Source organism: Oscillospiraceae bacterium, from assembly GCA_015065085.1.
Lineage (GTDB): Bacteria > Bacillota > Clostridia > Oscillospirales > SIG627 > SIG627.
Window position 1 is genome coordinate 1 of the sequence record SVQW01000005.1, and the last position, 57,671, is coordinate 57,671.

Sequence of the window (57,671 nt, forward strand, 5' to 3'; positions counted from 1 at the left end):
TTGTCTCTTTCGTTGTTCAATTTTCAAGGTCCGAATTCGTCTCCGCTTTCTTGCGGCGACTTGATTATTATATCACACTTTTTTTCGTTTGTCAATACTTTTTTGAAAAATTTTCAAAAAAATTTTTTGACTTTCCTTTAAGCGCAATATCTTTTTTTACCCTCTTCCGAGGGGCTCTCTCTCGAGTGCTTGATTATTATAGCACAAAAAAAGCCTTTTGTCAAGGGGTTTTTGACATTTTTTTAAAAAATTTTCTGATTTTTCCGTCATTATCAACATATACTGTTGTTTCCGTTTGGTGAACACAACATATTGGAAATTTGAACGGGTTTATTGCAAAAAATCTTGGCGATAGTATTGTCTTTTTCAATTAAATAGTGTATAATATAAAAAGAAAAGTATGCTTTTTGGAGGTGGCGGTTTGGATTTTGGCAGTATTGCTTGCGACGGATTTTCCGTCATTTCAAAAAACGAAATCCCTCTTATAACCGATGACCGATTTACAAAAGCGGGAATAGAGCACGGCTTCACCACCCGTCACGGCGGGGTGAGCGAAGGTAATTTTTCCTCTCTCAACCTGGCTTACTCGGACGAGCGGAGCGACAGTCTGCAAAATGTAGAAAAAAACCACTCGATGTTACTGGAAGCCTTTGACGTTTTACCGCAAAACGCCGTTCAAACCAGACAGCTTCATACCGACAATGTAGTCGCATGCGACAATCTGGGAGGAACGGGCTACTGCATGCCCGAATTTTCCTGTGGGGTGGACGGTGTGGTAACGTGCACACGCGGGCAGCTTTTGCTGGCGCGCATGGCAGATTGTCTTCCCATTCTGATGTACGACAGCGGTACCGGAGCGGTGGCGGCGATACACTCCGGCTGGAAAGGAACCATACAGTCCATAGGCGCAAAATCCGCAGATATGCTGTGCCATATACACAATGGAAGAAAATCCGACATTCTTGTTTCGTTCGGCCCCTCAATAGGTCAGTGCTGTTATGAAGTGGGAGAAGAATTTCGCCGGAACTTCATAAATGCCTTCGGTAATGAGGTTTCTCATGCCTTCAGTCTGTGCGGTAAAAGCCTTTATGCCGACATGCGTGAAATCAACCGCATAATCCTTATCCGATGCGGAATACCCGACAAAAACATTTCCGTATATACCCCCTGCACCTGCTGTAACGAAAATCACTTTTTCTCCTACCGTCGCCAGAAGAGCCAGCGCGGAACACTGGCGGCAGTGATAAAATGCAAATAAATGATTGCGGAGCTTGAAAATGATAAAAATTCTCCATTTTTCCGACACACACTTTGACCGTCCCTTTGAGCTTGTGACACCTGAAGCTTTTTCGTCGCGCTACGCCGAGCTGAAAAACTCTTTTTCGTCGGTAATGAAATACATAAATGCCAACGAAATTGACATATGCCTCATTCCGGGCGATCTTTTTGACGCGGAAACGCTTTCCAGCGACACGCTTGCTTTCATCAAGCGCGAGTTTGAAAGCTGTCCGAAATGCAAATTCTTTATAACGCCGGGTGATGCAGATGCGTACACTCCCTCATCGCCTTACAACGGCAACTGGCCTGCCAACGTACATATATTTACGGAAGAAAAGCTGTGCCGTGTGCATCTGGACGAGCTGAACTGCGATATTTACGGTGCGGCGGTGACCAAAAACACAACCGCCGCCAATCCCATGGAGTCGGTGGAGCCTTTCACGGTAAACCGCACAAATCTTCTGGTTATCCACGGTGAAACAGACACCACCCGTGACGGAGTGTACAATCTGCCCGCACAGCTGTTGAGAGAAAGCGGATTTGATTATATCGCCCTGGGACATCATCACGACGCCACCAATCCCGCATATGTTGCCAACTATGCTTACAGCGGTACGCTGATGGGTCATGGCTTCCACGAGTGCGGAAACAAGGGCGCGCTTCTGGTTACAGCCGAGGGCACGGGTATTACCGTGAAGGACGTGAAATTTTCTTCTCATTCTTATATAAAACTGGCAGTGGACATCAGCAGTGTGGAGCATTACGGCAACACCAACGAAGCCATTGCCCGTATAATAGACGCAAAAATTGCCGAGGTTCTGGGGCATCGTACCCGCATTGAAAGCATTTCGGTTATGGTAACACTGACAGGTCACACAGACGAGCACCTGCAGTTTTCGCTTAATTCCATACGAAAGCTGGTAGAAAACGCCACAGACCCCGTTATCAGAGATGAAACGGTAATTCTGCCCCGCTCTCCGCTTTTGGGCGGTGTAAAGGCGGGCATTGAGGAAGAAGCCCGTCAGCGCATGTGCCCGGAGCTGTCGGAGCGTGCGCTCAAGCTGGTAACAGGCTGCATGAAGTCACGCGAAAGGAAGTGAAAGAGTGGAAAAAAACCTGACTGTGCTTAAAATACATATCATCCGCTTTGGCGGAATAACCGAACAGGTATACAGCTTCGAGGATGGCGTGAACATAATTTACGGTGAAAACCGAAGCGGAAAAACCACTCTGTGCGAATTCATCCGCTTCATGTATTATGCCTTTGAAAACCGCGATCCTGAGGATTACTATCCTTACGGCACCGACAATCACTCGGTGTGCGGAAGCATGACCGTAAAATACGGTACAAAAATACTGGAAATATTCCGCGAAAAGAACGAGCACGGTGAAACATTGGCAATCACCGATGTGGAAAAGAATCTCCCCGTCACCTTAGAAAGCTCACCCGGAGAGTATTTTCTGGGTATTTCGAGTGCGTTGTACGATAAGTCGCTGTACTGTCCCCAGGATATGGCGGGGCTTACCTCGTCGGGAGAGCTTGCCAATTACGAAAATGAGCTTATAAAAGCATATTCGGGTCAGGAGGATTTTTCGGGCATTGTGCAAAATCTTCAGGACGCGAAAAAAAGTCTTGAAAACCCCGAAAAGTCAGGCAAGGCGGACATACTGCGTGCCGAGCGCGCCGCGCTGGAGGGCGACCTGGTGTCAGCCATAATGAAACAAAACGACATAATGAATGTGGGCGCAGTCATTGCGGAAACGGAAAACAAGCTTCTTGAGGTAGAAAAAAAGCGTGTGCTTGCAAAAGCCGAGCTGGAGGAGCTTCACGGCGAGGCGCTCGAAGCGGAAACCCGCCGTATCACCGCCGCACAGCAGGAGACCGAGCGTTGCCGAAAAACCTGGGAACGTCTGAGTGCCCTCGCCAAAACAGATGAGGAAATGGCTGTTCTGGAAAGAGAATACGAGGCTCTCTGCGCCATGGGTGACAATCTCACACAGCTGGAAGAGCGGCTTGCAAACACAAAATCCAACCTGGATATGCACACCGTCATGGTCACCACCGAGCAGCACGACCGCGAAACGCTGGAAGATGTATCCGAAAAAGTGCAGAATCGCACAAAGCTTGCCCATCGTCTTTTCATAGCTTCGCTTCCGCTGTTTGTATTGGCGGCACTGACCTTTGTGGTGCTGTTTCTTGCGGTAAAGACTCTGACGCTAAATCAGGTGGTATGGATAAGCGCAGGTGTTGCGGTGCTGTCCCTGGGTTCACTTACGGCGGCAGTAATCGTACTTTTGTCGCGCAATCTTTTATACAACAAGCTGGGAATGTCGGGAGCGGAGGAATTTGAGGACGCATATGAGCTTATGCTGTCGCTGTGCAAAACCACCGATTTGTACCGTGACACCTACCGCGACGAAGCCCGTGCATACAAGGAAAAGGCTGAGGAATATTCGCGTTGTTTATCCGCGTTGGCAGTAAAGCTGAATCTGAGCCCGGACACCGCATCTGCCGAGGATGCGGAGGAACGTCTGGAGGAGCTTCGCATTGCCTGCCGAAAGGCGGCAACGGCGCTGGAGGAATATCAGGCAGTGCTGGAGGAGCATCGCCGTTACACCTCGGAGGAGGTCAAAAAAGCGGTGGAAGCGAAAACCCTGCGCCGCCAACAGCTTGAAAAGGAATTGGCGGAGTACAATGAAGAAAGCACCGCGCTTTTCGAGCACAAGCGGTCTTTCGAGGAGGTTTTCTCCACAGCGGTTATACACACCGAACGTCCCGTTTATATCAAAACACGGCTTAATGAGATACAAAAACAGCTTGAGGAGTACGAAAAGGACCTGGAGGCACTTGATATCGCCCGCGAGGTGCTGGAGGACGCCTTCGGCGTTATGAAATTCCGCATTAAAAGCCATCTCGCCGATGGGGTAAACAGTGCGCTGAAATTTACACTGAGCGAAAGCGAAAGCTTTCTGGTGGACGACAGCTATTCCCTCCAATACAAAAACGGCACACGCCTTATGCCGGTGTTCACCGACACTCTCGCACGCATCTCACGTGCCGGAAAGGGTATAAGCCGAAGCCTTTGCGAAATGTCGGCACTGGCGATGAGAATTTCGCTCATCAAGATGCTGGAGGCGGACATCACCGCCGCCGTACTGGACGAGCCGTTCGCTTTCATCGACACCTTCGGTGAGGATAAAATGCTGAAAAAGCTCAGCAATTCGGGCTTTTGCCAAGTACTTCTTTTCACCTCGCACTCCATCGAGGGCGCACAGGAAAAATACAACTGCATAAATCTTTAACGGTAAAAAAATGAACACAATAACTGCATCCTCTCCCATCCGGTATATTAAGGGCATAGGTGAGAAGCGGGCACAGCTTTTGAAGCGCATGGGCGTGGAAACTGCCGGTCAGCTTGTCACCCTTTATCCGCGCGCCTACGAAGACCGCGGAGTGATTACCCCAGTAGACAAAATGAACCAGGCGGGTGCGGTGTACAATTTATTATTAACAGTAGGCGAAATTCCGCGGGGAGCCCGCATAAGCGGAGGACGTCAGATGGTATCCTTCCGCGCATACGATGAAACGGGTGTCGTGAAAATAGTGTTCTTCAATCAGCTCCACTTAAAGGATGCCTTTGAGGTGGGCGACACCTACCGATTCCGCGGAAAGGTAAGCGTTTCGGGCAACACGTTTACCATGACCTCGCCCTCCTTTGAAAAGGCAGACGACCCCTCGTCACTGCCCGATATAGTACCCGTATATCCCCTGACCGCAGGCCTTAACGGCAAGGCGCTTGCGGGCGCCATACAAAATGCGCTTAAAAGCCTTACCTTCAAGGAATTTCTTCCACCGTCGGTAATTCGGGAAAACTCGCTTTGTTCTCTCGATTTTGCCATGCGAAACATACATCAGCCTCAAAACGCTCAGGCGCTTAAGCAGGCACAAAAACGGCTGAGCTTTGATGAATTCTTTCTGTTCAGCCTGTCGCTCATAAACATGAGGCGCAAAAACCGCGTAATGAACGCGCGGAAAATGCCCGACGTGAGCCTTTCCTCTCTGCTTTCAAGGCTTCCTTATGAGCTTACCGATGCGCAGAAAGAAGCTGTTAATGACATAAAAAGCGACCTTGTGGGTGCAAAATATCCCGATTGCGACACCATTCCGTACATGCGCCGTCTTTTGCAGGGCGATGTGGGAAGCGGTAAGACGATAGTTGCCGCCTGTGCCGTATTTATGGCGGTACGCAGCGGAAAGCGCGCCGCCATGATGGTGCCCACCGAAATTCTTGCCCATCAGCATTTTAACGACATGCAACCCCTTTTTGAGTCGCTCGGAATACCTGTGGCTTTGCTTACGGGTTCAACCACCCCCGCACAGCGAAAAAAGCTGACGGCACTTCTGAAGGAAGACTCCAAGGACAGCCCCAGGTTTATCATCGGCACACACGCACTGCTGGAGAATTATGTTCAGATACCCGATTTAGGGCTTATCATAACCGACGAACAGCACCGATTCGGTGTAAATCAGCGCGAAAAGCTTGCGGACAAAAACAGCGACGGCGTGCACACTCTCATCATGTCCGCCACACCCATACCCCGCACTCTTGCAATATTTCTGTTCGGAGACCTGGATATTTCGGTTATAAATCAGCTTCCCCCGAACCGTCAGAAGGTCGACACCTTTCTTGTGGACGAAAGCTATCGCACACGCATAAACGCCTTTATCAGAAAGCAGGTGGACAGCGGACATCAGGTATACATCATCTGCCCGCTGATTGAGGACGAAAACGGCGAAAGCGAGCTGAAAAGCGCCGCAGACTATCACAAAAACCTCAGCCAAAGGATTTTCCCCGACCTGAAGGTCGCTCTTCTTCACGGCAAAATGAAGCCCGCCCAAAAGGACGAGGTCATGAGCGCCTTTGCAAAGGGTGAATACCACATTCTGGTTTCAACCACCGTTATCGAGGTAGGTGTCAACGTGCCCAACGCCACACTTATGATAGTGGAAAACGCCGAGCGCTTCGGGCTCAGCCAGCTTCACCAGCTTCGCGGACGTGTGGGACGCGGAAGCCACAAGTCCTACTGTGTGCTTTTCTCGCAAAGCGGAGCAGAACGGCTTAAATTCATGACCAAAACCAACGACGGCTTTGAAATAGCCCGTTTTGATTTGGAAAACCGCGGACCGGGTGACTTTTTCGGTCAGCGCCAGAGCGGAGAATTGCATTTCAGATTTGCCGACGGCTCGGATATCGACATGCTAACGGGCATAAAAAACCAGGCCGACCGCCTTTTATCCGCCGATCCCGATCTTTCGGACCCCGAAAATACAGCCTTGAGGTTAAAGCTTATGAGTACACATTCCTCAGCCGAACGGGTGTCCACCTGAACATTTATTATTACGTCACAAAATCCTAACAAATATATATTATAATCATACTATGAACATTATAAAAAGCTTTAAAACACCGCCTCTTATTCTTGCTCCCATGGCGGGCGTGGCGGACAATGCCTTTCGCATACTGTGCAAAAAGCACGGTGCAGACATGGTTTTCAGCGAAATGGTTTCCGCCAAGGCGGTATACTACGGGGATAAAAAAACTTACGCTCTGGCTTCCTTCCGTGAAACCGAGCGACCCTATATTCTGCAGATTTTCGGCAGTGAGCCTCACATACTGGCGCATGCCGCAAGGGTGCTGTATGATTTTTGCCGTCCCGACGGCATTGATATCAATATGGGCTGTCCCGTGCACAAAATCTTTGCCAACAATGAGGGCAGTGCACTTATGAAAAGCCCCGAAGCAGTTTATGAAATTGTTTCACGTGTAAAGGATGCCGTGCCTGTGCCGGTCAGCGTAAAAATCCGAAGCGGTATTGATAAAGAACACATAAACGCCCTTGAAGTCGCTCTTTCGGCGCAGAAGGGCGGTGCGGATTTTGTATCCATCCACGCACGTACCCGTGCCCAGATGTATGCCGGCAAGGCGGATTACAAGCTCATAAAGGAGCTCAATTCTGCTCTCGACATCCCGCTTATAGGCAACGGCGATGTTACCGACACCCAAAGCCTTGACGCCATGCTGGAAACAGGTGTCAGCGGAGTTATGATAGGACGGGGAGCACTGGGCAATCCCTTTATCTTCGCCCGTCTCAAAAGTCACATGCTGGGCGAAGCTTACACCGAGCCCGACAGAGAAACCATTAAAAACACACTTTTTGAGCACCTGAATTTAAGTCTTGAATTCAAGCCCGAAAAGATAGCTGTACGCGAAGCCAGAAAGCATATAGCTTACTATCTCAAAGGTTTTCCCGGAAGCGCCGCACTGCGTGATGCGGTCAACCGTGCCGACACGGTGCAGCAGCTATTCTCATTGCTCAACTCATAGCCGGACCAATTCCGACGAGGAAAGCTTCAAGAGACATTTTTTGTTTCTTTCAAGGCATTTTTTGCAGTCATAGTACATATTACAATAAAAATTAACGCCGAAAGGGGCGAAAATCGTCCTTTAAGCCGACATAGTTCGGCTCTTTTCGGCTATATAAAGAAAGGAGGGCAACCGTGAACACCGCTCTCACAGACGAAAAACAGCTTATTAAAGACGCCATGAACGGCGACGGCGATGCTTTCGGTCAGCTGGTGACCAAGTACGAAAAGAAAATATATTCCTTTGCGCTGGGTATGCTCTCCAATCCCGATGACGCTTTTGACGTATCCCAGGAAACCTTTCTCAAGGCGTACCGCTCGCTGAAATTCTTCAAGGGCGAAAGCAGTTTTTATACCTGGCTGTACACCATCTGCCGTAACTGTTGCTACGATTTTATCAAACAGCAAAGCCGTCAGCGGAAAAAGAATGTTTCCCTTTATGAATACGAAAGCGACCCCGACGGCACGGTCATCGAGATACCCGACAATGCAAACGACCCCGAAAAGCTTTTTGAGCAAAAACAGGTTCGCACAATTATTTACGATGCAATTATGTCACTGCCCGACAACCACCGTGAAATAATTCTTTTACGCGACATCCAGGGACTTTCTTACGAAGAAATCGCTGTGGCAATGTACATAAACGAGGGCACCGTAAAGAGCCGTCTCAGCCGTGCGCGCTCCAAATTACAGCTTATACTCAAAGAAAAGCTCTGAAAAAAGGAACTTTTTTCAGCATTTACCGTCCAATAGATGCAAAATGATTATTACGAAAGGAAAGAGCCATGCAAAACTGCCGCAAAATACGAAAAAATCTGCATGAATTTGCGCTGGGTCAGCTCGAGGGCGACATTGTCCGCCAAATCGAACAGCACCTTGATGAGTGTGAAGAGTGCCGCCGCATTTTTGATGCGGAAAAGCTTTACTGCGAAAATATCGGCGCGGTAGCAGCTGCATTGAGCACACTGCCTGAAAATAAAAACCTTTCCAGGGCCGTAACCGATGTTATAGAACAGGAAAAGGATAATCCGCCCGTTTACATTTCCCGTCGGCGTTTCCCGACAGCCACCGCCGCCGCCCTTGTTTTGGTAATGCTTATCGCTGTATTTGCAGGACGCATGGGGCTTATGGAGGATAATAACTTCACCGCCGACACTGCCGGCAGCATAGCATCTGCCGACACGGCTAATGATGAGCCGACTGATTCAGCAAGACTTTATGCCGCCGTTACCGATGATTCCGTTCCCGAAACGGTAAACGCTCCTGCGGAGCTTTATGATGAAATCATCCCCGAGGACAATGCCGTTGCCGTTGAATCGGACAACAGCACCAAAGAAATGGAAAACGACAGACCCATTATGATGATGGCTGCCCCTCCCTCCTCCGTATCGTCTGTCAAGGCAAGCGATGAGACTGAAACCGACGGGCAGATATACGAAGAATTTGCAACCGACACCGCAACATCCGAGCCTCAGCCCGACGACCCTGCCCTCGCGGTACACAAAAAAGTAGCGGAATATAACGATTTCATTAATTCCCAGGCGCTTATTCTGCTGTATCCTCAGGTCATAATGCACGGGGATGAGGGCGAATTCTACTACGACAATTTTGTACGCAACAACTGCGGCGGACCGCTTATCGAGAACACAAATTTCTACTGTCTGCATCTTTCCTTTGACAGTCTGAAAAATGCGCTTGATTTATGCGGAATCACCGACTACACCGTAATTCAACCCGACGACCCCACAAGAACGGATATGGTGTATATATATTACAAATAAAAAGGGAGGATATAATGCTCGGTGGTCGTAAAACAGTAATATGCGGATTTTTTGGAACAGGCATGATTTCGGTCATGCCTGTTCCGCTTTTATCAGTTCATCCACGGGAATGTAGCCAACGAGGTCATATTCGATATGTACCTTCTGTTTGCGCTTACCGCTGGACTTGTCGGGTGCCTCCACATAAACCGCCTTTACAAGCTCTCTGAGGGCGTATGGCGTGAGTTCTGTGAGTGTGGTATATCTGCGTACCCGCTGAATAAACTGTTCAAGGTTTTCTATCTGTCGTTCCTGTACTTCGACTTCCTTTTGCAGATTTACGATTTCAACTTTAAGCTGTGCCTGCTCGTCCTCGTAGGTCTTGCTCATCATGGCAAAGCGTTCGTCGCTCAAATTGCCCTTGGCGTTGTCCTCGTAGATTTTGATAAACAGGCGGTCAAGCTCCCCTATACGCTTTTCTGCCTGTGTTAGACGCTTCTTATATACCTTTATGGTTTCCTCGCTTTGCAAACGGAGCTTTTGCTCCATTTCCACCCTAAAATGCGCTTCGTATTGGCTCACGAAAGAGATAACTTCTTTCATGTGTTTCCAGACCACATCCTCCAAGACGACGGCACGAATATAGTGTCCGCTGCACTTGTCCTTGTTGGTTCGGTGCGTGGAGCAGATGAAAAAGTCCTGCCGCTTTTCAAAGTAATTGGTGGTGGAGTAGTAGAGCTTCTGTCTGCAATCGGCGCAGAACACCAAACCCGAAAACGGACTACTTTTGCCCGTTGCCGTTCTTCTGTGCCGCTGCTGTCTGATTTCCTGCACCTTGTCAAAGACTTCCTGCTTGATAATTGCAGGATGGGTGTTGTAGAAAATCTTTTGATTTTCTTCGGGATTCTCCCTCTGCTTCTTATCCCAAATGGAGTTAGTGTAGGTTTTGAAGTTGACAGTAGCGCCGATGTACTCTTTGCGTTCAAGAATATTTACGATGGTGCTTTCATGCCAGCGATAAGGATTCTCCGGCTCGGTATGCGGTGTCTTTACTCCTTGCTTGGTTTTGTATGCAGTGGGTGTAAGTATCTTTTCACGTTCAAGCTGTTCTGCAATTTGGCTCGGTCCACGTCCGTTCATACAGAGCGTGAAAATCTTTTTGACTACCTGTGCCGCTTCTTCGTCGATAATCCATTTTGTTTTGTCCTCTGGATCTTTGCGATAACCATACGGCACGTGAACGGTCAACCTCTCGCCACGCTCGCCCTTTGCTTTTTGCACAGCACGAATTTTTCGGCTCGTGTCCTTTGCAAAAAACTCGTTAAACCAGTTCTTTATGCCGGCAATGTCGCTGTCAGTACTGTTGGGATTGATGCTGTCAAAGTGGTCATTGATGGCAATGTACCGAACATCATTCTGTGGGAACGTGTAGTTGATGTACAAGCCTGTCAGCGAGGAATTACGTCCAAGTCTGGAAAGGTCTTTCGTGATAACTGTGCCAACATTTCCTGCTTCAATCTCCGCAAGCATTTTCTGAAAGCCCGGGCGGTTAGCAAAGTCAACACCACTGTAACCGTCGTCGATGAAAAACGTCGGGTGGGGGAAGCGGTGGTCTCGTGCATATTGAAGCAAAATGGCTTTTTGATTCTGGATAGAATTTGACAAATCCTCTTTGCCGTTCTTCTTATCCTCTTTGGTGTCCTCGACGGACAATCTGCAATAAAGTGCTGTGATTCTATCTGTTGCCCTTAACATTTTGTTATCCTCCTTCGGTTGGGCAACTGTCTGTACAGGATTGGATTCTTGGATTATATCAAAAGAGGGGTCGTTGTTCATTCGTCATCCTCCGTGATACCTAATTCATCATCGGCAGCGTTCTGCTCCATAATACGGTGAAGCTTCTTATCGAGAGTTTCCGTGCCCTCGTAGCTACCTGTAACTGTGTATTCTGTGCCGCCTTGCTCGTCCACAATTTTTACATCGGGCAACCAAAAGGCAGACAGATTCTTGACAACGATGTTGCCCTTTTCATCGAAAGTAAACTCACGCTTGGGGGCATCATCGGGACGAGGTTCGACCTTGGCATACGGGTCGGGATTGGAGAAATAGTATTCGGGAACTTCCTCGTCATACTCTCCGCTTGCAAGCTGTTCCTCAAACACAAGCTCGTCAATTTCATCGGCGGTGAGTTCGAGGACTTCTTCCTCTTTGCGCTTTTCATCCATTGTGTCGAACCTCCTTTTCTTTCATTCGCTTCGATTCGTTTCTTTCAAAATATCGTAGAGATAGCAAAACAGACGAACGCTGTCAACGGTCAAGATGAACGGCTACGCCGCCATTGACAGCGTCCGTCCGTTTCGCTTTTGGGCAGACAAGGCGGCGGTTGCCGCCGATTTCCATTTAAGGAAATGGCACTTGCCATTATGGAGAAACGTAGAATAGCAAGCACAGCAGGTGTATGTACACTCTGCGATTTTTTGCAAAAATCAGTTTTGCTTGCTAAGATGCAATCATCTGTAGCAAGCAGGGCACGGCGGTACCCACTTTGCATTTTTGCCGGTAGGTTGAAACATACCTGGCAAGCAATGCACGTGTGGACACACATCGTGCTTCTTGCAAATTTCAGCGTTGCTGCCTTTTGCAAAAACTTGTTGGGAACATCCCAAACCCTTCAACGATTTTTTCAAAATCGGCTACGCTCCTGCGGAGCTGAACATCACTCTATCTTGGAAAGTGAGGCAAGGATTTTTCGGATTCCCTCATAAATTTCTTCTTGGTTCTTTTTAATTTCTTCAATATCTGCTTCGTAGATATTGCCGGTGGAATTGACACGCTTGGCAATTTGGTTTTCGCTGTTGGAGATGCTTTTCATTCTGAGGGTCAGCTCACGGAGTTCTGGCATATCCAATTTCACAACATATCCGTCGATTACCATTTTGCGGATATAGGCACTCATATTCTCAATGCCAGCCTGCTCCATTTTCTTTTTTATCAGAGCTTGCTCTTTTTCATTTACGAAGAACTTTACCTGTATCGGTCTCTTTCGATTTCTGTTATCTGGCATGAAATGACTCCTCTTTACTTTTGCAGATGGCTTTCAATCCATTTCAACAAATATGGTCTATCATTATTCGCCGGAACTTCAAACCATTGCGAACACATTCTGTAACTTTTACCTCGAATGAAAATCGGTTTGGTGTAATATCTGACGTGTTCAAACTCTGAGTTTTCCTCTGCCAAAAGGGGATACTGCAAATCAAAATTCTGTTTACTATATTCCGGTGTTTGCATCGCAGCGATTTCTTCATCTGTTGCATAACCATCACTTAACATACGACCTAAAACTTTTTGAGCAAGCTGTCCGATTTTCAATTCTTTGTATACATCTGCTTCGGTGTAGTCCACTCCGTCAACAGGTGCTTTAGAGGTAGTCGCTCTTGCTCTTGGTGTTCTGCTGCTTGTTTCGCCGGAGAACATTTTGTACATTTGATAACTGCGCAAAAACAGTTCAGAAGTATCTGCAACTCCATCACTTGCCAACAAGATAGGTTTCAATACCAAATCATTGTATTCTTCGTTTGCAATAATGCGGAAATTATAGTCATACCCATTTTCGCCGAACATAGTGTTCATTTCTTCGATACATGGTTCGAGGTCAGAAAGAACTGCTGGGTTAATCTTTGGTGATGCAAAAATAATCTCCGCTTCATTAGTTGCCATATATCCATGAAGGCAAAATGCTGTCCTTGCGCATTTTTCAAGAACTTTCATTACCGTTGTATCACGGCTGCCATAATTCAATCCCGCTTCGTGAAAAGCCACATCAACGGCATAATATGTAGTTTCTTCGGGTTGAATAGACACGCCCAAAACATCGCACTCGCCCTGTTGTAGCAGTTGGGATAACGATGAATTTTTCTTGAAGATGGCATAACCATATTTCTGCGTGTAATGGTTATCAACTATCTTCATGATTCGCTCTAATTCATCGGCATCCGATAACGACCATTGCGATGATACTTTCCAGTTTGTTTGCACTATTTGACACTCTTTCACATGACGGAGCCATGAATAAAAGAGCGATTCTCCCATTTCAATTTTCATATTCAACCTCCGAATATCGCTTGCTTACTGTATTACCAATTCCACCATCTGCGTCCGGCACACCTATCCTCATATCTCGACCAAATGAACGAGATGAAAATTGCAAGTAGTCCGAGAACCGCAAAGGTTTGCTCCCAGAGATCGGGGAAGAAAATCCGTGTTATCAAGAAGAACAACGCATATCCCGTATTCAAAATCGAAAATGCCCATTGACCAATCGAAATCTTGGCTTTGCTCTTTATCTGCTTGATATGTACAACAACACTAAAGATGGCAACCAACAAATAGAGCCACGCAAGTATCAACGGGAATGTGTGAAATAAAAACGTAAAGAGCTTAAACATAATCAACCAACCTTACCCTAAAATGATTTCATGGCAAAAATCGTTTTTGCCCCACTTCTGCACCATAGAGCAGCAAACTCGCTCAAATGTGGCTTTGTCGCTCTCGTGCAAAAACATAAAATAGAAACGATTTGTGTACTTAGGAAACTCTAACAGCTTCACGTAATCTGCAAACAAGTAATTCTTTTGAAAGATCATAACGCTTTCAATGCACTTTTCCTTTGTGGTCATCTGAGGACGATGTTGATATAGGATTACATTTTGTCCCCTTGTGTAGTAGTCTTTCAGCTCCGTCCATTTAACGTGTTTCTCCGTAGCGCCGCCTGTTTGATACATCTTGGCTGTTTCCAATCCGTTGTCGGGATCGAGGAAAACCACTTTTGCATTTTGGGTTTGCTTCAGAGCTTGATTGTGCCATGCCTTTCTGTCTGCCCCTAACGGCTCGGAAAAGTAAATCGCAGGAAATAAGTTCTCTTGTTCGACACGCTCAATGCGCCGATCCTGTTCCTGTATCACAATCTTGTGTAAAGCATCGAACATGACAGGGTCATATTCTCTATAAATCTGGGGCATAGACAGATAGCTTATGTATTTGCCATCATCTTGCTTTCCGACTTTCGTGGGAACTACTTTGTACCAGTTTACAGACAAGGACATAGCCGCCGCACAGACTTCTCGCAGCAATCCATATTTGCCGTAATCACCAATATCTCCGATATAGTTGTCTTGCATAGCGACACCTCCTTGTTTGTGTGTACACACATTATTATACATGATTTTGGTCGTTTTTTCAATATGATGCAGAAAATTTATCACGTTAAAGTGTAACTTTTTTGAAAACACGCCCCAAGATGACCTTGGGGCGTGAGAAAATTAATCAAGTGGTTTGTATTCTGTTACTGCCTTTAGGTAGGCTTCGGGATTGCCGTTGAGTATCAGATCGGCGTATGCAATCGGGTCATTGTAGATAAGATAATCAAGCTCTGACCGCTGATACATATTGTCTGCCACCTCATTTTCAACCGCAATGGTATCAATGGCAATCATAGTGCCGTCTGAGAACTTCAGCTCTACACAGACCGTATCAAAGTTAAACTCGCATGATAATAGGCGTTTCATGGTAAAACCTCCGTACTTTCAATGATTTTGAGATAGAAAAAGAACGATGTTAAGTCTTTCGACTCGACATCGTTCTTTTCGTAGTTGTTTTCCAACCCTGTCAGACAGATGCCGTAAAATAGTAATTTTTTAGAATTACTGTCTTACGAGCACCCGCCTAATCCTCCCTTTTTATTTGTAATAATTTGCAATGTGCAATTGCGCATCGAGCGAAGCGTAAACGCTTCGCATCATTCCCCTGTTTGCTTGGAAAGCATAACCTTGTCGTTTGCAAATTCGCTTCCGCTTGCTTTCTCAAACAATTCAAGGAGCTGAGGAATGGTAAGCTTTTTCTTTTCTTCTCCCTTTACATCAACGATTACTTTTCCGTCGTGCATCATAATAAGGCGGTTGCCGTATTCGATTGCATCGTGCATATTATGAGTAATCATAATGGTTGTAAGGTTATCCTTTGAAACAATTTCCCGTGTGATTTCCAGAACCTTTTTTGCAGTTTTGGGGTCAAGTGCGGCGGTATGCTCGTCAAGAAGCAAAAGCTTTGGCTTCTTCAGTGTTGCCATAAGCAAGGTCAAAGCCTGTCTCTGACCGCCCGAAAGAAGTCCGACCTTAGCAGTAAGTCTTTCCTCAAGACCCAAATCAAGAATTTTGAGAAGCTCTTTATATTCTGCTCTTTCTTTAGCTGTGATACCGACTCTGAGAGTTCTTCTTTTTCCGCGTCTTGCCGCGAGAGCAAGGTTTTCTTCAATCTGCATATCGGCGGCAGTTCCCGTCATGGGGTCCTGAAAAACTCTGCCCAGATACTTTGCTCTTTTATATTCGGGTAAATCTGTAATATCTGTACCGCCAATTACAATACTACCGCAATCCACAGGGTAAACACCTGCAATCATATTAAGCATTGTGGATTTTCCCGCACCGTTGCCTCCGATAACTGTTACAAAATCACCCTCGGCAAGATGGAGATTGATGCCCTTCAATGCCTTTTTTTCATTTATAGTGCCGGGGTTAAAGGTCTTTTCGACATCGGATATTTTAAGCATTTACTTTACCCCCTTGTGCTTTCTCATATGTTTTTCGGTATATTGTCTTTTCCAATAGGGAATGGCAAGGAACACAGCAACTATCGCCGCCGAGAGAAGCTTCAGGAGATTTGCATCCATTCCCAGAGTAATAACCGTCTGGATAACAATATAATAAATAATCGAGCCGAAGGAAACCGACAAAAGTCTTAACGCAAAATTCTTGAAAATCTTTCCGAACAACGCCTCGCCGATAATAACTGCGGCAAGACCGATAACGATAGCGCCCTGTCCCATTTTTATATCGGCAAAGCCCTGATACTGTGCAAGGAAAGCACCCGAAAACGCAACAAGTCCGTTGGAAAGCATAATACCCAGCACCTTATTGAAGCTTGTGTTAATTCCCTGTGCGCGACTCATATTGAGATTTATTCCCGTGGCTCTTATGCCGCATCCCATTTCAGTTCCGAAAAACCAGTACAAAACCGCAATCAGAATAACCGAAACAATTCCCACTGTTATAAGCGGGTTGTGAAAAGCAAATTCCTTAACCCAGCGAAGCGAAACAAGAAGGTCTGTCCGGTTTACATTTACAGATTGATTGGCTTTTCCCATAATCTTGAGGTTTATGGAATACAGCGCAAGCTGGGTAAGTATTCCCGCCAGAATTGCCGGAATACCCATGCAGGTATGCAAAAGTCCCGTAATTGCACCGGCCAAAAGACCTGCGATAAACGCAATAAGCATCGCAAGCCACAAATTACAGCCGTTCAATATGAGAACAACCGCAACCGCACCGCCGGTTGCAAAGGAACCGTCAACCGTCAGATCGGCAACGTCTAAAATTCGGTATGTGATGTAAACTCCAATTGCCATAATGCCCCATATAAGTCCCTGCGAAAAGGAGCCGGGCAATGCGTTTAAAAGCTGTCCTAAAATTTCCATTTCATTCACCTTTAAATAAAGCTTTATTAGCCGGAGGAAAATTACTTCCTCCGGCTAAAGATTTCAATGATTAATTTTCTCCGATAGCTGCATATCCTTCAAGAGGAGTAATACCTAAAGCCTCGCAGTTCTGTTTATTGTATTTGGGTGTTTGATTTTCTGCATATTCAATAGGCATTGCAGAGATATCGGCACCGTCTCTCAAAATCTTCACTGCCATCTTACCGGTTGTGTAGCCGAGGTCATAGTAGCTGATGGAAAGTGTCGCAATACCGCATCCCGAGCAAATACCCTCTTCGCCGGCGATTACGGGGATTTTCTTGGGCTCGCAGATATTGTCGATAATACCTGTGTTTTCCGCAACGGTGTTATCGGTAGGAACATAGATTACATCGTTATTATCAGCGGCTGTTGTGCAAATCTGAGCCAGGTCGTTGGAGTCGGTAAACGGATACAATGTAACAGTAAGGCCCTTGTTTTCAAGCTCGGCTTTAATAACATCTACCTGATACTGGCTGTTTGCTTCCTTTGAGCAGTAAAGAAGACCGACATTTTTTGCATCGGGACACCATTCTGTAATCATCTCGGCCTGCTTGTCAAGGGGAGCAAGGTCGGAGGTACCGGAAATATTTCCGCCGACAGTGCCGTTGAAATCCTTGATTTCAAGTGCTACACCGTATTCGGTAACCGATGTACCGAGAATCGGGATATCACCTGTCGCCGCCGATGCCGCCTGGAGAGCAGGTGTAGCGTTTGCCATAATCAAATCAACATTATTTGAAACAAACTGGTTTGCAATGGTTGAACAGGTATTGGGGTCGTTCTGACCGTTCTGAACATCAAAATCAACCGCATCTTCGCCAAGCTCATCAATGATTGCCTGTCTGAAGCCGTCAGTTGCGGCATCAAGCGCCACATGTTCTACAAGCTGAATAATACCGATTTTGTATTTTGCCGTGCCCGCATCATTGCCTGAACAACCGGCAAGGGATAAGCATCCCACACAAAGAACAAGTACCAAAATTAAAGATAACACCTTTTTCATAACAAAAACTCCTTAAGTAAATTCAGTTTTGAAAATAATAAGCTTTTTCAAGCACTTGATTTTTTCTGTAATATAGTATATAATACTTTTCAGGATTAGTCAAACAAATAGTTTTGATGTTTGCCATCGATATTTTCGATGCACAGGGGGATATAATGGAATTACGCAATATGATTACTTTTATTCACGTAGCAGAGCTTGGCAGCTTCACAAAAGCCGCAGAGCAGCTTGGTTACTCTCAATCGACAATTTCATTTCAGATAAAACAGCTTGAGGACGAGCTTGGCTGTCTTTTATTTGAAAGAATAAATCATACCATAACCCTCACCGAAAGAGGCCGCGAGCTTGTTTCGTATGCTCATCAGATACGTGCATTAACCGATGAATTCAGGGAAAATCTCGAAGAGGAGGAATGTAAGGGTCATATTCATATTGTAACACCCGATTCTGTCTGCGACGGTATGATTAACCGGAACTATATGGATTTCCACCAAAAATATCCTTATATTTCTGTCCGTTTCTCAACAGGCGACTCGGGGGTCATGCTCAACATGCTGGACCACAACGAAGCGGATGTTATTATAACACTTGACGCTCATATATACAATAAGGATTACATTATAGCAAAAGAAGAACAGATTTCCATGCACTTTGTGGCGAATTCCGGCTCTCGGTTTGCAAAGGTGAAAAACCTGTCAATCAAGGAAATCATAAATGAGCCTTTTGTATTGACCGAACGCGGTCAGGGTTACAGAAGAGTTTTTGACAAGGAGCTTGCCAAAAAGTCACTGGAAATAACCCCTGTCCTTGAAATAGGAAGAACCGATATGATAACTTCTCTTATTGCTCAGAGTGATATGACTTCGTATCTGCCCGATTTTGTCACGGAAGAAATGGTTAAATCAGGTAAACTTTGTTATCTGGATGTGTGCGATGTGCATACAGAGATTTGGAAACAGCTTATATATCATAAAAACAAATGGATGTCAAAAAGCCTCAAGACCTTCATCAACTATATAGCGGAAAACGAGTTTACGCAGAATTACAAATAATCCGAAATTCGCAATTATGGCAGAAAACTCATCATCTTATAATAAGAAAAAACTGCGGACAATGTCCGCAGTTTTTTACCTTAATTGTTAATTGCGAATTGCGAATTTGAAATTGCAATTCATCAAAGGTGAATTGCCTTAGCTGCAAGATATGCGGTGCTGAAGGCTATCTGAAGATTAAAGCCTCCGGTGTAAGCATCGGTATCTATTACCTCACCCGCAAAATACAGCCCCTCTACCAGCTTGGACTGCATTGTGCCGGGGTCAATTTCTGAGGTTTTTACTCCCCCCGAGGTAATAATTGCCTCGTCAATGGGGCGGAAACCGCACACCGTCAGTTCAAAGCTCTTAAGCACCTCAATCAGCCTCATGCGCTCGGCACGGGTGATTTCGTTGACCTTTTTCACAGGCGGGATACCCGTCTGCTCGATTACAGGGCTCACCATGCCCGACGGCAACAGGTCACCCAGCGAATTTACAAAATTCTTATTTTTGTATTTTTCAAAGTCAGAAAGTATGCGGTTATTGAGTGTTTCGCTGTCCAAGGCAGGTTTTAAATCGATTTTCAGCTTATAGCGGCCGCTTTCCAGACCTGCTTTTTCCTTTTCACTGCGCCCGATATGCGCCGACGCGCTGAGAACAAGAGGACCTGAAACGCCGAAATGAGTGAAAAGCATCTCCCCCATTTCCTCAAAGAGCCGTTTTTTCTTTTCGATGTCCCACAGGGTCAAAACCACATTTTTGAGTGTCAGCCCCATCATGTCACAACAGCATTCCTCTTTGCACAGCATGGGTACAAGCGACGGCATGGGCTCAATAACGGTATGACCCAGCCGTTCGGCAAAGGTGTAGCCGTCCCCCGTGGAGCCTGTAAGCGGGTAAGAAAGCCCTCCCGTACACACCACCACTTTATCAAAATCATAGCTTGCATTTTGGGTTTTAACACCGCACACACTGCCGTTTTCGGCAATTATGTCGGTAACGGCTTCATTTACCGTTTTTACCCCTTTGCAGTAATTCCAAAGTGCATCGCGTATATCGCGTGCGCTGTCGCTTACGGGAAAAACCCTGCGTCCGCGCTCGGTTTTAAGCGGTACATTACGGCTTTCAAAAAAGTCCATAACGTCACGGGGAGTAAAGCTATTGACGGCGGAAAACAGAAATTTTCCGTTACGGGGCACGTTTTTGATAACCTCGTCGGGAGTGCAGTCGTTGGTCACGTTGCACCGACCCTTTCCCGTGATAAGCAGCTTTTTGCCCCACACACGGTTTTTTTCAAACAGCGTTACATCTGCGCCAAGACTTTTAAGCGTTCCCGCGCAAAAAAGCCCTGCCGCGCCGCCGCCTACAACAGCGACCTTATTCATTGTTCTTTTCATACACATCGTGCTCATCCCAGATAGCTTCAAGCTCGGTGAACACGCGCTGGATATATTCGTTTTTCTTCTTGCCGATGGTAACGATAAGTGCGTTTATAATACTCATGGGGGCAACAAGTGAGTCTGCAAAGGACGCCATATCGCTCTTTGCAAGCAAAGTGTAGTCCGCAAGACGCGCTATGGGAGATTCCTCGCTGTCGGTCAGGGCAATAAGGCAAGCCCCCTTGCTCTTGGCATATTCCATGGCATGAACAACACGCTTGGAATAGCGCGGGAAGCTTATACCGATAACCACATCTCCCTCGGACGCCTTGAACACCTGCTCGAACATTTCACTTCCGGTGGTCGAGCTTACAAGACGGACATTATCAAAAATAAGAGAGAAATAGTAGCTCATAAAGCCCGCGGGGGCACTGGAGGAACGGACACCCATAATATATATGGTACGGGAGTTGATTATGGCATCCGCCGCCTTGTAGAACGCATCGCGATCCACCTGCGCCATGGTATTTTTGATTTTTTCTATATCGGAAGTCAGCACCTTATCCAGTATATCTCCGTCGCCCAGACGCAGATTGGTAACCTCGGCACGCTGTGCGGAGGTCAGCCTGGAGGGAATAAGCTCCTGAAGCCGACGGCTGAACTCGGGGTAACCCTCAAATCCGCATTCAATGGCAAATCTCACGACGGTAGATTCCGAAACACCCACTGCCGCGCCTAATTTTGCCGCTGTCATATAGGCCGCCTTTTCATAATTTTCCGCCACATAATCAGCAATAAGTCTGTGTGATTTTGACATTCTTTTAGGCGGATTTTCAAGACTTCTCAGAAAATCTCTGTGCATATTTTTTCCTCTTTTGCATTTTGTATATAGATTTGAAGTTTATAATCGTTTTTCCCGTACCGTAAGGGACATATCGCATCCGTCAGGAATTTATATCGCTGATTTCAGCTTCGCCAAAATCATTATACACCAAAAAACTTCAAAAATCAAGCATCAAAATAGTGGCCAATTACCTTTTGTGCCGCCTCAATACCCGCATTCAGCGATTCCAGCACAAGGTTTTCCTCACGGGTATGTGCGCCGTAAAACTCGGCAATTCCGATGCACACAGAGGGGATTCCCAGCGAAAGCGGAATATTGCAGTCGGTAGAACCGCTGTCCACGCGGATATTTTCGATTCCCGCCTCATTATATGCCGCCATGCATCTGTCAACCAGCGCCTTTTGCGCAGTCTTGTCCACATCTCCGCCACAGGGACGCTCGCCGATAAGCTCCACATTTATATTCACTTGGTCATCTTTTCTGTCGGATAAAAGCTTTTCGACCGTCTCACGGAAGCATTTTTGCATAAATGCAAGACATTCTTTGTCGTCCGAGCGGTATTCGTACAGCATTTCGGCGCTCTGGGCAATGGTATTTACGGAGGTACCGCCCGAAATCATTCCCACATTATATGTAGTCTTTGTGCCGTCCTTTTTGGGCACAGCTATATCGTAAAGCCTTGTCACAAGCTGGCTTGCCACGTGAAGCGCGTTGCTGTTGCCGAAAGCGCTGAAGGAATGTCCGCCCTGAGCAGTAATGCTTATGCGGTAACGGTGGCTTCCCACGGCATGCGTAACAAAATGCTTAACAGTGCCGTCCAGCGTAATAAATTCCTTTACACGGCTTGCGTATTCCTCCATTATTTTGCGCACGCCCTTGAGGTTTCCAAGCCCCTCTTCGCCTGAGTTTGCAACAAACAAAAGTCCCATTTTGGGTTTCTTTTTATATTTTATGATGTCCGCCACGCACAGCATGAGAAATGCAAGATGTACCGTGTCATCCCCCACCGCGGGACAGTAAAGTCTGCCGTTTTCCTCGCGGGGAGTAAATGGTGTCATATCGGGAAAAACCGTGTCGGTATGCGCCATTATAACGGCAATATCCTCATATTTATCGCAATCGATGGGCACCACAACATTGAGTGCATCGTCAATATACGCATCTTTTGCACCCACCCGTTCAAAGTAATTTTTGCAAAATTCCGCACGCTTTTCCTCATGGTTTGAAGGTGCGGGTATCACACAAAGCTGTTTTGTGAGCTGTACAAGTTCATTCTGAGTCATAATTCTCTCCTCACTTTCATAATGCATGGCATTTGTAAATTTGCATTGCTCATTTATTTTATCAAATATTACTCGACTTTTGTCACATATTCCGTCGCACAGCGGATTCCGTCCAGCGCGGCGCTGGTTATTCCGCCCGCATAGCCCGCACCCTCACCGCAGGGATAAAAGCAGGGCATACCGCGTACACACAAATCCTCACCGCGCTCGACACGGCAGGGAGACGAGGTACGGGTTTCCACACCCGTAAGAGGAGCATATTCCTCTTTGAAAAAGCTGAACTGACTGCCGAATTTCCGTATGGCGCGCTGAAAAATGCCGTTATATCGGTTGGGCATAAGGCTTGAAAGCCGTGCGCCCCTGACACCCATCGGATATGTGGGAATAATTTTGCCAAAATCTTTTGTAACTCTGTTCTCCAGAAAGTCGCCTACCGTCTGAAAGGGCGCTTTGCCGTCATTTCCGCCCAGAATATACGCGGCACGCTCCATATTTTCACGAAAATCCATTGCGCCCTGCGGGGTATTGCCATAGTCACTGCGCAATACCGAAATGCATATTGCGCTGTTGGCATTCATTCCGTCACGGGCATAATGGCTCATGCCGTTGGTGACAATGGTATTTTCACTGCTGGCGGAGGCCACCACCTGACCGCCCGGGCACATACAGAAGCTGTACACACCTCTGTCGCCCTCGCGGTAGGACAGAGAATATTCCCCTTTGGGCAGAAGATGGGCGTTTTTACCCTGTGACGCACTGCCGTACAGCGAAAAATCCACATCCTTCTGAAGATGCTCCACCCGAAAGCCCACCGAGTAGTCCTTGGGAGAAACCTCAACGCCGTTTTTCATCAGCATATTGTACACATCGTGAGCGGAATGACCGCTTGCAAGAAACACCGCAGGAGCATAAAAATCGCCCTTTTCGGTAATTACGTTATATCCGCCGCCCGACCTTTTTATATCTGTCACCCGGGTGTCAAAAAGCACCTGACCGCCCAGCGAAATTATTTCATTGCGTATGCTTTTGACCACCTGACGCAATTTATCCGTTCCCACATGGGGCTTGGCGTTATACAGTATCTCCCCGGGTGCACCGTGATGCACCAGCTCTCTGAGCACAAAATTGCACCGCTCGTCTTTAACGCGGGTTATGAGCTTGCCGTCCGAAAAAGTGCCTGCACCGCCCTCGCCGAACTGGACATTACATTCGATGTCCAGCGTTCCGTCGGCAAAATATTTTTCTACCTTAGCCTTTCGCTTGTCTATATCACTGCCTCTTTCCAGCACTATGGGCTGAAATCCCCATTTTGCCAGCATCAGCGCACAAAACATTCCGCAGGGGCCGAAGCCCACCACAACGGGACTGCCGTCAAAACGCCTTTTTACCGTCACATTGTTCGGAAAACCGTCCGGGGTATAAGACTGAATATCCCCGTCATCGCGGGGATATTCACGGGCCTCGCACAAAAGAGTATACACGAAAAATATCTGTGGCTTTTTGCGTGCATCCACAGATTTTTTAATCACTCTGAACCATTCAACACCCTTTATGCCCTTTTTGCGGAGTATGTCGGGCAAAGTGTTTTCAAAATCCGCATCATAGGGAAGCTTTATGTTTTTGACGGTTATCTGCATTTTGCTCCTTTCCGCTGTATAGCCTCCTCCGTCTTCGACGGTCCCCTTCCTTCAGTCAAGCAAGGCTAAAATCTCATTTATGATTCCGTTTGAAATGTAAAAGCCCTTTGATGTAAGGCGAAGCCTGTCGTCCGAAAGTATCATACAGTCCTCGTCAATAAGCCGTGACAAAACGGGATTTGAGGTGATTTTTTCAGCCGAAAGCCCACATTCCGAAAGGCTTATGCCCTCATTCATGCGAAGAGAGAAAATTATTCTTTCCGACCGTTTTTCTTCCTCATCAACACTGTAACGCTCGCTTTCGGGTGGATTTTTGCCGTTTGTGACCGCTTCAATGTAATCCTTCACACTGCGCGTATATGTATACCGCTGACCGCTCACATAAGATGAGGCAGACGGGCCGAATGAAATATACCCGTCGCCCTGCCAGTATTTTATGTTATGCCGTGAATTTTTGCCGTCACGGGCAAAATTTGAAATCTCGTATTGCTCAAAGCCATGGCTTTTAAGCACATTTATTATGTCAAAATACATTTCCCTTTCGCTGTCCTCGTCGGGCAAATCAAGGGACATTTGCGAAAAGGGCGTGCCGTTTTCGATTTTCAGCCCGTACGCCGAAATATGACTTATTTTAAGAGCGCACAGCTTTTCCAGTGTTTGCCTTAAGCTTTCACGTGTCTGACGGGGTATTCCGAACATCACGTCACAGCTTATGTTTGCAAATCCCGCTTCAAGCGCATTTTCTATTGCGTTTACAGCGCCGTTTGCATCATGAAGTCTGCCCAAAGCGTTCAATTCGCTGTCGTGAAGGCTCTGAACGCCTATGCTGACGCGGTTTACACCATGACGCAAAAGCTCCGCGAAGCCCTTTTTATCTATGGTGCAGGGATTGCATTCCATTGTAATTTCGCAGTTATCCGAAACACTGAAGCACTTTTTTGCCGATTTTATTATTTCGCCCACACATTCCGTCGGCAAAAGCGAGGGAGTTCCTCCGCCGAAATAAAGACTGTCGCAAAACAAGTCCTTGCTCTGCGACATGTCCATATGCCTTATAACAGCGTCGGTATACCCTTGCATATCCGTCACCGACGCACATCCCACCGAATAAAAATCGCAGTAGGAGCATTTTCTTACGCAAAAGGGAATGTGGACGTAAATTCCGCTATTCATCGAATTTAAGCACCGCCATAAATGCCTCCTGCGGTACTTCAACGGTACCCAGACGGCGCATCTTCTTTTTACCCTCTTTCTGCTTTTCAAGCAGCTTCTTCTTTCGGGTAATATCACCGCCGTAGCACTTGGCAAGCACGTCCTTACGCATTGCCTTGACGGTCTCGCGGGCAATGACCTTGCCGCCGATAGCCGCCTGAACAGGCACCTCAAACATCTGGCGCGGTATATTTTCCTTTAATTTCTCGGCTATTTTGCGCGCTCTGCCGTACGCCTTGTCGTTATGCACGATGAAGGAAAGCGCGTCCACAACGTCGCCGTTCAAGAGTATATCCAGCTTCACAAGGGATGACTTTTCGTAGTCCGCCATTTCGTAGTCCAGCGAAGCATAGCCCTTACTGCGCGACTTCAATGCGTCGAAAAAGTCGTAAATTATCTCATTCAGCGGAAGTCTGTAATGAAGCTCCACACGCACCGTGTCAAGATACTTCATATCCACAAAAACACCGCGTCTGTCCTGACAAAGGTCCATTATACCGCCCACAAACTCGGTGGGGCAGATAATGCTCGCCTTGACAACCGGCTCGTAAGAGGTGTCTATTTCATCGGGGGTGGGGTAATTTGTTGGGTTGTCTACCCAGATGTCCTCACCGTTTCTGAGCTTTATTTTATATATAACGCTGGGTGCCGTGGTAATTATGTCAAGGTCGAACTCACGCTCTATTCTCTCCTGAATGACCTCCATGTGCAAAAGACCCAGAAAACCGCATCGGAATCCGAAGCCCAGCGCGATTGAGGTCTCGGGCTCAAAGGTGAGCGCCGCGTCGTTAAGCTGTAATTTCAGCAGTGCCTCACGCAAATCGCCGTAACGGCTGCCGTCGGCGGGATAGATACCCGAATACACCATGGGCTGAGCTTTTTTGAAGCCGCCGAACGCCTTTTCGGTGGGGTTGGAGGCACTTGTCACCGTATCGCCCACCTGTGTCTGACTTACAGTCTTTATACTGGCAGTGAGATAGCCTACCTCGCCTGCGTACAGGGTGTCGGTGGGTTCAAAGCCGAAGGGTCGCATATAGCCCACCTCAACCAGCTCGAATTCCTCGCCGCTTGCCATCATTTTTATGGTATCTCCCTTTGACAGCTTGCCCTCGAACATGCGCACGTAAACGATTACACCGCGGTAGGAATCGTACACCGAGTCAAACACCAGCGCCTTGGGGGGCAGGTCATAATCCGCCTTTGGTGCGGGTATTTTTTCCACCACCGCTTTAAGTACATCGGGGATATTAAGTCCCGTCTTTGCCGAAATACAGGGTGCATCGTCGGCGGGAATACCGATAATATCCTCAATTTCGTTCTTTACTCTGTCCGGGTCGGCAGAGGGAAGGTCGATTTTATTGATAACCGGCACGATTTCAAGGTCACTGTCCACCGCAAGATACGCGTTGGCAAGCGTCTGCGCCTCAATACCCTGGGAAGCGTCCACCACCAGCAGTGCGCCCTCGCAGGCGGACAAAGAGCGGGAAACCTCGTAGTTAAAGTCCACATGTCCGGGGGTATCGATAAGATTTAATTCGTACACCTGACCGTCGGGAGCGGTATAATCCAGCTTTACGGCGCGCGCCTTGATGGTGATACCTCTTTCGCGCTCCAGGTCCATGTTGTCAAGAAGCTGTTCCTCCATCTCACGGGTGGTAACAGTGTCGGTTATTTCCAGAAGTCTGTCCGCAAGAGTGGACTTTCCGTGGTCAATGTGTGCGATAATTGAAAAATTTCTTATGTTGTTTGGATTTTTTGACATATATTTCTCCGATATATTTTTGTCCTTAACAAATGAAGAAAAACGCAAAGTGTTTTTCTTCCATAATTGCGCATTGCGAATTGCCCATTGCGCATTGGATTGATTCGCTTTTCGAATCAATCATTCCTCATGCCCTTTACAAACCGCTCGTTTTCGCGTTTTAATTGCTTTTCCTGCAGGGCTTCGCGCTTGTCGTAAAGCTTTTTACCCTTGCACAGCCCCAATTCCACCTTGACATACGAGCGGGTCAGATATATGCACAGCGGAATTATGCTGTAACCGTCCTTGCCCACCTTGTTGAACAGCTTTAAAATTTCCTTTTTGTGCAAAAGCAGTTTTTTGGGGCGCAGGGGGTCTTTATTGAATATATTTCCCCTTTCGTAGGGTGAAACGTGTATATTGTAGGCGAAAATCTCGCCCTCCTCTATTTTGCAAAAGGAGTCCTTAAGGTTGACATTGCCCTGACGGATGCTTTTGACCTCGGTGCCGTAAAGGGAAATACCCGCCTCTATTTTATCCTCCACAAAATAGTCGTGATACGCTTTTTTATTGGATGAAATGAGCTTTCTGCCCTCTGTTCTGTTATCCATTGAATAAAAATTACCTCGGCTATATAATATAATCTGCTTTATTTTAACATATTTTAGCCCTTTATTCAACTGTAAAATTATGTTATTGTTAAAAAAATTATGAATTATTTGTAAATGCATAAAAAAATGCTTGACATATCGCTGTTAATCTATTAAAATAATACGTATGGTAGTGTTTAATAAACAGTCCGCTATATATAGATATAAACCTTTGACGGATTGAAAAAATACACATGTCATAAGGGCATTAATCGTTATAAATTTAAAATTAAAAATATATAAATATACAATATTCTCTCCTTATTTTGCGGAGGGGCTCTATATTCATATGTTCGCATGGGAAAGGTTGCGGTCTTTTTGCTGTATTTTCCTGCGGTTTTGAATTGCGGTTTGCCCGATAGTGAGGCGGTAATGCGGTTGTATTCGCGCAGTGCCGGCTCTGCCGAAAAATTAAGGAGGTGTTTGTTTTTATGGGAGAATACGGAATAATCGCCGCAATAGCAGCGGCAATCATCGGCGTAATTCTCGGTGCCGTTATAGGCATTATATGGCGTAAAAAGGTTGCCGAAAAGCTTATCGGCAGTGCCGAAAAGCACGCTGAAAGCATTGTCGAAGATGCGAAAAAAGACGCCGAGCAAAAGAAAAAAGCCATTCTCGTTGAAGCCAAAGAGGACGCAATCAAGGTAAAGAACGAAGCCGAGCGCGAAATCAAGGAACGCCGCAACGAAGTATCACGTATTGAGAAAAAGCTTGCGCAGCGTGAGGATCAGCTGGAAAAGAAGCTTGAAAACGCAGAAAAGAAAGAAGAACAGCTCAAAGCCAAGGAAAAAGAGTACGACGAAAAGCTTATCACGGCTCAGGAAATCGAGAAAAAACAGCAGGAAACTCTGGAAAAAATCTCTAAAATGAGCGTTGAAGAGGCTAAGGCATATCTGCTTGAAAAGGTGGAAACCGAGGTTCGCCGCGAGGCAGCTCTCAAAATCACCGAAATCGAGCAGGAATTGAAGGATACAGCCGACGAAAAAGCGCGTGACATCATCACGCTTGCTATTCAGCGCTGTGCCGCAAACCATGTTTCCGAATCCACCGTTTCGGTAGTTGACCTGCCCAACGATGACATGAAGGGACGCATTATCGGCCGCGAGGGACGTAATATCAGAACCATCGAAACCCTTACGGGTGTTGACCTTATTATTGACGACACACCCGAGGCTATAACCCTTTCCAGCTTTGACCCCATGCGCCGCGAGGTTGCTCGTCTGACCATCGAAAAGCTGGTAACCGACGGACGAATTCACCCTGCCCGCATCGAGGAATCGGTTGAAAAATCAAAGGCAGAGGTTGACGCCATCATCAAGCGCGAGGGTGAGCAGGCTGTACTGCAGACAGGTATTCACGGCATCAACAGCGAGCTTATCAAGCTTCTGGGTCGTCTGAAATACCGTACAAGCTACGGCCAGAATGTGCTTATGCACTCGGTTGAGGTTGCTTACATATCCGGCATTATTGCGGATGAGCTGGGCATTGACAGTGCCCTTGCAAAGCGTGCAGGTCTTCTGCATGACATAGGTAAGGCTGTCAACCATGAGGTTGAGGGCTCTCACACCCAGCTGGGCGTTGACCTTGCAAGAAAATACCGCGAATCCAAAGAGGTTCTGCATGCCATTGAAGCACATCACGGCGATATTGAGCCTCAGACCCTTGTGGCTGTTATCGTTCAGGCGGCTGACGCTATTTCCGCCGCACGTCCCGGTGCACGCCGCGAAAATCTGGAAAGCTACATCAAGCGCCTGCAGAAGCTTGAAGAAATCGCCAACTCCTTTGAAGGCGTTGACAAGTCTTATGCTATTCAGGCAGGCAGAGAGCTGCGCCTGATGGTTAAGCCCGAGCTTGTAAATGACGATAAGATGGCGGTTATCGCACGTGACATAGTAAAGCAGATAGAACAGGAGCTGGAATATCCCGGCCAGATAAAGGTTCACGTTATCCGCGAGAGCCGTTCTATCGAATACGCAAAGTAAAAAATCATCCCAAGAGCCTTGGCTCTTGGGATATTTTTTACAATTATCAATGCGCAATTCGCAATGCGCAATTAATGTTGATTTTGCTACGCAAAATCTTCATTGAAAAGGCTTCTTCTCAAGGGGAAGGCTTATGCGAGGTATTTTTGTTAAGCATTATAATAATTAAAATCTGAAACGATTTTCGTTTCAGATTTTTTCCTTAATTGCGAATTGCGCATTGCGAATTGCGAATTGCAGAGCGAAGCGCATTGCGAATTAAAAACAGAATAGCGGTAAACCGCTATTCTGTTATCCCCGCTCTGTATTTTTTGGGGGAAACACCCGTTTTATCGCGGAATTTTTTGATAAAATAACTGGTGGAGGCAAATCCGCACTCCATGGCAATTTCGGTGATGTTAAGCTCGGTGGTCACCAGCATTTTCTGGGCGGCACTGATGCGCTGGGCGTTTACGTAGTCCGTGAAATTTTTGCCCGTGGCGCGCTTGAAAACACGTGAAAAATGACTGGCGGAAAATCCGCACAGTGCGGCACTTTTTTCCAGCGTTATATCCTCCTGGGGGTTCTGCTCGATGTACTCAAACACCGACTGAAGCTTGAGCATGGTGCTTTCGTTGAGCGATGCGCTGAAATCCAGCTCCATACCGTCCGCCTTCCAGCGGCGCAGTATCCACAGGAACAATCGGCATATATCGCTTCTCACTGCCAATTCAAAGCCGTATTTCTTTTTGGTGAATTCCTCAAGAATATTGGCAGCCACCTCGGGCACACAGGAATTTTGTGTTTCTTCGCACTTGAAAAGCTTGTTTATGTTGGAGTTCTCCATTGTAAAGGGAAGCATGTATTTATATTCAAACACGCTTTTGGGTGTTGAGCTCAGTAGCTCGGGCGAAAACTTAATAACAGTATAACCCGCAGGCGCAGCAGTGGCACTTGCCTCGTGAATTTCATTGGAATTTATGATTATAAGGTCGCCTTTTTTGAGCTGAAATCCCTTTCCTCCAACGGTGACATGGTATTCCCCTGCGGTGCAATACAAAATTTCGATAAATTCATGTATGTGCGGGCTGGTGGTCATACCGGGGCGCATGGCACGCTGAGAATGGCAGTGAAACGGAAAACCGTTGTTGATATCCTTCTCGATTATGTACTCTTCCTCTGCAAGCGGAGCAGGCATATTCTCATCGGGAGTGACGAAAATACGGTCAAAGCGGCAAAATTCAATATCGTTATTAAAGTTATCATTCATTTTTAATCACCATGACAAAATTATTCTATTTTTTGATACTATTATTATATCATAAAATACATGATAATGATATACTTTTTTTGAACAACTAAAAAATTTTTTGGAGGTTTTTTATGAAAAAGCTTAAAGTAGGTATCATCGGTTGCGGCGGTATCGCCAACGGCAAGCACATGCCCTCACTGGCAAAGGTTGCCGAAGCCGAGATGGTTGCATTTTGTGACATAATTGAGGATAAAGCAAAAGCGGCTGCTACCAAATACGGCACTCCCGATGCAAAGGTTTACACCGATTACAAGGAGCTTTTAAAAGACAAATCCATTGACGTTGTACATGTTTGTACCCCCAACCGTTCACATTCCTTCATTACCGTCGATGCACTTCACGCAGGCAAGCACGTTATGTGTGAAAAGCCCATGGCTATAAACTCCGCCGAAGCAAAGAAAATGCTGGATGCCGCTAAGGAAACCGGCAAAAAGCTGACTATCGGCTATCAGGGACGCCAGCGTGCCGACAGCCAGACCCTCAAACAGATTGTCGAAAGAGGCGATCTGGGCGACATTTACTACGCAAAGGCGCTGGCAATCCGTCGCAGAGCAGTTCCCAACTGGGGCGTTTTCCTCAATGAATATGAGCAGGGCGGCGGCCCCCTTATCGACATCGGAACCCATGCTCTCGACCTTACCCTTTACACCATGAACAACTACGAGCCCAAAATGGTGGTAGGTACCTCTTACAAAAAGCTCAACGAAGCCGGCGGAAACGTCTGGGGCCCCTGGGATCCCAACTCCAACACCGTTGAAGACTCGGCATTCGGCTTCATTATAATGAAAAACGGTGCAACCATCAATCTGGAATCCAGCTGGGCGCTCAACTACGACGAGCCCATCGAATCTGCGGCAATTCTGTGCGGAACAAAGGCAGGCGCCAAGGCAATGGGCGACAAGCTTGTGGTAAATAAGGACGACCTGGGCAGACTTGTGGAAACCAACTACAACCTGAAGTCCGGCGGTGTTGCGTTCTACGCAGGCGCATCCAACGATCCCCCCTTCAACGAGGCTTACCAGTGGATACACTCCATTCTCAACGATACCGACCCCTGCGTACTTCCCGAGCAGGCATACGTTGTAACTCAGATTCTGGAGGCAATCTACACCTCCGCAAAATCCGGACAGCCTGTTTTCTTTGACTGATAAAGGAGAATATTATGAAATTAGGAATTCAGCTTTACACTGTGCGTGAAAACTTCAAAACCGAAGAAATGGCGCGCGCAACCTTCAAAAAGCTTAAAGAGCTTGGCTATGACGAGGCTCAGACCGCAGGCTGTTACAGCTTTGATTACGGTGATTTTTACCAAATGGCACATGATGCAGGCATCGAAATCGTGGGTACTCACGATAATTTCGAAATGATGTGCACCGACCTTGAAACCATGATTGAAAAGCACAAGGCTCTTCACACCACAAACATGGGTATCGGCGGCTATTGGCCTCGTTCTGCCGAAGAAACGGAGAACTTTATAAAGACCGCCAACCGCATAGGCGAACGTCTTGCAAAGGACGGCATGAAGTTCACCTATCACAATCACTCGCAGGAATTTCTTCCTTTGGACAACGGCAAAACCGCCATGGAAATGTTCATTGAGGGCTTTGACCGGGACAACATCAGCTTCGTTCTGGACACCCACTGGGTTCAGCACGCAGGCGGAGATGTTTGCGACTGGATAGAAAGACTTTCCGGCAGAATTGACATTCTGCACCTCAAGGATATGGGCGCCGCCGTTAACGGGCAAGGTCACGTCATTCCCGCAATTGTCCCCTGCGGAGACGGCAACATGAATTTTGAAAAGATAATTGCCACTGCCGAAAGAACAGGTGTAAAACACTATTGTGTGGAGCAGGATAACTGCCCTGCGGACTATGTACGCGATGTAAAAGCATCTGCTGACCATATTCTGGCGATAATGAAAAAGTTCTGAGAAAGGAAATAAAAATGATAAACGTAACTGTCTGGAACGAGAACTATCACGAGCAAAGAGAGCAGAAAATACGCGATATTTACCCCAAGGGAATACACGGCTGTATTGCGGAATTTCTTGCTGTAAACAATGATATCTGTGTGCGCACCGCTACTCTGGATATGCCCGACTGCGGTCTCACCGACGAAATACTCAACAACACCGATGTTCTCATATGGTGGGCACACTGCATGCATTCCCAGGTACCTGATGAATTGGTGGAAAAAATACACGACCGCGTTCTGCGCGGTATGGGTCTGATTGTGCTCCACTCGGGACATCATTCCAAAATATTCAAAAAGCTTATGGGTCAGACAGGCAACCTTTCCTGGCGCGACGGCGACCGCGAAAGACTGTGGAACATTCTGCCCAGCCACCCCATAACCGAGGGTATCGGCGAATATATCGAGCTTGACCGCGAGGAAATGTACGGCGAGCCCTTTGATATTCCTCAGCCCGACGAGCTCATTTTCCTGGGCTGGTTCAGCGGCGGCGAAGTGTTCAGAAGCGGCTGCACCTGGCACAAGAAGAACGGAAAGGTATTTTATTTCCAGCCGGGCCACGAGTCAAACCCCACCTACTACAAGCCCGAAATACAGAAAATCATCACCAACGCCGTTCGCTGGGCGGCTCCCACCCGTCTTACACCGCCCCTTGAATGTCCTCACGTTCCCGTCTCCCCCGAGGCCAAGTACGCGGAACAGCACAAATAATTCGCAACAAAATCGATAATAAAAACCGAACACATCCCGGGCAGATTCTGCCTTGGGATGTGTTTTTGCGGTTTTATTCCATGATGATTAATGTATAATTGAGAAATAATATATTTTAGAAAGAACATACCTGTCAGCTTAACATTGCAGGGTAAGCCCTGCACCCAATCCGCACACCGACAACGCGGGAAATTAAAGTATAGTTGTCCTGCGAAGAACATTCGCGAATCGGCTCGGCGCTTACGCCGCAGGGTAAGCCCTGCACCCAATCCGCGTACCTATAACGCGGGAGTTTAAACCATAATTACCACGCGAGGTACATTCGCGGAATGGTTCGGCGCCTACGCCGCAGGGTAAGCCCTGCACCCAATCCGCGTACCGACAACGCGGGAAATTAAAGTATAGTTGTCCTGCGAAGAACATTCGCGAATCGGCTCGGCGCTTACGCCGCAGGGTAAGCCCTGCACCCAATCCGCGTACCTATAACGCGGGAGTTTAAACTATAATTATCACGCGAGGTATATTCGTGAATCGGCTCGGCGCCTACGCCGCAGGGTAAGCCCTGCACCCAATCCGCGTGCCTACAACGCGGAAGTTTAAACTATAATTACCACGCGAGGTACATTCGCGAATCGGCTCGGCGCTTACGCCGCAGGGTAAGCCCTGCACCCAATCCGCGTACCTATAACGCGGGAGTTTAAACTTATAATTATCACGCGAGGCACATTCGCGGAATGGTTCGGCGCCTACGCCGCGCTTATTGCAGAAAAGTTGTCCCCAACGAAAATTATTTTATCTTTTTTCGTAATACTATTGACAATATTACTTAAATATGTTATAATCTACCTGTGCTTTACTAGATTTCGTATTTAGAGGTGATGTATAACGAATGGACGATATCAATAAAATTATACAACGTATGGAGCGCCTGCAGGCTCAGCGGCGGCTGCTTACGGCAGACATAGAAAAACGGCGGGAGAGTGACGGTGCAGAGGTGATAGCCGACCTTGAGGGAATGCTGAGGACTTGTGAAAGAAGTCTGCGCCACACCGAGAAAAAGGCAGAAAATGTTCTTAAACGCATACGTGATCCCAAGCTTCACAACGTTCTCAAGGCCCGTATCTACATGAAGCTGACCTGGGAGGAGGTGGCAGAGCACATCGACTGCGATGTAAGAACAATTTACAGATTAAAAAAGAAAGCAGAGGCGGAATTCAACCGTCTGCTTTCTCTGATGGGCAACATTTTATAGCTTTTAATCGGGTACCTCCACAGAGAAGGTCACACTGTACTTTTGGGAAGTAAACACATTTGAGTTATCAAAGCTTACCACCACATCGCGTCGGTAAACGCCCGATACATTAATAGTGGAAAGGTCTGCCGTAAGGGTTATATCGTCTGCCGTAATGGCATCCAGCTCAATAGCGTTTATACCACGTGCCTCTATGTACAGCACTTCCGGCGAGATGATTGAGTAAGAGGCGCCCGCCGCACCGTTAACACGGAAATTGGCTTCCTCCAGAGGCAGAGGTATGGTACGCTTTATATCACGGATGGACTTATCCACCGATACATCGACCGTAATGGTATCTCCGCCTATATATTCCAGGCGGTCATCCACATTCTGAAGCAGTACCTCGTAGGTGGATTTTTCGCCTATCTGCTTCGGGTCGATAGAGGCTACAACCATTTCGTCCCCCAGTGCATCAATATATTCCGCCTCTCCCTGCACCGCAATAAGCGAGGTGGAGAAGGAAACGTCAATATATTCCTCGGGAATTATATCGTCCGTAAATCTGACCACAGGGGTGAGGAATTTCTGCTTATACACAGGCACAGTCACCTGGACGGAGGAAACATTGGTCTTGATATAGGGGTTTGTGACAAGGTTTCCCGCGGTGTCGTAAAGTTCCAGCTCCGCCGTTCCGCTCATGCTTTTTGTGATTTTACCGAAGTCTGCCGAAGCGGACGCCTTGGTGATGGAATTCACAATAGTTGCAGGGCCCGAAACCTTAATGATTGCAGGCTCGGCAATATACTCGCCCAGCAGAACGTTTGCCTCCTTGCTGTACGTAATTCTGGGCACTACCTCAATGTCTCTCTGGAGTGTGGAATCCACATACACCTCCAGGGTGGTAGGCTCATAACCCATAACCTTTATACCGCCGGGCACGGCGATATTCACGGGCAGATGATGGGAGCCGGAGAGAGTTATGGCGGAAATATCCGCCGAGGCGATTATATCAGAGGTCTTAAGACGGGTAATATCGCTCTGTCTGCCGGACAGCGCCACACTTACAACACCGTCATAACCCGAAATTACCGAAAATCCGCTGTCAGCCAGCAGCTGCTCCGCGCCCACAAGATTTATGGGGATATAGTCAAAGGTATCCTCGTAGGTAGGACTGTCGACCCTGATAACATAAAACCACATTATCACAGCCAGAAGCAGTGCACAGATACGGGCTATAAAATTATTTCTCCTCTTTTTTTCGGAGCTTATTTCGTCGGATTTATCGGTATAATCACTTACCGTTCCGAGCTTATTTTCGTTTTGTGACATATCGTTTACCCTAGTTATCCTTTTTGGCTTTTATACGGTCAATAAGCTTTGAAATAAAGCTGTTTTCGTTTTTCTCCTCGTCCTCGTCGTCCCTGTCCTTTTTCTTTTTGAGAAGCGACGGGTCAATCATGCGCTCCATAAGCTCTTCCTTGAGAGTAGCTCTGGTGAAGTTACGGACAAGATTTCCCTCTTCAGCCAGTGAAATGGCACCTGTTTCCTCAGATACCACCACAACAATTGCATCACTGCTTTCGCTGATGCCGATTGCCGCACGGTGACGTGTGCCCAGGTCCTTTATAATATCACGGTTTGAGGAAAGCGGAAGAAAGCATCCGCAGGCAAGTATACGGTTATTACGGATTATCATTGCGCCGTCATGCAGAGGCGCCTTATTGAAGAATATATTCTTGATAAGAAAGGTGGTGATTTCCGCATCCACAACAACACCGCTGCGCACCTCATCGCCCAGACGGGTGGCACGCTCGATTACCATAAGTGCACCGGTTTTTTCGTTTGAAAGCTCCTGAGCCGCCTTTGAAATTTCGTCTATGGTGCTGATGGTCTGCTGTAATTCCTTTTGCTCACCGATGGAGTTAAGACGGCTGATGGAATCCACACCCATTTTTTCCAGCATGCTTCTCAATTCCGGCTGGAACAGTATGAATACCGCCAGCATTCCCACCTGAACCACGTTCTGCAACAGGAAGCTTACGGTACGCATATTGAGAAAGCTGCTTATAACCAGCATCAGAAGTATGAAAACAACGCCCGAAACCAGCTTTCCCGCACGGCGGTCGCGTATGAACACGTATATATAGTAAAATATAACGGCAACAATCAGTATGTCAAAAATATCGTTTATGCCCATACTGGTGAACTGATTGCCGATATAATAGAAAAAGTCTTTTATGTATTCCATTTCATACGACCTCCTTTTAAATTTTGCCTCAGGATAACTTCTCTTACCGCAAGGCAAACTCCGCTGTTTCGGGTGCTGTATAAATATTATACCACACAAATATGAAAAAAACAATACCGCAACGTAAGAAAACCGATATTAATTTAAAGATTCTTGGGCAAGGGCAAGATTATCAATGTGCGTCAGCACATTGACTTTATCCTCTTCACCACACATTCCGCATCCCTGGGGCTGTTGAAAGCACCAAAGGAGGCGCGGACGGCACCGTTTTCGCCTGTCAAAATATGCTCATGTGTCAAAGGTGCACAATGAAATCCGCTCCGAACGGCGATATTACCGTCGTCAAACAGCTTTTCGACCTCAAAACTTTGTGCATTTTGTACATTAAACAGTACAATGCTTCCGTAACACGGATAAACTTTCACTTTGCGCATATTCATAAGCATTTCCCGAAGATACTGCGCCGGGGTGTAGCTGCGGTAATAAAGCTCATCCGTGCCCACTGTATCCACAAACTCCGCACCGGCGCACATACTTACTATGGGCAGGGTGGCAAGTGTTCCCGCTTCCAGTCTTTCGGGCAGATACGGCGGCATTTCGCGGCTTTGTGACATAACTCCGCTTCCCCCCGTCATCATCGGCTCCATTTTTTCGCACCACTTGTCCCCCACAATCAATGCCCCTGCTCCGCATATACCGAACAGCCCCTTCTGCGACGGGATACAAAGCATATCTATACCGATTTTTTGTATATCTATGTCAAAATATCCTGCCGCCTGAGCACCGTCGGCAATGAGTGTGATACCGCTTTTTTTGCAGTATTCGGCTATCTCTCTTATGGGCATACGGTAGCCGTTGACATTACTGCACAGCGTCAAAACGCACACATCGCAGTCCCGTGCCGCATCATAGAAATTCATAAGTGTGGAGCAGACATTATCCATATCCGGTCTGAAAAAGCGTATTTCGCACTCTCTTTCCTTTTGCAGGGCATAAAGCGGTCTCAGAACGGCGTTATGCTCCATAACCGAGGTCACTACCTTACAGCCCTTTTTGACGGCGGTGTAAAGGGCAATATTGAGTGCATGGGTGGTATTTGAAGTAAAAATCACATTTTCCGGCGCAGGTGCACCAAAGAGCTGTGAAAGAATACATCTCGTGTCGTAAACGGCGTTAGCCGCCTTTAAAGCCTCTTTATGCGAGCTTCTGCCGGGATTTGCCGCATAATTATCCAGTGCATACCTTACGGCACGGTGCACGCTGTGAGGCTTTGGACAGCTTGCAGCGGCATTATCCAGATATATCATGTGTCCCACCTTTTTACATGTGCAATGCGTACCCCTGCCTCGGTCAGAATACGGACTATGTCATCGCTGTTGCCTTCTGATATTTCCACTCCGTAGCCGCACCCCATAGAGCCGTCGGAGGCATGTCTTGTAATACGGTTTTTAATATTCACGGCATTAAGCACCCGATTTGCCTTTTGTGCGTATGTTGCCGAGCCTGTTGCAATAAAAAGTTTCACGTGAAACCCCCTTAAAAGTTTTTAATACAGTATATGCGGCAAATGCTCAATGCGCCTTTTACAAATTTGCAATGCGGTGCGTAACGCAGTATTTCCGCATTTTCGCACACATACTCTCAAATCGAGTAAAATGCGGAAAGACAAGGCTTGCGCCGATGAGAACGAGGGAGTTTACTGAATGTAAATGACCGAGTACGAGGCGGTGCGTAACGCAGTATTTCTGCATTTTTGCGCACATACTCTTAAATCGAGTAAAATGCGGAAAGACAAGGCTTGCGCCGATGAGAACGAGGGAGTTTACTAAATGTAAATGACCGAGTACGAGGCGGTGCGTAACGCAGTATTTCTGCATTTTTGCGCACATACTCTTAAATCGAGTAAAATGCGGAAAGACAAGGCTTGCGCCGATGAGAACGAGGGAGTTTACTGAATGTAAATGACCGAGTACGAGGCGGTGCGTAACGCAGTATTTCCGTATTTTACGAAGATTTAAAAAAAATTTACATATTATATAATGAATATAAATTGTGTTTTGCTATAATATATATAATTATATTTATATATATTAATAAAGCGTGCTAAACAAAATAAATATAGAGGATATTTAAATATCATGAATAACGGTTTACAGGAAATTTGGCAGGGCGTGCTGGATATAATTCAGCAGAAGCACTCCATTCAGACTTTCAATCTTTGGTTCAAGGAGCTGGAGCTGTATAAGCTTACGGCGACAAGAGCCTATGTGGCGACAAAATATGACTTTCACTGCAACATAATAAAGGAGCGGTATATTGACGATATTACGGGTGCTATGAAGGAAGTACTGGGCTTTGCGGTGGAAACAGAGCTTTTTTGCTGTGAAGAGGGCCAGGATATTGAGGTTCAGCTTCAGAAGCACATAAGCAAAATGGTAGATGAAATGGCATTGGCGGAGGAAGAAGCCGAAAACGCAGAGGAGTCCCCAAGCGATGAGGCGGTAAACGAAAACAGTCAGCAGACCGCCAATAATCCTAACCCCGATTATACATTTGAAAAATTCATTGTGGGCGATGCAAACAAATTTGCATACAACGCCTGCGTAAGCGTGGCGGAAAAACCGTCCCTTCTTTATAACCCTTTGTACATATACGGCCCGTCGGGTATGGGAAAAACCCATCTTTTGTACGCCATTACCGATAAGTTAAGACGCATACACCCCGAGTTAAAGGTGCTGTATGTGCGCGGTGAGGCTTTTGCCACAGAGCTTATTGACAACCTCTCCAATAAAAAACCGATGCAGTACTTCCGCGAAAAGTACCGTTCGGTGGATGTAATACTTATAGACGATATCCACTTTATAGCCGGAAAGGAAAGCTGTCAGGAGGAATTCTTCCACACCTTCAACGCCCTGCATGAGCAGAGAAAGCAGATAGTTCTGTCCAGCGACCGTCCGCCCAGAGAGATGAAAACGCTGGAGGAGCGGTTAAAAACCCGTTTTGACTGGGGTCTGATTGTTGATATTACTCCGCCCGATGTTGAATTGAGAACTGCAATCCTCAAAAACAAGGCTAAGGACTGGGGCATTGAGATACCGGATAAAATACTTATGTTCCTTGCGGAAAACGTCAAGAACAATATACGTCAGCTCGAGGGCGCAATACGTAAAATATATGCTTACAGCCTGGTGAACAGTGCACCCTTGACAATAGATAAATTAAAAATACTGGTAGGCGAGCTGTTCTCCAGCGAGCTTCCGCCCAATTTTGCCACAGACACGGTGTTTGAAAGGGTTGCCGCAAGATATAACGTAAGTGTTGAGGATATCTGCAGTGAGAAGCGTAACAAGAACATTGTAAACGCACGTCACGTAGCGCTGTACATAATGCGTGAAAATCTGGATATGACTTACCCTGCAATAAGTACAAAAATGAATATGCATCATTCCACCGTAATGTCAGCAGTTGAAAAAATAAAGGGCCTTATGAAGAAAAATCCCGCCTTTGACCTTGAGGTTAACGAGCTGGGCGAAGAGGTGGATAAGGCTATCGCCAATGCGTAAAAGACGGTTTTCGACATATTTTCAGAATTTTTTCCGAATTTCGCACCGACTTTTCCGCAATATCCGCAGAGTTTTCCGCACAGATGCCACACAAAAGCATGATTTTTATCCGCATAATTAACATGAGGATTTCAACATCAGCCTGCGGAATCAACATTGACACAAGAAAGTATGTTTTCAACATTTTCCACTATGCCGTTCACTATGCTGTTTCAACATTACTTTATAATTCAAAAAACGGCACGGCAGGCTGAAAATAAGATTTTTCCGCATTTTCCGCACGCACTACTACTGCTACTGCTGAATATATATTAATATTATAAAGATATAAGCAAATTTTTCTGATTTTAAATTTATTTTCCGAAAGGAAGGATCACAATGCATATAATCGCACAAAAATCAACTCTGCTTTCAGCCATTCTTCCCTCTTTGAAAGCAGTTGCAAAAACCACTGCAAATCCGGTACTGGAAACCTTTATGCTCAAAGCTGTCAAGGGCGATGCAGAGAGCAGTCTTATTATAACAGGCTACGACCTTGAAAAAGGAATAAAATGCGTTATTCCCGCAATTGTAAAGGAAGAAGGACAGATTCTTGTAAGCTCCTCAAGACTGAGTGCCATAGTCAATAATCTGCCCGACGGAAACGTCGAAATAACAACCGACGATAAATTAAAGGTCAAAATCACCGCCGCTAACTCACTTTTTGAAATCGCGGGACTTGCTACCGATGTATTTCCCACACTGCCCGAGCTTCGCGGTGACAGAAAGTTCGGCATTTCGCAGGGCCTTTTAAAGCGCATGACACGTCAGACCTGCTTTGCCGCCTCCACTATCGATACAAAACCCTTTATGACGGGCCTTTACTTCGTAATAAGAGATAAAAAGATAAAAATCGTAGGCTGTGACGGATACCGTCTTGCTCTCAGAGAAGAACCGCTGGACTTTGAAAGCGAACAGACCGATCTGGATTTTATTGTTCCCGCAAAAACCATGATTAACCTTGCGGATATTCTGGAAGACAGCGAGGAGCCCGTTAATATTCAGCTTACCAGAAAACATATTATTTTCTTCACACAGGACTTTATCTTCTTCTCCCGTCTTATAGAGGGCGAATATCTGGATTACGAACGCGCTATGCCCAAGGACCCCACAATATTCCTGAAGGTAAATCTTCCCGACGTAATCGAAAGCATCAACCGTGTGGCACTTATAGTTGACCAGAAGGCAAAAAGCCCCGTACGTTGCTTTGTAGCACCTAAAATGCTTAAAATGACCTGTATAAGTGCTCTGGGCTCGGTTAATGACGAAATAGAGGCGGAAACCGAGGGCAATGAAATAGACCTTGAAATCGGCTTCAACCACATTTTCCTCAAGGATGCCTTTGAAAGAGCAAGGGACTGCGGCGAGGACTGCGTAAATATCGAAATGACCTCGGCACAGACGGGTATTTTGATTAAGCCGCTCAGCGGAAATCATTTTCTTTACTTTATTCTGCCCGTAAGACTTCAGTAATAGTGAATTTTTACGTTTATATACTCACAAATTTTACCAATAATGTACTTTATATAGGTGTAACCAACAATCTCGAACGCCGTTGGTATGAGCATAAGTATGGACTTAATGACGGATTTACAAAAAAGTACAATGTGAATAAGCTTGTTTATTTTGAACGTACCGATGACATAAATGCGGCAATAAGGCGAGAAAAACAGCTAAAAGGCTGGACAAGAGCAAAAAAGATTGCATTGATTGAAACCTTAAATAAAAATTGGGACGATTTGTGGAAAAAATATAATAATTAAAAAAATTTAAAAGATTCTTCGACTCACTGCGTTCGCTCAGAATGACATAATGGGTAGCGTCGCGAGCATAATGTATACACTGCGTTGGGCATGCTGCACCCAATCCGCACATCTATAACGCGGGAGATCAAAGTATAGTTGTCCTGCGAGGTACATTCGCGAATTGGTTCGGCGCTTACGCCGCAGGGTAAGCCCTGCACCCGATTTGCGTACCGACTGCAATGCAAACACGATGTCACGCGATGCACTTTCACTTACTGTCATTCTGAGCGGAGTGCAAAGCACGAAGTCGAAGAATCTTTAAACCATTAAAAAATGCTTATTGAAAAAATCGTATTGGAAAATTACAGAAATACAGCTGTTCAGGAATTGGAGTTTTCAAAAGGAATAAATATCCTTTACGGAAATAATGCCCAGGGAAAAACCAATCTTATGGAGGCAATTTATTATCTTGCCGCTGCAAAAAGCTTCCGCGGAGCTAAGGACAGAGAGCTTATAAATTTTGAAAAACAGCAAAGCAGGATTATTGCGGAAATATATTCCTCACAGCGTTTTACGTCCCTTGAAATAAGGCTTTCAAACAAGCCCAAGGAAATATACATAAACCGCGTGAAAATTCAAAAAATGCGCGAATTTATGGGAAATTTCCGCGCTGTATTGTTCACTCCCGAGCATCTGAGTCTGATTAAGGGTGCTCCCGCCGAAAGAAGAAGCTTTATCGACAGCGCAATTTGCCAGCTAAAGCCGGCATTTATAAGCCTTTTGTTTGAATATTCAAAAATTCTGGAGCACAGAGGCGCGCTTTTGAAAAGCTTTAAGGCGCAGAATATCGATTACAGCGATGAAATAGAGTTCTGGAACATGAAGCTTGCAAGCGATGCTGCGCTGATAATAAAGGAACGCAGAAAATATATCGAAAGACTTAACACACATTCTTCTGAATTCTACGGCGAGTTTACCTCCGGCAGAGAAAGGCTGGAAATAAGCTACCAGTCGGTGCCCGAAGATATAACCGAATGTGAGGACATAGAAAAATTCATCTTGCAAAAGCTGGATGATACCCTCATTTCGGACATAAAAAACGGTACTACCTCCTGCGGACCCCACAGGGACGATATGATTGTGGAGATAGATGCAAGACTTTCAAAGCTTTTTTCCTCTCAGGGTCAGCAGAGAAGCGCAATTCTTTCGATGAAGCTTGCCGAGGGCGAAATTTCGTTTGAGGAGACGGGCGAATATCCCGTGTTTCTGTTTGACGACATTTTAAGCGAGCTGGACGAGGAAAGACAGAACTATATTCTGAATAAAATCAATTTTAATCAGGTATTCATAACAGGATGTATCGATGTTCTTTTTGACAAGGTGCAAAGTGCCCGTAAGATATACGTCAGGAACGGCATTTACACCGTCACGGATAAAAGGGAGGGTGAATGATACGGAAATATTTCTTCATGCGGGAAATAACGTCAGTATCCGCAAAAAGGATATTGTGGCGATATTTGATATTGACCGCACCAGCACCCATAAGGTAACCCGCGATTTTTTGAATCAGGCACAAAAGGACGGAAATGTTATCAACATCACCGACGATATCCCCCGTTCCTTTATAATAACCGAAAAGAACGGCAAAAAAACAGTTTATATTTCGCAGCTTGCCCCGTCCACACTGAAGGAAAGGCTGTAATAGCTAAATTCGCAAGAGCATTTAAAAAGTAATCAATAAACAAGCATATAAAAAGCGAGGTAAAAATGGCTTACGAAGTAACACAAAAATACGACGAAAACCAAATTCAGGTACTTGAAGGACTTGAAGCGGTCAGAAAAAGACCGGGTATGTACATCGGCTCAACCTCTCAGAGAGGTCTGCACCATTTGCTTTATGAAATTGTAGACAACTCCATTGACGAGGCACTGGCGGGTAAGTGTAACAAAATAACGGTTACACTGCATAATGACGGTTCGGTATCGGTTCAGGACAACGGACGAGGTGTTCCCAGCCAGATTCATAAGAAAATGGGTATTCCTACTCTTGAAGTGGTATTCACGGTGCTTCATGCCGGCGGTAAGTTCGGCGGAGAAGGCTATAAAATCTCCGGCGGTCTGCACGGTGTCGGTGCATCGGTTGTTAACGCGCTGTCCGAATGGCTGGAGGTAGTAAACTGCTACGACGGCATGGAATACACCGAACGCTTTGAAAGAGGTAAGGTGACCCGTCCCTTCAAAGAGGTGGGAAAAACCGAAAAAAGCGGTCTTTACGTGCGTTTTATGCCGGATAAGACCATCTTTGAGGAAACGGTGTACGATTATACCACCGTTCTTAACCGTCTGCGTGAGCAGGCGTTCCTTAATGCAGGTATAACCATCGAGCTGATTGACGACCGTGACCTTGAAGCGCTTCAGCAGACTCAGAACGGCGAAGGCTCCGAAAACGGCGAGACTGCGGAAAAGGTAGAGGAAACTGCCGGCGATGTAACTTACACCGAGGAGGAAAATGCTTCCGAGGAGCGTGAGGACGGCGGATATTACCGCAGAGAGAAAGAGAAAAAGTACAATAACCTTTGCTTTGAGGGCGGTATAAAGAGCTTTGTTGAGTTTCTGAACAGCAAAAAGCATGCAACTGTACTTAACGAAGAGGTAATTTACGTTTCCAGCATGGGTGAAAATACCATGGCTGAGGTGGCTTTGCAGTACACCGACGGCTACAACGAAATGCTTCTCACCTTTGCCAACAATATACACACCATCGAGGGCGGTACTCACGAAACAGGCTTTAAAACCGGACTTTCCAAGGTATTCAATGCCTATGCGCGCCGTTACGGCTATCTTAAAGCCGACGATAAGAACTTCACAGGTGAGGATGTGCGCGAGGGTATTACTGCCGTGGTCAGTGTAAAGCTGAGTGAGGCAGAGTTTGAGGGTCAGACAAAATCAAAGCTCGGTAATGCCGAAATGAAAACCATTGTGGAAGAAATGGTTACCGAAAAGCTGGGCAACTTCTTTGAGGAAAACCCTGCTGTGGCAAAAATGCTGGTTGAAAAAGCCATTATCTCCGCAAAGGCACGCGAAGCGGCTAAAAAGGCGCGCGATGCCAGCCGACGCAAAACACCTCTTGAAAGCGGAACTCTTCCCGGCAAGCTTGCCGACTGTAATGAGCGCGATGCATCTCTCACCGAGCTGTTTCTGGTCGAGGGTGACTCCGCGGGCGGTACCGCAAAGGACGGACGCGACAGTAAGTTCCAGGCAGTGCTTCCTATGAGAGGTAAAATCCTCAACGTTGAAAAGGCGCGTCTGGACCGCATTTATTCCAGTGTACAGATTCTTCCCATCATTCAGGCTATCGGCACGGGTGTCGGAAGTGAATTTGATATAGAAAAGCTGCGCTACGGCAAAATCGTCATTATGGCGGATGCCGACGTGGACGGTGCCCACATCAAAACACTGCTTCTCACCTTCTTCTTCCGCCATGCCCGTCAGCTTATCGAGGACGGTCACATCTTCTGCGCCTGCCCACCGCTTTACAAGGTATTCAAGGGTAAGCAGGTGCGTTACGCCTTCAGTGATGAGGAACGCGACCAATTTATCGAGGAGCTGGGCAACGGCGTGCAGACCCAGCGATATAAAGGTCTTGGTGAGATGAATGCCGACCAGCTCAGAGAGACTACCATGGACCCCACTACACGTACACTTCTGCGTGTAAATATCGAGGACGCGGTTGTTGCAGATGAGACCTTCAGCATACTCATGGGCGAAAAGGTTGAGCCCCGCCGTGCGTTTATCGAAGCCAACGCGAAGTACGTAACAAATCTCGATATTTAGCCCTGCCCCCAATTCGCGTAGCGACAACGCGGGAGATTGAAGTAAAACTGTCCTGCGAGGAACATTATGTTCATAACAAAAGGAGGCAAAAAATTGATTTACAGTTTATCTGAAATTCGTGAAAAGGTCAAACAGGTAGCGGACAGATACGACATAAAAGAAATCAGGCTTTTTGGTTCTTACTTTGACGGTATTCCGGATGAAAACAGCGATGTAGACCTTATTGTCAGCTACGGAGTGGGTTGTGCGGGGCTTGAGCGGATTCAGTTTATGGATGATTTGGAAATTAATCTTAAAAAGAATGTTGATGTTATCAATATAAAATTTTTGCCTGATTTTATGGCAGAAATGGATCTGACTGCGAAGGGGAGATTAATTTATGAGCGGTAGAGCATTATCGTATATAAAATTAATTATTCGGTACTGTCAGGACGTAATTGATATATCAAAATCTTTTTCAAATTCGTATGAATTTTTTCTTAAAGAAAAAAGTTCCCAATATTCCGTAAGCTTTTGTATTGAACAGATTGGGGAATTGGCTAAGAAACTGCGTGATGACGAAGGATATGCAGATAAATACCCCGATATTCCATGGAACAAAATCGCAGGTATTCGAAACCGTATTGCACATGGCTACAATACCATAGACCTTGAAATGGTATTTTATGTGTGTACAAAAAATATTCCCGAATTACTGGAAGAATTCAATCGTATTCTCAAACATGAAAGCAGTATTTAAACAGTAAAGTTTTATATAACAAAATGACTATATCTACTCTTACCTTAAACCCTGCCCTTGACCGAAGCATGATTTTTGAGGATTTCCGTGCAGGTCAGCTTAACAGGGCAATGTCCTCCGTCACCACCGTGGGCGGAAAGGGCATTAACGTGTCGCGTGTACTGAATGCATGCGGTGTACAAACCGTTGCTTACGGCTTTTACGGCGGGCAAAACGGCGAAACCATGCAAAGAATGCTGGAAACCGAGGGTGTAAGCTATAATTTCACCCGTACCCGCGCCGAAACACGCATGAATATAAAGCTTCTCACAACAGGCGGCGAAGCCACCGAAGCCAGCGAAAGCGGAGGTCCCGTGACGGCGGACGAGCTGGACGAATTATTGACAAAGCTTGACTACCATTTCAGAAACCAAAAACCTCACTGTTTTGTCATCAGCGGAAGTGCTCCAAGGGGAATTGATGTGTCGGTTTACGGTAAAATCGTAAATAATGCACGTGAAAACGGCATTAAAACGGTGCTTGACTGCGACCGCGAGGCACTGAAGCAGGGTATATCCGCTTCACCCTATCTTATAAAACCCAATCTTTTCGAGCTGGAGCAGTATGCGGGGCGCAAGCTTTTGTGCATTGAGGAAATTATCAATTTCACTCTCCGTCTGCACCGCGAAACCGGTATAAAAATACTTCTCACTCTTGCCGAAAAGGGTGCAATGTACATCGGACATGAGGGTGTATACACCGTGTCCTCGCCAAAGGTTCAAATGAGGGGCTTTACCGGTGCGGGCGACAGCTTTCTGGCAGCGTTTCTTTCCTCATATGAGGACGGCGGAAGCATTGAAACCGCACTCAGACACGCTTCAAGCTTTGCAGCGGCAAAGGTGGAGCTTGAGGGTACAAAAATTCCTGATGTAAGTGGGAAAACTAAGTATTTTGACGTAATAAAAGTAGAAAAAATCATATAAAGTATAAGGAAAAATAACATGAATGTATTTACAGAAGGACAGAATATCAGGGATATCGAGATAGATAAAGAGGTCAAAACCTCCTTTATCGACTATTCAATGTCGGTTATCGTTGACCGTGCATTGCCCGACGTGCGTGACGGTCTGAAGCCTGTTCACCGACGTATTCTCTATTCCATGTTCAACGACAGCCTGACCTATGACAAGCCTTACAGAAAGTCGGCCACCACCGTCGGTAACGTGCTGGGTCACTATCATCCTCACGGTGACGCGGCGGTTTACGACACCATGGTACGTATGGCACAGCCTTTCTCTCTGCGTTATCCTCTTATCGACGGTCAGGGTAACTTCGGTAACGTGGACGGCGACGGTGCGGCGGCTTACCGTTACACCGAGGCAAGAATGGCTAAAATCGCCAATGAAATGCTGGTTGATATTGACAAAGAGGTTGTCAATTTCATGCCTAACTTTGATAACAAATTAAAAGAACCTACCGTGCTTCCTGCACGTTTTCCCAATCTTCTGGTAAACGGCTCCATCGGTATCGCGGTCGGTATGGCGACAAATATCCCCTCTCACAATATGCGTGAGGTGGTGGACGGCACTATCTTCCTCATGGAGCATCCCGATGCGGAGATTGCCGACATTATGCAGTACATCAAAGGTCCCGACTTCCCCACCGCAGGTACGATTTACGGTACTGCCGGCATCGCTCAGGCGTACATGACGGGTAAGGGACATATTCTGGTGCGCGCAAAAACCCACTTTGAGGAAAACAAGAACCGCACATCCATTGTTGTTACCGAAATACCCTACCAGGTAAACAAGGCTATGCTGGTAATGTCCATCGCCGATCTGGTCAAGGATAAGCGCATCGAGGGCATTGCCGACCTGCGTGACGAAAGCTCCTTAAAGACGGGTATGCGTATCGTCATTGACCTTAAACGTGATGCAAATCCGCAAATTATACTGAATTTGCTGTATAAATATACCCGTATGCAGGATACCTTTGCCATCAACATGCTGGCGCTGGTGGACAACGAGCCTAAGACCCTTAACCTCAAGCAGATGCTTACTCACTATATAAATCACCAGACGGATGTAATACGTCGCCGTACCGAGTACGAGCTGAAAAAAGCTAAGGCGCGTATGCATATTTATGAGGGTTACAAAATTGCCGTTGACAATATCGACGAGGTTATCCGCATAATCCGCGCATCCAAGGACATTCCCGAGTCAAGGCTCAACCTCATAAACCGCTTCGGATTCAGCGAGGCTCAGGCTCAGGCGATTGTTGAACTGCCTTTGGGACGTTTGAGTGGCATGGAAATTGAAAATATCCTTGCAGAATTGGAGCGTCTTGCAAAATTGGTTGAAAAACTTGAGGGAATTCTTGCCGACGACGGCAAAATTCACGATATTATAAAGGAAGATTTGCAGGAAATCTCACGCAAGTACGGTGACGAACGCCGTACCGCCATTGAGGTTGCCGCTGATGATATTCTCATTGAGGACCTTATCGAAAAGCACAAGTGCGTTGTTACCGTTTCCAATACGGGCTACATCAAACGCCAGCCTGTTGATGCGTACCAGAGCCAGAACCGCGGCGGAAAGGGTATCACAGCCATGGGAACCAAGGAAGAGGACTACGTCACCAACCTTATTGTTTCCCACAGCCACAATTACCTGTTCATGTTCTCCAATTTCGGTAAGCTGTATGTCAAGAAATGTTACGAAATTCCCGAGGCTTCCCGTACCGCCAAGGGTACAAATCTTGTCAACATTCTTCAGCTTGATACAGGTGAAAAGATAACCGCCTTTGTTTCGGGCGACAAATTAAATTCCGATGCATATCTCACCATGGTTACAAAGCTGGGTGTAATCAAGCGTACCTCCATTTCCCGCTTCAAGAGCATACGCAAAGGTGGTATAATCGCCATCTCTCTTGACGAGGGCGACGAGCTTCTTTACGTATCCAAAACCGACGGCAACTGCGATATCATGATAGCCACAAATGAAGGCGCCTGCGTGCGTTTCAAGGAAGAATACATTCGCGAAACGGGACGTACCTCCCGAGGTGTAAGGGCTATCAACTTGTCGGCAGGCGGTGTTGTTGTGGGTACAACTATCATTACTCCCGAGGAAGCTGAGCTGGGCAGTAAGAAGCTTCTCACCGTCACCGAAAACGGCTTTGGAAAGCGCAGTGAAATATCTGAATTTGCCGTTCATAATCGTGGCGGTAAGGGTATGATTTGCCACAAGATTACCGAAAAAACAGGCAAGCTTGCAGGCATAGCAGGTGTTGAAGAAACCGACGATATTATGCTTATTACCGACAGCGGAATTATAATCCGTACCTCTGTAAGTCAGATTTCCACCGTCGGACGCAACGCATCGGGTGTTATCGTAATGCGTACAGGTGAAGAGGCGCGCATTGTAAGCTTCTCCCGTATAGTAAACGACGGCGAAATTGACAAAGAAGCTGAAAATGCCACCGAGGACAACACCGTTCTTACCGAAACCGATGGCGAGGATGTACCTGAAACAGATGTTGAAGATACTGCTGAAACCGAAGAAACACCCGTTGAGGAATAAAATTAATTTGCAATTCGCAATTCGCAATTTGCAATTTTCAATAAATTGTAGTAGATGGTCGTTCTGCCTTAAGCTGTGCCTTGAATGTTTCACGTGAAACAGTGCTTGCGCGTACCGAGTGTAGTACAAACATCATGCGCGCGAAGAAGTCTCACAAAGGTCTTAATTAAGAAATAAGAGCTTGCGCACGGCGGTTCGCGGTCACTGGCGTGACAGCAAACCGCGTACCGAGGTAGTACAAACATCATGCGCGCGAAGAAGTCTCGCAAAGGTCTTAATTAAGAAATAAGAGCTTGCGCACGGAAGTTCGCATATTATAATAGGAATTAAACATATGTTCACACTTTACTACTCCTGCTTTAACGATGAAAAGCAGTTGAGAGAAAACAAAAACAACGTAAAATATATCGCTCTTTCTCATTTCAGATTCAAAATGGAAAACAGCATAACTGCCGACGGTTTCTCAAAATCGGGCGATATTTCGGTAATCAATATATCCCCATATTCCGGTATTGACCTTTCAAGCGAAGGACGGAAACTGGCGAATAACGCAAACAATCGCATTGTTTACGGCAAATACGGCAAGCCCTTTTTGGCAGACGGCAAATTTTCCTTTTCGGTAAGCCATTCGGGAAAATATAATATAGTTGCCGCATGCGCCGATAATATCGGTATTGACATTCAGCTTTACGGCGATAAGCCCCGCGATTACATGAAAATCGCACAGCGCTGGTTCAACGACCGCGAAAACGCGCTTTTAAAAGCCATGCCGGACTATAACCGCGAGGAAATGTTTTACGAGATATGGAGCCGTAAGGAAGCCTACGTCAAGTTCACGGGAACGGGAATTTCGGGCATCAAAGATATTTCAACCGTGAAAAACGGCGAATTGTGCGATAAAATGCCTAACGGTCAGTTTATTTCCATGGAAAAGACGCTGTCTCCCCTTTTCCGCGAAGAAAAGTTTAAGGCAAAGATTTTTATTTAAACACAAAAATGTTTCACGTGAAACATTTTGAATAATATACACCTGCACCGCAGATACTAATTCAGGGTGATTAAATGAAGGTGTATGTTACACAAAAACCGCTGTATAACGCTCTGTGCACAAGAAATATATGTGCCGTCACAAAGATGTGCGGTGATACGGATATTGCCGCTTTGTCGGCAAATAATTGCGTTTTGCCGTACGATGCCGAGGTTTTGCTGGTTGACAGCTCTCATATTCCCAATATAACGGGAAACGGCAGATGTAAGCACATTATTTCCTGCGGAATGGGTGAAAAGGACACTCTTACCTTTTCGGCGATAGGCTTTGACAGGAGTGTGCTGTGTGTGCAGCGTGATATTAAAATGTCAAATATAACCCTCGAATGCGGAGAATTTCCCGTCAGCTACGATGAAAGGCTGTCGGTGTGGCAAAACCTTGTGTTGGGCTTTTGCGAGGCGGTAAAGCCGTATTTCGAGGGAAAATAAAGGATAAGATTATGAAAAAAGTAATGCTGGTTTTCGGAACACGCCCCGAGGCAATTAAAATGTGCCCTTTGGTAAACGAGCTGAAAAGCCGTAAAAACCTTCAGACTGTTGTATGTGTGACAGGTCAGCACCGTCAGATGCTTGACCAGGTGCTTAAAACCTTTGGTGTTACACCCGATTACGATTTGTCCATAATGCGCGATAAACAGACACTTTTTGACATCACTACAAATATTCTTAACGGTATCGGCGATGTTTTGAAGGCTGAAGCTCCCGATGTGGTTCTTGTGCACGGTGATACCTCTACCACCTTCGTTACCGCACTGGCATGTTTCTACTTGCAGATTCCCGTGGGTCACGTTGAGGCAGGCTTGCGTACATATAATATATACTCTCCATACCCCGAGGAATTTAACCGTCAGGCTGTGGGAATTATTTCAAAGTTTAATTTCTCCCCCACTCAGCTTTCGGCGGATAACCTCATTAAAGAGGGCAAAGACAAAAATTCCATCTATATTACGGGTAATACTGCCATTGATGCGCTGAAAACCACCGTCAGAGCGGATTATTCCCATGAGCATCTGGATTGGGCGAGCGACAGCCGTCTTATTATGATAACGGCACACAGACGTGAAAATCTGGGCGAGCCCATGAGAAATATGTTCCGCGCGATACGCCGTATAATGGACGAAACTCCCGATATAAAGGCGATTTATCCCATACATATGAACCCTGTTGTCCGCGCCACGGCAGATGAAATACTCAAGGGATGTGACAGAATACGCATAATCGAGCCGCTTGAAGTGGTGGATTTCCACAATTTCCTGTCCCGTTCCTACCTTATACTTACCGACAGCGGCGGAATCCAGGAGGAAGCACCCTCACTGGGCAAGCCTGTGCTGGTTATGCGTGATACCACCGAGCGTCCCGAGGGCATTGCCGCAGGTACGTTGAAGCTTGTAGGTACCGATGAAAGTGTTATTTATAACACTTGCCGTACCCTGCTGGACGACAGGGCGGAATACGACAAAATGGCAAAAGCTGCCAATCCGTACGGTGACGGTACCGCATGTAAGCAAATTGCAGATATTTTGGAGAGAGAATTATGATAAATATCGCCATAGACGGCCCTTCGGGTGCCGGAAAAAGCAGTCTTGCCAAGGCACTTTCCGCAAAGCTTGGTTACATTTATGTTGACACGGGTGCGCTGTACCGCTCGGTAGGGCTTTATGTGCGTACTAAAAATATTGACCCTCACGACGAGAATGCCGTGAAAGCGGTTCTTGGCGAAATTAACCTTGAATTACGCTTTGAAAACGGCAGTCAGAGCGTGTATCTTAACGGCGAAAACGTCAACGGGAAAATCAGAACTCCCGAAATGTCCATGTATGCCTCGGCGGTGTCGGCATTGCCGTCGGTGCGTGCGTTTTTGTTGGATTTGCAAAAGGATATTGCCCGCAAAAACAACGTTATTATGGACGGACGCGATATCGGAACGGTCATTCTGCCGAATGCACAGGTAAAGATTTTTCTTACCGCATCGGACGAAAAACGTGCTAAACGCCGTTATGACGAGCTTATCGCCAAGGGCGAAAGCGTGACCTATGAAAAGGTATATGAGGAGCTTGTTCAGCGCGATAAAAATGACAGTACCCGCAAAACCGCCCCTGCCGTAAAGGCGCCCGACGCCGTTTTACTGGATAACGGCGGACTGAATTTGGAAGAAACTGTCAATGAGGCACTTGAAATAATTCGCAATGCGCAATGCGCAATGCGCAATTAAGGAAATTTTTCGCTAATGCGAAAAATAATTTGTATGCGAACTGTCGGAAGAATACCCTGTTCTTCTAACAGGATTTTGAAGATTTTGCATAGCAAAATCAACCGAAATTGCACATTGCGAATTGCGCATTGAGCATTTGTCAAACCCTTGTTTGAAAATATTTTTAAAAGGATAACATATGAAACCCATAGTATTTTTTTCGTACGTACTCACTCCCTTTGTCCGCGTTTTGCTGTGGACAAAAATAAAGGGCAAGGAGAATCTGCCCGGGACCGACGGGCCAGTAATATTCTGTGCTAACCATTTTTCCAACTGGGACCCCCCTGTCGTAAGCACCTCCTGCCGGCTTCCCTACCGCTATATAGCCAAAAAAAGCCTGTTTACAAAGCCTGTGCTGGGAAGCATTTTAAAATGGTTCGGATGCATACCCGTTGAACGTGATTCCCGCGATGTGGCGTCTCTCAGAACGGCGATTTCCGCCGCGAAAGAGGGTCAGCCCGTCATGATTTTCCCCCAGGGAAAGCGCATAAAGGGTACACCGCCTCAGCCCGACGAGGCAAAAAAGGGTATCGCTCTCATGATAGCCATGACTAATGCCACGGTGGTTCCCATGGGGCTTTACACCAAGGGCTATAAGGCGCGTATTTTCCGCCGTTATTATGTGAATATAGGCGAGCCCATTACTCCCGAAATGTACCGTCCTTTGCTGGACGAGGGCGACAAGGCGACCAGATTTGACAGAGTTACAGAAATGATTTTCGGCAGGGTGTGCGAGCTGGCAAAGCCCGAAAATGCAGTGAAATCCGACAAATAACAAGATAATGCCTCCCTTGCCTATAAGGGCACATTACTGCTCTGCAGTAACGTTGGGGGACCACCGTAGGGGGTGGTGGAGGGATTTAATATGAAAATTATAAAATCCTCACTTGCGGGCTTTTGCTTCGGTGTAAGGCGCGCGGTAGATATAATTTACGAGGAGCTTGAAAAGAATACGCATAAAATATACACTCTGGGCAAGATAATCCACAACGACGATTTTAATGCCGAGCTGGAAGAAAAGGGCGTTGAAATAATATCGGCGGACGAGCTTGATAAGGTGAATCCCGAAAATTCGGTGGTAATTCTGCGTGCCCACGGTTCATTGGTGCAGACCTACGAGGAATTGAAGCGCCGCGGTATAAGGTACATAGACACCACCTGCCCGTATGTTGCAAAAATTCAGAATATCGCTTCCTCTGAAAAGAGCGAGGATACGCAGGTCTTCATAATCGGCGACCGGGACCATCCCGAAATACAGAGCATTTGCAGTTTTGCCCGTCTGGGCATAGAAAACGACAATGTGCATGTGTTTAAGGACGCTTCGGAGCTGGAGGAACATTCACGAAAATTTAACCATTTGTACGATAAACGGACAATTTTATTCGCGCAGACAACTCAAAAAATAGACGAATGGAAAAAATGTTTGAATATTGCGCGAAAACTATATACAAATCTCACGATTTTTGATACAATATGTAACGTGACTGAAAAAAGACAGCTGGATGCGGAGGCTATTTCCAAAGAGGTTGACCTTATGCTGGTTATCGGCGGAACGGACAGCTCCAATACCAAAAAGCTGGCTCAGATAACGTCAAAAAACTGCCTGACGCGGCATATAAGAAATGCGTCGGAAATACCATTTGATATTATACAGCCCGAAATGGCTGTTGGTATAACTGCCGGTGCTTCAACACCGGACAGAATTATTGAGGAGGTTACTCAAAATGTCAGAAGTAAAAAATCTTGATGAAAACATGAGTTTTCAGGAACTGCTGGATCAGTCGTTCAAAACTTTACATACAGGAGAAAAGGTAACAGGTATCATTACAGCCGTAATGCCGAATGAAATCCAGGTCGACCTGGGCGTTAAACACACCGGTATTCTTCCCTTTGATGAAATTACCGAGGATTCGTCCTTTGACGTTGCCGCTAACTTCAAGGTTGGCGACGAAATTACCGTAGTGCTGACTAAGTTCAGCGACTCCGAGGGTATTGTAATGCTTTCCAAGAAGAAAGCTGATTCCGAAAAATCCTGGACAGCCGTTGCCGAGGCTTACGAAAGCCAGGCTATCCTTTCCGGCAAGGTTGTTGAAGCGCTGGAGCGCGGTATCATTGTATACAGCGGCGCATCCAGAATATTTGTTCCCGGTAAGCTTACCGGTCTCTCCAAGGACGCTGACCTTAAGTCCATGGTTGGTAAGACTGTTGATTTCAGAATAATTGAAATCGACGAGCTCCGCCACCGCGCAAAGGGCTCCATCAGAAGCGTTCTGGATGAAGAAAAGAAAAAGGTTGCAGACGCATTCTGGGCTTCTGCTGAGGTTGGCACCGTTTACGACGGTGTTATCAAGTCCATCACCGATTACGGCGTATTCGTTGATATCGGCGGCGTTGAGGGTATGGTTCACATCTCCGAGCTTGCCTGGAAGAGAGTTAAGCATCCTACCGACGTTGTTTCCATGGGCCAGCAGATAAAAGTATTTATCAAGGCTCTCGATCCCGAGCAGCGCAGAATTTCTCTGGGCTACCGCACCGAGGACACCAATCCCTGGAACATCTTCACCTCTAAGTACGCTATCGGCGACGTTGCTAACGTTAAAATCGTTGGTCTTACCGCATTCGGCGCATTTGCTGAAATCGTTCCCGATGTTGACGGTCTCATCCACATTTCCCAGCTGGCTGACCGCCGTGTAAACAAGGTTGACGAGGTTGTTAAGGTTGGCGATACCGTTGATGTTAAGATTATCGACATCGACACCGAAAAGAAGAACATCAGCCTTTCCATACGCGCTCTTATCGAGCCCCAGGAGGCTGAAGCTCCCGCAGAAGAAGCAGAGGCAGAGGTTTACAGCACCGACGCTCCCGCAGATGCTGAATAATCGACTTTTAAAAGACTTACGAAAACCGCGGAAAAACTTCCGCGGTTTTTTTTATTGTTTGTGTACGCAGTTTTTACCCACCTGCGCAAGCCGAGCCGATCCGCGTACTGACAACGCGGAAAATTAAGCGTAATTGACACGCGAGGTACATTCGCAGATTGCCGTCATTACGTTAACTGTTAATTTTATAAAATTTTTACAGTGCGAAAAATTTCGGTCAATGATAATCTTTCTAAAAAAACGGAATATTATCTTATTTAGTGTTAATACTGTAATCAAAAAATGCTGATTTTACACATTTTTTGATATAATGTATTGACTTTTGCTATTACTTTTGTTATAATTTTTTTACACCCCGGTGTATAAAAAATTATAAGGAGAACGAAATGATGAAAAAGGTCACGGCATTTTTGTTTTGTGCAATTATTCTTTTTGTCTGCATGCTGAGTGTTTCGGCGGCAGACTACGTTATTTGGGATTTTACCGATCCCATTGCGGCGTCCGAGTGGACAGGCACTCCCGAAGCTGAACTGGAGATCACCGAGCACGGTCTTAAGATTTCCGGTGAGGGCGATAACCTCAACATCAGTGTAAAGGTGAATGAAGAGGTTCTTCTGGACGATTACAGCTATGTAGTATTTGAATATACCGGCTCGGATGTGGGCGGCGGATTCCAGCTTTACCACTGGACAAGCACAAGCACAGGCTTCCCCTACATTTCCTCTTATTCCGGAAGCTGTGATGTAGGTGTTGTCAGAC

The 57,671-nt window shown here is 46.4% G+C and carries 52 protein-coding genes (1 of these 52 running past the window's edge); 31 read left to right on the top strand and 21 right to left on the bottom strand.

What is annotated here, in order from left to right; genetic code table 11:
- The first annotated feature begins 400 nt into the window (after nucleotides 1–400).
- The 7 genes from pgeF to E7588_05075 all read left to right on the top strand — a co-directional run bounded on the left by pgeF (nucleotide 401) and on the right by E7588_05075 (nucleotide 9,483).
- Nucleotides 401–1,258 (top strand): peptidoglycan editing factor PgeF, encoded by an 858-nt coding sequence (gene pgeF / locus E7588_05045; protein MBE6688626.1) that lies wholly within the window; start codon nucleotides 401–403, stop codon nucleotides 1,256–1,258.
- A 19-nt stretch (nucleotides 1,259–1,277) separates the two neighbouring features.
- A complete protein-coding gene (locus E7588_05050) occupies nucleotides 1,278–2,378 on the top strand; it encodes a hypothetical protein (GenBank protein MBE6688627.1) in 1,101 nt (366 codons plus the stop codon).
- A gap of 4 nt (nucleotides 2,379–2,382) precedes the next feature.
- The gene (locus E7588_05055; protein ID MBE6688628.1) at nucleotides 2,383–4,581 is read left to right on the top strand and encodes a hypothetical protein; all 2,199 of its coding nucleotides are present in this window, start codon (nucleotides 2,383–2,385) and stop codon (nucleotides 4,579–4,581) included.
- Nucleotides 4,582–4,591: 10 nt separating this feature from the next.
- The gene (gene recG / locus E7588_05060) at nucleotides 4,592–6,667 is read left to right on the top strand and encodes an ATP-dependent DNA helicase RecG (GenBank protein ID MBE6688629.1); all 2,076 of its coding nucleotides are present in this window, start codon (nucleotides 4,592–4,594) and stop codon (nucleotides 6,665–6,667) included.
- A gap of 52 nt (nucleotides 6,668–6,719) precedes the next feature.
- Complete coding sequence (dusB, locus tag E7588_05065) at nucleotides 6,720–7,664, top strand: tRNA dihydrouridine synthase DusB (GenBank protein MBE6688630.1); 945 nt, start codon at nucleotides 6,720–6,722, stop codon at nucleotides 7,662–7,664.
- 173 nt (nucleotides 7,665–7,837) lie between these two features.
- Nucleotides 7,838–8,419, top strand: a complete 582-nt coding sequence (locus E7588_05070) for a sigma-70 family RNA polymerase sigma factor (protein MBE6688631.1) — start codon at nucleotides 7,838–7,840, stop codon at nucleotides 8,417–8,419.
- 68 nt (nucleotides 8,420–8,487) lie between these two features.
- Complete coding sequence (locus E7588_05075) at nucleotides 8,488–9,483, top strand: zf-HC2 domain-containing protein (protein MBE6688632.1); 996 nt, start codon at nucleotides 8,488–8,490, stop codon at nucleotides 9,481–9,483.
- Nucleotides 9,484–9,555: 72 nt separating this feature from the next.
- Here E7588_05075 and E7588_05080 read toward each other — a convergent pair whose 3' ends face one another.
- From E7588_05080 to E7588_05120, 9 genes are all read right to left on the bottom strand, one after another.
- Nucleotides 9,556–11,298 (bottom strand): DUF4368 domain-containing protein, encoded by a 1,743-nt coding sequence (locus E7588_05080; protein MBE6688633.1) that lies wholly within the window; start codon nucleotides 11,296–11,298, stop codon nucleotides 9,556–9,558.
- The gene (locus E7588_05085) at nucleotides 11,295–11,687 is read right to left on the bottom strand and encodes a hypothetical protein (GenBank protein MBE6688634.1); all 393 of its coding nucleotides are present in this window, start codon (nucleotides 11,685–11,687) and stop codon (nucleotides 11,295–11,297) included. Before E7588_05085 ends, E7588_05080 begins: the two co-directional genes overlap by 4 nt.
- 491 nt (nucleotides 11,688–12,178) lie before the next feature.
- Nucleotides 12,179–12,526, bottom strand: a complete 348-nt coding sequence (gene mobC / locus E7588_05090) for a plasmid mobilization relaxosome protein MobC (protein MBE6688635.1) — start codon at nucleotides 12,524–12,526, stop codon at nucleotides 12,179–12,181.
- A 14-nt stretch (nucleotides 12,527–12,540) separates the two neighbouring features.
- The gene (locus E7588_05095) at nucleotides 12,541–13,566 is read right to left on the bottom strand and encodes a hypothetical protein (protein MBE6688636.1); all 1,026 of its coding nucleotides are present in this window, start codon (nucleotides 13,564–13,566) and stop codon (nucleotides 12,541–12,543) included.
- 356 nt (nucleotides 13,567–13,922) lie between these two features.
- The gene (locus E7588_05100) at nucleotides 13,923–14,642 is read right to left on the bottom strand and encodes a hypothetical protein (protein ID MBE6688637.1); all 720 of its coding nucleotides are present in this window, start codon (nucleotides 14,640–14,642) and stop codon (nucleotides 13,923–13,925) included.
- 141 nt (nucleotides 14,643–14,783) lie between these two features.
- A complete protein-coding gene (locus tag E7588_05105; GenBank protein MBE6688638.1) occupies nucleotides 14,784–15,029 on the bottom strand; it encodes a hypothetical protein in 246 nt (81 codons plus the stop codon).
- A 230-nt stretch (nucleotides 15,030–15,259) separates the two neighbouring features.
- Complete coding sequence (locus E7588_05110) at nucleotides 15,260–16,069, bottom strand: ABC transporter ATP-binding protein (protein MBE6688639.1); 810 nt, start codon at nucleotides 16,067–16,069, stop codon at nucleotides 15,260–15,262.
- On the bottom strand, nucleotides 16,070–16,993 hold the full coding sequence (locus tag E7588_05115) for an ABC transporter permease (protein MBE6688640.1): 924 nt from the start codon (nucleotides 16,991–16,993) through the stop codon (nucleotides 16,070–16,072).
- Between the two features lie 70 nt (nucleotides 16,994–17,063).
- Nucleotides 17,064–18,038: an ABC transporter substrate-binding protein gene (locus tag E7588_05120; GenBank protein MBE6688641.1), complete on the bottom strand. Its 975-nt coding sequence runs from the start codon at nucleotides 18,036–18,038 to the stop codon at nucleotides 17,064–17,066.
- A gap of 113 nt (nucleotides 18,039–18,151) precedes the next feature.
- Here E7588_05120 and E7588_05125 point away from each other — a divergent pair, with 113 nt between their 5' ends.
- Nucleotides 18,152–19,090, top strand: a complete 939-nt coding sequence (locus E7588_05125; GenBank protein MBE6688642.1) for a LysR family transcriptional regulator — start codon at nucleotides 18,152–18,154, stop codon at nucleotides 19,088–19,090.
- Nucleotides 19,091–19,212: 122 nt separating this feature from the next.
- On the opposite strand, the gene E7588_05130 is transcribed toward E7588_05125, so the two are convergent.
- The 7 genes from E7588_05130 to smpB form a co-directional block, all read right to left on the bottom strand.
- Nucleotides 19,213–20,457, bottom strand: a complete 1,245-nt coding sequence (locus tag E7588_05130; protein MBE6688643.1) for an NAD(P)/FAD-dependent oxidoreductase — start codon at nucleotides 20,455–20,457, stop codon at nucleotides 19,213–19,215.
- Complete coding sequence (locus tag E7588_05135; GenBank protein ID MBE6688644.1) at nucleotides 20,450–21,313, bottom strand: MurR/RpiR family transcriptional regulator; 864 nt, start codon at nucleotides 21,311–21,313, stop codon at nucleotides 20,450–20,452. The genes E7588_05130 and E7588_05135 overlap by 8 nt, the downstream gene beginning before the upstream one ends.
- Before the next feature lie 146 nt (nucleotides 21,314–21,459).
- Nucleotides 21,460–22,578: a M20/M25/M40 family metallo-hydrolase gene (locus tag E7588_05140; protein ID MBE6688645.1), complete on the bottom strand. Its 1,119-nt coding sequence runs from the start codon at nucleotides 22,576–22,578 to the stop codon at nucleotides 21,460–21,462.
- A gap of 68 nt (nucleotides 22,579–22,646) precedes the next feature.
- A complete protein-coding gene (locus E7588_05145) occupies nucleotides 22,647–24,215 on the bottom strand; it encodes a hypothetical protein (protein MBE6688646.1) in 1,569 nt (522 codons plus the stop codon).
- Between the two features lie 51 nt (nucleotides 24,216–24,266).
- Nucleotides 24,267–25,388, bottom strand: coding sequence for a radical SAM family heme chaperone HemW (hemW, locus tag E7588_05150; GenBank protein MBE6688647.1), 1,122 nt, complete (start codon nucleotides 25,386–25,388; stop codon nucleotides 24,267–24,269).
- Nucleotides 25,381–27,189, bottom strand: a complete 1,809-nt coding sequence (lepA, locus tag E7588_05155) for an elongation factor 4 (GenBank protein ID MBE6688648.1) — start codon at nucleotides 27,187–27,189, stop codon at nucleotides 25,381–25,383. Before lepA ends, hemW begins: the two co-directional genes overlap by 8 nt.
- 116 nt (nucleotides 27,190–27,305) lie before the next feature.
- On the bottom strand, nucleotides 27,306–27,779 hold the full coding sequence (gene smpB / locus E7588_05160; GenBank protein ID MBE6688649.1) for an SsrA-binding protein SmpB: 474 nt from the start codon (nucleotides 27,777–27,779) through the stop codon (nucleotides 27,306–27,308).
- Nucleotides 27,780–28,249: 470 nt separating this feature from the next.
- On the opposite strand from smpB, the gene rny reads away from it, so the two are divergent.
- Nucleotides 28,250–29,800 (top strand): ribonuclease Y, encoded by a 1,551-nt coding sequence (gene rny, locus E7588_05165; GenBank protein ID MBE6688650.1) that lies wholly within the window; start codon nucleotides 28,250–28,252, stop codon nucleotides 29,798–29,800.
- A gap of 283 nt (nucleotides 29,801–30,083) precedes the next feature.
- Here the strand turns inward: rny and E7588_05170 are convergent, their stop codons facing one another.
- Nucleotides 30,084–31,049 (bottom strand): AraC family transcriptional regulator, encoded by a 966-nt coding sequence (locus tag E7588_05170; protein ID MBE6688651.1) that lies wholly within the window; start codon nucleotides 31,047–31,049, stop codon nucleotides 30,084–30,086.
- Between the two features lie 113 nt (nucleotides 31,050–31,162).
- Here E7588_05170 and E7588_05175 point away from each other — a divergent pair, with 113 nt between their 5' ends.
- From E7588_05175 to E7588_05190, 4 genes are all read left to right on the top strand, one after another.
- Complete coding sequence (locus E7588_05175) at nucleotides 31,163–32,239, top strand: Gfo/Idh/MocA family oxidoreductase (protein MBE6688652.1); 1,077 nt, start codon at nucleotides 31,163–31,165, stop codon at nucleotides 32,237–32,239.
- A gap of 14 nt (nucleotides 32,240–32,253) precedes the next feature.
- The gene (locus E7588_05180; protein ID MBE6688653.1) at nucleotides 32,254–33,024 is read left to right on the top strand and encodes a sugar phosphate isomerase/epimerase; all 771 of its coding nucleotides are present in this window, start codon (nucleotides 32,254–32,256) and stop codon (nucleotides 33,022–33,024) included.
- Between the two features lie 14 nt (nucleotides 33,025–33,038).
- A complete protein-coding gene (locus tag E7588_05185) occupies nucleotides 33,039–33,776 on the top strand; it encodes a trehalose utilization protein ThuA (GenBank protein ID MBE6688654.1) in 738 nt (245 codons plus the stop codon).
- An 889-nt stretch (nucleotides 33,777–34,665) separates the two neighbouring features.
- Entirely contained in the window at nucleotides 34,666–35,028 is a 363-nt protein-coding gene (locus E7588_05190; protein MBE6688655.1) for a hypothetical protein, read from the top strand.
- 3 nt (nucleotides 35,029–35,031) lie between these two features.
- Here E7588_05190 and E7588_05195 read toward each other — a convergent pair whose 3' ends face one another.
- The 4 genes from E7588_05195 to E7588_05210 form a co-directional block, all read right to left on the bottom strand.
- Entirely contained in the window at nucleotides 35,032–36,339 is a 1,308-nt protein-coding gene (locus E7588_05195) for a hypothetical protein (GenBank protein MBE6688656.1), read from the bottom strand.
- Nucleotides 36,340–36,349: 10 nt separating this feature from the next.
- Nucleotides 36,350–37,258, bottom strand: coding sequence for a TIGR00159 family protein (locus tag E7588_05200; protein MBE6688657.1), 909 nt, complete (start codon nucleotides 37,256–37,258; stop codon nucleotides 36,350–36,352).
- A 182-nt stretch (nucleotides 37,259–37,440) separates the two neighbouring features.
- Complete coding sequence (locus tag E7588_05205; protein MBE6688658.1) at nucleotides 37,441–38,565, bottom strand: aminotransferase class V-fold PLP-dependent enzyme; 1,125 nt, start codon at nucleotides 38,563–38,565, stop codon at nucleotides 37,441–37,443.
- Complete coding sequence (locus E7588_05210; GenBank protein ID MBE6688659.1) at nucleotides 38,562–38,783, bottom strand: DUF3343 domain-containing protein; 222 nt, start codon at nucleotides 38,781–38,783, stop codon at nucleotides 38,562–38,564. The genes E7588_05205 and E7588_05210 overlap by 4 nt, the downstream gene beginning before the upstream one ends.
- Before the next feature lie 613 nt (nucleotides 38,784–39,396).
- Here E7588_05210 and dnaA point away from each other — a divergent pair.
- The 18 genes from dnaA to E7588_05300 form a co-directional block, all read left to right on the top strand.
- Complete coding sequence (gene dnaA, locus E7588_05215) at nucleotides 39,397–40,821, top strand: chromosomal replication initiator protein DnaA (protein ID MBE6688660.1); 1,425 nt, start codon at nucleotides 39,397–39,399, stop codon at nucleotides 40,819–40,821.
- Between the two features lie 378 nt (nucleotides 40,822–41,199).
- Nucleotides 41,200–42,333, top strand: a complete 1,134-nt coding sequence (dnaN, locus tag E7588_05220) for a DNA polymerase III subunit beta (protein MBE6688661.1) — start codon at nucleotides 41,200–41,202, stop codon at nucleotides 42,331–42,333.
- Entirely contained in the window at nucleotides 42,333–42,623 is a 291-nt protein-coding gene (locus tag E7588_05225) for a GIY-YIG nuclease family protein (protein ID MBE6688662.1), read from the top strand. Before dnaN ends, E7588_05225 begins: the two co-directional genes overlap by 1 nt.
- A gap of 315 nt (nucleotides 42,624–42,938) precedes the next feature.
- Nucleotides 42,939–44,057, top strand: coding sequence for a DNA replication/repair protein RecF (recF, locus tag E7588_05230; protein MBE6688663.1), 1,119 nt, complete (start codon nucleotides 42,939–42,941; stop codon nucleotides 44,055–44,057).
- Complete coding sequence (locus tag E7588_05235; protein MBE6688664.1) at nucleotides 43,969–44,307, top strand: DUF370 domain-containing protein; 339 nt, start codon at nucleotides 43,969–43,971, stop codon at nucleotides 44,305–44,307. Before recF ends, E7588_05235 begins: the two co-directional genes overlap by 89 nt.
- A 65-nt stretch (nucleotides 44,308–44,372) precedes the next feature.
- Nucleotides 44,373–46,439: a DNA topoisomerase (ATP-hydrolyzing) subunit B gene (gene gyrB, locus E7588_05240; GenBank protein ID MBE6688665.1), complete on the top strand. Its 2,067-nt coding sequence runs from the start codon at nucleotides 44,373–44,375 to the stop codon at nucleotides 46,437–46,439.
- 66 nt (nucleotides 46,440–46,505) lie between these two features.
- A complete protein-coding gene (locus tag E7588_05245) occupies nucleotides 46,506–46,829 on the top strand; it encodes a hypothetical protein (GenBank protein ID MBE6688666.1) in 324 nt (107 codons plus the stop codon).
- Nucleotides 46,819–47,178, top strand: a complete 360-nt coding sequence (locus tag E7588_05250; GenBank protein ID MBE6688667.1) for a DUF86 domain-containing protein — start codon at nucleotides 46,819–46,821, stop codon at nucleotides 47,176–47,178. Before E7588_05245 ends, E7588_05250 begins: the two co-directional genes overlap by 11 nt.
- A gap of 23 nt (nucleotides 47,179–47,201) precedes the next feature.
- Nucleotides 47,202–48,140 carry a 1-phosphofructokinase family hexose kinase gene (locus tag E7588_05255; GenBank protein MBE6688668.1) on the top strand — a complete coding sequence of 313 codons (939 nt, stop codon included), beginning with the start codon at nucleotides 47,202–47,204 and terminating at the stop codon, nucleotides 48,138–48,140.
- Nucleotides 48,141–48,158: 18 nt separating this feature from the next.
- A complete protein-coding gene (gene gyrA, locus E7588_05260) occupies nucleotides 48,159–50,735 on the top strand; it encodes a DNA gyrase subunit A (protein ID MBE6688669.1) in 2,577 nt (858 codons plus the stop codon).
- A 334-nt stretch (nucleotides 50,736–51,069) separates the two neighbouring features.
- Complete coding sequence (locus E7588_05265; GenBank protein MBE6688670.1) at nucleotides 51,070–51,723, top strand: 4'-phosphopantetheinyl transferase superfamily protein; 654 nt, start codon at nucleotides 51,070–51,072, stop codon at nucleotides 51,721–51,723.
- A 74-nt stretch (nucleotides 51,724–51,797) separates the two neighbouring features.
- The gene (locus E7588_05270) at nucleotides 51,798–52,211 is read left to right on the top strand and encodes a hypothetical protein (protein ID MBE6688671.1); all 414 of its coding nucleotides are present in this window, start codon (nucleotides 51,798–51,800) and stop codon (nucleotides 52,209–52,211) included.
- Between the two features lie 11 nt (nucleotides 52,212–52,222).
- Nucleotides 52,223–53,320 (top strand): UDP-N-acetylglucosamine 2-epimerase (non-hydrolyzing), encoded by a 1,098-nt coding sequence (locus E7588_05275; protein ID MBE6688672.1) that lies wholly within the window; start codon nucleotides 52,223–52,225, stop codon nucleotides 53,318–53,320.
- Nucleotides 53,314–53,994 (top strand): (d)CMP kinase, encoded by a 681-nt coding sequence (locus E7588_05280; protein MBE6688673.1) that lies wholly within the window; start codon nucleotides 53,314–53,316, stop codon nucleotides 53,992–53,994. The genes E7588_05275 and E7588_05280 overlap by 7 nt, the downstream gene beginning before the upstream one ends.
- Before the next feature lie 178 nt (nucleotides 53,995–54,172).
- Nucleotides 54,173–54,808: a 1-acyl-sn-glycerol-3-phosphate acyltransferase gene (locus tag E7588_05285; GenBank protein ID MBE6688674.1), complete on the top strand. Its 636-nt coding sequence runs from the start codon at nucleotides 54,173–54,175 to the stop codon at nucleotides 54,806–54,808.
- A gap of 90 nt (nucleotides 54,809–54,898) precedes the next feature.
- On the top strand, nucleotides 54,899–55,780 hold the full coding sequence (gene ispH, locus E7588_05290; protein ID MBE6688675.1) for a 4-hydroxy-3-methylbut-2-enyl diphosphate reductase: 882 nt from the start codon (nucleotides 54,899–54,901) through the stop codon (nucleotides 55,778–55,780).
- Nucleotides 55,758–56,912 (top strand): S1 RNA-binding domain-containing protein, encoded by a 1,155-nt coding sequence (locus E7588_05295; protein ID MBE6688676.1) that lies wholly within the window; start codon nucleotides 55,758–55,760, stop codon nucleotides 56,910–56,912. Before ispH ends, E7588_05295 begins: the two co-directional genes overlap by 23 nt.
- A gap of 386 nt (nucleotides 56,913–57,298) precedes the next feature.
- Nucleotides 57,299–57,671, top strand: partial view of an S-layer homology domain-containing protein gene (locus tag E7588_05300; protein ID MBE6688677.1) — the 5' end (the start) only. 3,344 nt of this gene lie beyond the right edge of the window; the window shows 373 of its 3,717 coding nt (coding positions 1–373); the start codon lies at nucleotides 57,299–57,301; its stop codon lies beyond the right edge, outside the window.

Coding starts and splice junctions, on each gene's coding strand:
- pgeF (MBE6688626.1), top strand. CDS start 401: ATGCTTTTTGGAGGTGGCGGTTTGGATTTTGGCAGTATTGCTTGCGAC.
- E7588_05050 (MBE6688627.1), top strand. CDS start 1,278: ATGATAAAAATTCTCCATTTTTCCGACACACACTTTGACCGTCCCTTT.
- recG (MBE6688629.1), top strand. CDS start 4,592: ATGAACACAATAACTGCATCCTCTCCCATCCGGTATATTAAGGGCATA.
- dusB (MBE6688630.1), top strand. CDS start 6,720: ATGAACATTATAAAAAGCTTTAAAACACCGCCTCTTATTCTTGCTCCC.
- E7588_05075 (MBE6688632.1), top strand. CDS start 8,488: ATGCAAAACTGCCGCAAAATACGAAAAAATCTGCATGAATTTGCGCTG.
- E7588_05080 (MBE6688633.1), bottom strand. CDS start 11,298: ATGAACAACGACCCCTCTTTTGATATAATCCAAGAATCCAATCCTGTA.
- E7588_05085 (MBE6688634.1), bottom strand. CDS start 11,687: ATGGATGAAAAGCGCAAAGAGGAAGAAGTCCTCGAACTCACCGCCGAT.
- mobC (MBE6688635.1), bottom strand. CDS start 12,526: ATGCCAGATAACAGAAATCGAAAGAGACCGATACAGGTAAAGTTCTTC.
- E7588_05095 (MBE6688636.1), bottom strand. CDS start 13,566: ATGAAAATTGAAATGGGAGAATCGCTCTTTTATTCATGGCTCCGTCAT.
- E7588_05100 (MBE6688637.1), bottom strand. CDS start 14,642: ATGCAAGACAACTATATCGGAGATATTGGTGATTACGGCAAATATGGA.
- E7588_05105 (MBE6688638.1), bottom strand. CDS start 15,029: ATGAAACGCCTATTATCATGCGAGTTTAACTTTGATACGGTCTGTGTA.
- E7588_05110 (MBE6688639.1), bottom strand. CDS start 16,069: ATGCTTAAAATATCCGATGTCGAAAAGACCTTTAACCCCGGCACTATA.
- E7588_05115 (MBE6688640.1), bottom strand. CDS start 16,993: ATGGAAATTTTAGGACAGCTTTTAAACGCATTGCCCGGCTCCTTTTCG.
- E7588_05120 (MBE6688641.1), bottom strand. CDS start 18,038: ATGAAAAAGGTGTTATCTTTAATTTTGGTACTTGTTCTTTGTGTGGGA.
- E7588_05130 (MBE6688643.1), bottom strand. CDS start 20,457: ATGAATAAGGTCGCTGTTGTAGGCGGCGGCGCGGCAGGGCTTTTTTGC.
- E7588_05135 (MBE6688644.1), bottom strand. CDS start 21,313: ATGCACAGAGATTTTCTGAGAAGTCTTGAAAATCCGCCTAAAAGAATG.
- E7588_05140 (MBE6688645.1), bottom strand. CDS start 22,578: ATGACTCAGAATGAACTTGTACAGCTCACAAAACAGCTTTGTGTGATA.
- E7588_05145 (MBE6688646.1), bottom strand. CDS start 24,215: ATGCAGATAACCGTCAAAAACATAAAGCTTCCCTATGATGCGGATTTT.
- hemW (MBE6688647.1), bottom strand. CDS start 25,388: ATGAATAGCGGAATTTACGTCCACATTCCCTTTTGCGTAAGAAAATGC.
- lepA (MBE6688648.1), bottom strand. CDS start 27,189: ATGTCAAAAAATCCAAACAACATAAGAAATTTTTCAATTATCGCACAC.
- smpB (MBE6688649.1), bottom strand. CDS start 27,779: ATGGATAACAGAACAGAGGGCAGAAAGCTCATTTCATCCAATAAAAAA.
- rny (MBE6688650.1), top strand. CDS start 28,250: ATGGGAGAATACGGAATAATCGCCGCAATAGCAGCGGCAATCATCGGC.
- E7588_05170 (MBE6688651.1), bottom strand. CDS start 31,049: ATGAATGATAACTTTAATAACGATATTGAATTTTGCCGCTTTGACCGT.
- E7588_05175 (MBE6688652.1), top strand. CDS start 31,163: ATGAAAAAGCTTAAAGTAGGTATCATCGGTTGCGGCGGTATCGCCAAC.
- E7588_05180 (MBE6688653.1), top strand. CDS start 32,254: ATGAAATTAGGAATTCAGCTTTACACTGTGCGTGAAAACTTCAAAACC.
- E7588_05185 (MBE6688654.1), top strand. CDS start 33,039: ATGATAAACGTAACTGTCTGGAACGAGAACTATCACGAGCAAAGAGAG.
- E7588_05190 (MBE6688655.1), top strand. CDS start 34,666: ATGGACGATATCAATAAAATTATACAACGTATGGAGCGCCTGCAGGCT.
- E7588_05195 (MBE6688656.1), bottom strand. CDS start 36,339: ATGTCACAAAACGAAAATAAGCTCGGAACGGTAAGTGATTATACCGAT.
- E7588_05200 (MBE6688657.1), bottom strand. CDS start 37,258: ATGGAATACATAAAAGACTTTTTCTATTATATCGGCAATCAGTTCACC.
- E7588_05205 (MBE6688658.1), bottom strand. CDS start 38,565: ATGATATATCTGGATAATGCCGCTGCAAGCTGTCCAAAGCCTCACAGC.
- dnaA (MBE6688660.1), top strand. CDS start 39,397: ATGAATAACGGTTTACAGGAAATTTGGCAGGGCGTGCTGGATATAATT.
- dnaN (MBE6688661.1), top strand. CDS start 41,200: ATGCATATAATCGCACAAAAATCAACTCTGCTTTCAGCCATTCTTCCC.
- recF (MBE6688663.1), top strand. CDS start 42,939: ATGCTTATTGAAAAAATCGTATTGGAAAATTACAGAAATACAGCTGTT.
- E7588_05235 (MBE6688664.1), top strand. CDS start 43,969: ATGTTCTTTTTGACAAGGTGCAAAGTGCCCGTAAGATATACGTCAGGA.
- gyrB (MBE6688665.1), top strand. CDS start 44,373: ATGGCTTACGAAGTAACACAAAAATACGACGAAAACCAAATTCAGGTA.
- E7588_05245 (MBE6688666.1), top strand. CDS start 46,506: ATGTTCATAACAAAAGGAGGCAAAAAATTGATTTACAGTTTATCTGAA.
- E7588_05250 (MBE6688667.1), top strand. CDS start 46,819: ATGAGCGGTAGAGCATTATCGTATATAAAATTAATTATTCGGTACTGT.
- E7588_05255 (MBE6688668.1), top strand. CDS start 47,202: ATGACTATATCTACTCTTACCTTAAACCCTGCCCTTGACCGAAGCATG.
- gyrA (MBE6688669.1), top strand. CDS start 48,159: ATGAATGTATTTACAGAAGGACAGAATATCAGGGATATCGAGATAGAT.
- E7588_05265 (MBE6688670.1), top strand. CDS start 51,070: ATGTTCACACTTTACTACTCCTGCTTTAACGATGAAAAGCAGTTGAGA.
- E7588_05270 (MBE6688671.1), top strand. CDS start 51,798: ATGAAGGTGTATGTTACACAAAAACCGCTGTATAACGCTCTGTGCACA.
- E7588_05275 (MBE6688672.1), top strand. CDS start 52,223: ATGAAAAAAGTAATGCTGGTTTTCGGAACACGCCCCGAGGCAATTAAA.
- E7588_05285 (MBE6688674.1), top strand. CDS start 54,173: ATGAAACCCATAGTATTTTTTTCGTACGTACTCACTCCCTTTGTCCGC.
- ispH (MBE6688675.1), top strand. CDS start 54,899: ATGAAAATTATAAAATCCTCACTTGCGGGCTTTTGCTTCGGTGTAAGG.
- E7588_05295 (MBE6688676.1), top strand. CDS start 55,758: ATGTCAGAAGTAAAAAATCTTGATGAAAACATGAGTTTTCAGGAACTG.